53 protein-coding genes, 2 pseudogenes and 1 riboswitch (1 of these 56 only partly in view) are annotated in these 56,934 nt (G+C 70.1%); of the genes and pseudogenes, 41 read left to right on the plus strand and 14 right to left on the minus strand.

The annotated features are described in order from the left end of the window. The first annotated feature begins 90 nt into the window (after positions 1-90). The 14 genes from ACFY3V_RS31135 to ACFY3V_RS31200 all read left to right on the plus strand — a co-directional run bounded on the left by ACFY3V_RS31135 (position 91) and on the right by ACFY3V_RS31200 (position 14,396). Positions 91-621, plus strand: coding sequence for a VOC family protein (locus tag ACFY3V_RS31135; RefSeq protein ID WP_350949643.1), 531 nt, complete (start codon positions 91-93; stop codon positions 619-621). Next, on the plus strand, positions 618-1,319 hold the full coding sequence (locus tag ACFY3V_RS31140; protein WP_389778429.1) for a GntR family transcriptional regulator: 702 nt from the start codon (positions 618-620) through the stop codon (positions 1,317-1,319). Before ACFY3V_RS31135 ends, ACFY3V_RS31140 begins: the two co-directional genes overlap by 4 nt. A gap of 153 nt (positions 1,320-1,472) precedes the next feature. Further along, positions 1,473-2,534, plus strand: a complete 1,062-nt coding sequence (locus tag ACFY3V_RS31145; protein ID WP_362904496.1) for a sugar ABC transporter substrate-binding protein — start codon at positions 1,473-1,475, stop codon at positions 2,532-2,534. A gap of 84 nt (positions 2,535-2,618) precedes the next feature. Beyond that, on the plus strand, positions 2,619-4,169 hold the full coding sequence (locus tag ACFY3V_RS31150) for a sugar ABC transporter ATP-binding protein (protein WP_389778431.1): 1,551 nt from the start codon (positions 2,619-2,621) through the stop codon (positions 4,167-4,169). After that, positions 4,166-5,233, plus strand: coding sequence for an ABC transporter permease (locus ACFY3V_RS31155; protein WP_350949647.1), 1,068 nt, complete (start codon positions 4,166-4,168; stop codon positions 5,231-5,233). The genes ACFY3V_RS31150 and ACFY3V_RS31155 overlap by 4 nt, the downstream gene beginning before the upstream one ends. Next, positions 5,230-6,294, plus strand: a complete 1,065-nt coding sequence (locus tag ACFY3V_RS31160) for an alcohol dehydrogenase catalytic domain-containing protein (protein WP_362904500.1) — start codon at positions 5,230-5,232, stop codon at positions 6,292-6,294. The genes ACFY3V_RS31155 and ACFY3V_RS31160 overlap by 4 nt, the downstream gene beginning before the upstream one ends. Continuing rightward, on the plus strand, positions 6,291-7,175 hold the full coding sequence (locus ACFY3V_RS31165; RefSeq protein ID WP_389778434.1) for an NAD(P)-dependent oxidoreductase: 885 nt from the start codon (positions 6,291-6,293) through the stop codon (positions 7,173-7,175). Before ACFY3V_RS31160 ends, ACFY3V_RS31165 begins: the two co-directional genes overlap by 4 nt. Continuing rightward, positions 7,172-8,419, plus strand: coding sequence for a Xaa-Pro peptidase family protein (locus tag ACFY3V_RS31170; protein ID WP_350949650.1), 1,248 nt, complete (start codon positions 7,172-7,174; stop codon positions 8,417-8,419). The genes ACFY3V_RS31165 and ACFY3V_RS31170 overlap by 4 nt, the downstream gene beginning before the upstream one ends. Positions 8,420-8,443: 24 nt before the next feature. Continuing rightward, positions 8,444-9,307 carry a sugar phosphate isomerase/epimerase family protein gene (locus ACFY3V_RS31175; RefSeq protein ID WP_389778437.1) on the plus strand — a complete coding sequence of 288 codons (864 nt, stop codon included), beginning with the start codon at positions 8,444-8,446 and terminating at the stop codon, positions 9,305-9,307. A 3-nt stretch (positions 9,308-9,310) separates the two neighbouring features. Next, positions 9,311-10,030, plus strand: a complete 720-nt coding sequence (locus ACFY3V_RS31180) for an SDR family NAD(P)-dependent oxidoreductase (RefSeq protein ID WP_389778439.1) — start codon at positions 9,311-9,313, stop codon at positions 10,028-10,030. A 3-nt stretch (positions 10,031-10,033) separates the two neighbouring features. Beyond that, complete coding sequence (locus ACFY3V_RS31185; RefSeq protein ID WP_362904509.1) at positions 10,034-11,065, plus strand: medium chain dehydrogenase/reductase family protein; 1,032 nt, start codon at positions 10,034-10,036, stop codon at positions 11,063-11,065. Beyond that, a complete protein-coding gene (locus ACFY3V_RS31190) occupies positions 11,062-12,147 on the plus strand; it encodes an NADH:flavin oxidoreductase/NADH oxidase (protein ID WP_362904511.1) in 1,086 nt (361 codons plus the stop codon). Before ACFY3V_RS31185 ends, ACFY3V_RS31190 begins: the two co-directional genes overlap by 4 nt. Next, the gene (locus ACFY3V_RS31195; protein ID WP_389778442.1) at positions 12,144-13,571 is read left to right on the plus strand and encodes an NAD-dependent succinate-semialdehyde dehydrogenase; all 1,428 of its coding nucleotides are present in this window, start codon (positions 12,144-12,146) and stop codon (positions 13,569-13,571) included. The genes ACFY3V_RS31190 and ACFY3V_RS31195 overlap by 4 nt, the downstream gene beginning before the upstream one ends. A gap of 21 nt (positions 13,572-13,592) precedes the next feature. Continuing rightward, positions 13,593-14,396 (plus strand): SDR family NAD(P)-dependent oxidoreductase, encoded by an 804-nt coding sequence (locus tag ACFY3V_RS31200; protein ID WP_389778444.1) that lies wholly within the window; start codon positions 13,593-13,595, stop codon positions 14,394-14,396. Between the two features lie 260 nt (positions 14,397-14,656). Here the strand turns inward: ACFY3V_RS31200 and ACFY3V_RS31205 are convergent, their stop codons facing one another. The 8 genes and pseudogenes from ACFY3V_RS31205 to ACFY3V_RS31240 all read right to left on the minus strand — a co-directional run bounded on the left by ACFY3V_RS31205 (position 14,657) and on the right by ACFY3V_RS31240 (position 22,370). After that, on the minus strand, positions 14,657-15,343 hold the full coding sequence (locus ACFY3V_RS31205; RefSeq protein WP_389778446.1) for a hypothetical protein: 687 nt from the start codon (positions 15,341-15,343) through the stop codon (positions 14,657-14,659). Positions 15,344-15,368: 25 nt separating this feature from the next. Further along, the gene (locus ACFY3V_RS31210; RefSeq protein WP_389778448.1) at positions 15,369-16,247 is read right to left on the minus strand and encodes an alpha/beta fold hydrolase; all 879 of its coding nucleotides are present in this window, start codon (positions 16,245-16,247) and stop codon (positions 15,369-15,371) included. Between the two features lie 3 nt (positions 16,248-16,250). After that, positions 16,251-16,562, minus strand: a complete 312-nt coding sequence (locus ACFY3V_RS31215) for a helix-turn-helix transcriptional regulator (protein ID WP_389778615.1) — start codon at positions 16,560-16,562, stop codon at positions 16,251-16,253. A 3-nt stretch (positions 16,563-16,565) separates the two neighbouring features. Then, positions 16,566-16,850 (minus strand): hypothetical protein, encoded by a 285-nt coding sequence (locus ACFY3V_RS31220; RefSeq protein ID WP_389778450.1) that lies wholly within the window; start codon positions 16,848-16,850, stop codon positions 16,566-16,568. A 64-nt stretch (positions 16,851-16,914) separates the two neighbouring features. After that, positions 16,915-18,915: an AAA family ATPase gene (locus ACFY3V_RS31225; RefSeq protein ID WP_389778452.1), complete on the minus strand. Its 2,001-nt coding sequence runs from the start codon at positions 18,913-18,915 to the stop codon at positions 16,915-16,917. Positions 18,916-19,116: 201 nt separating this feature from the next. After that, positions 19,117-19,491, minus strand: a pseudogene (locus ACFY3V_RS31230) (hypothetical protein); the annotation flags it as partial. Positions 19,492-19,535: 44 nt separating this feature from the next. Further along, positions 19,536-20,648 carry a serine hydrolase domain-containing protein gene (locus ACFY3V_RS31235; protein WP_389778454.1) on the minus strand — a complete coding sequence of 371 codons (1,113 nt, stop codon included), beginning with the start codon at positions 20,646-20,648 and terminating at the stop codon, positions 19,536-19,538. A gap of 591 nt (positions 20,649-21,239) precedes the next feature. Further along, positions 21,240-22,370, minus strand: a complete 1,131-nt coding sequence (locus ACFY3V_RS31240; RefSeq protein WP_389778456.1) for a serine hydrolase domain-containing protein — start codon at positions 22,368-22,370, stop codon at positions 21,240-21,242. 259 nt (positions 22,371-22,629) lie between these two features. Here ACFY3V_RS31240 and ACFY3V_RS31245 point away from each other — a divergent pair, with 259 nt between their 5' ends. Then, entirely contained in the window at positions 22,630-22,866 is a 237-nt protein-coding gene (locus tag ACFY3V_RS31245; RefSeq protein WP_389778458.1) for a DUF4158 domain-containing protein, read from the plus strand. A gap of 95 nt (positions 22,867-22,961) precedes the next feature. After that, entirely contained in the window at positions 22,962-24,083 is a 1,122-nt protein-coding gene (locus tag ACFY3V_RS31250) for an IS630 family transposase (RefSeq protein ID WP_389778460.1), read from the plus strand. A gap of 61 nt (positions 24,084-24,144) precedes the next feature. Here ACFY3V_RS31250 and ACFY3V_RS31255 read toward each other — a convergent pair. Beyond that, a pseudogene (locus tag ACFY3V_RS31255) lies at positions 24,145-25,110 on the minus strand (IS5 family transposase). 78 nt (positions 25,111-25,188) lie between these two features. On the opposite strand from ACFY3V_RS31255, the gene ACFY3V_RS31260 reads away from it, so the two are divergent. Together ACFY3V_RS31260 and ACFY3V_RS31265 are read left to right on the plus strand one after the other, a co-directional pair. After that, the gene (locus ACFY3V_RS31260; RefSeq protein ID WP_389778617.1) at positions 25,189-25,575 is read left to right on the plus strand and encodes a DUF4158 domain-containing protein; all 387 of its coding nucleotides are present in this window, start codon (positions 25,189-25,191) and stop codon (positions 25,573-25,575) included. Next, complete coding sequence (locus tag ACFY3V_RS31265; protein WP_389778462.1) at positions 25,568-26,599, plus strand: hypothetical protein; 1,032 nt, start codon at positions 25,568-25,570, stop codon at positions 26,597-26,599. Before ACFY3V_RS31260 ends, ACFY3V_RS31265 begins: the two co-directional genes overlap by 8 nt. Before the next feature lie 240 nt (positions 26,600-26,839). Here the strand turns inward: ACFY3V_RS31265 and ACFY3V_RS31270 are convergent, their stop codons facing one another. The 3 genes from ACFY3V_RS31270 to ACFY3V_RS31280 form a co-directional block, all read right to left on the minus strand. After that, positions 26,840-27,682: an alpha/beta fold hydrolase gene (locus ACFY3V_RS31270; RefSeq protein WP_389778464.1), complete on the minus strand. Its 843-nt coding sequence runs from the start codon at positions 27,680-27,682 to the stop codon at positions 26,840-26,842. After that, positions 27,679-28,272, minus strand: coding sequence for a TetR/AcrR family transcriptional regulator (locus ACFY3V_RS31275; protein ID WP_389778466.1), 594 nt, complete (start codon positions 28,270-28,272; stop codon positions 27,679-27,681). The genes ACFY3V_RS31270 and ACFY3V_RS31275 overlap by 4 nt, the downstream gene beginning before the upstream one ends. A 243-nt stretch (positions 28,273-28,515) precedes the next feature. Then, positions 28,516-28,911: a RidA family protein gene (locus ACFY3V_RS31280; RefSeq protein WP_362904574.1), complete on the minus strand. Its 396-nt coding sequence runs from the start codon at positions 28,909-28,911 to the stop codon at positions 28,516-28,518. 135 nt (positions 28,912-29,046) lie between these two features. Between ACFY3V_RS31280 and ACFY3V_RS31285 the strand changes: the two genes are divergently transcribed. Further along, a complete protein-coding gene (locus tag ACFY3V_RS31285) occupies positions 29,047-30,024 on the plus strand; it encodes a helix-turn-helix transcriptional regulator (protein ID WP_389778468.1) in 978 nt (325 codons plus the stop codon). A gap of 12 nt (positions 30,025-30,036) precedes the next feature. Here ACFY3V_RS31285 and map read toward each other — a convergent pair whose 3' ends face one another. Next, positions 30,037-30,807 (minus strand): type I methionyl aminopeptidase, encoded by a 771-nt coding sequence (gene map / locus ACFY3V_RS31290; RefSeq protein ID WP_389778470.1) that lies wholly within the window; start codon positions 30,805-30,807, stop codon positions 30,037-30,039. A gap of 321 nt (positions 30,808-31,128) precedes the next feature. Here map and ACFY3V_RS31295 point away from each other — a divergent pair, with 321 nt between their 5' ends. The 19 genes from ACFY3V_RS31295 to ACFY3V_RS31385 all read left to right on the plus strand — a co-directional run bounded on the left by ACFY3V_RS31295 (position 31,129) and on the right by ACFY3V_RS31385 (position 52,376). Further along, positions 31,129-31,431, plus strand: a complete 303-nt coding sequence (locus tag ACFY3V_RS31295; RefSeq protein WP_389778472.1) for a helix-turn-helix transcriptional regulator — start codon at positions 31,129-31,131, stop codon at positions 31,429-31,431. A 626-nt stretch (positions 31,432-32,057) separates the two neighbouring features. Continuing rightward, entirely contained in the window at positions 32,058-34,187 is a 2,130-nt protein-coding gene (locus tag ACFY3V_RS31300; RefSeq protein WP_362904534.1) for a hydantoinase/oxoprolinase family protein, read from the plus strand. Then, a complete protein-coding gene (locus tag ACFY3V_RS31305) occupies positions 34,184-36,367 on the plus strand; it encodes a hydantoinase B/oxoprolinase family protein (protein WP_389778475.1) in 2,184 nt (727 codons plus the stop codon). The genes ACFY3V_RS31300 and ACFY3V_RS31305 overlap by 4 nt, the downstream gene beginning before the upstream one ends. A 1-nt stretch (position 36,368) precedes the next feature. Continuing rightward, positions 36,369-37,196: a hypothetical protein gene (locus ACFY3V_RS31310; protein ID WP_362904538.1), complete on the plus strand. Its 828-nt coding sequence runs from the start codon at positions 36,369-36,371 to the stop codon at positions 37,194-37,196. Then, entirely contained in the window at positions 37,193-37,438 is a 246-nt protein-coding gene (locus ACFY3V_RS31315) for a hypothetical protein (protein ID WP_389778478.1), read from the plus strand. The genes ACFY3V_RS31310 and ACFY3V_RS31315 overlap by 4 nt, the downstream gene beginning before the upstream one ends. 1 nt (position 37,439) lies before the next feature. Further along, positions 37,440-37,988 carry a MarR family transcriptional regulator gene (locus ACFY3V_RS31320; RefSeq protein WP_362904542.1) on the plus strand — a complete coding sequence of 183 codons (549 nt, stop codon included), beginning with the start codon at positions 37,440-37,442 and terminating at the stop codon, positions 37,986-37,988. Positions 37,989-38,008: 20 nt separating this feature from the next. Beyond that, positions 38,009-39,496 (plus strand): sugar ABC transporter ATP-binding protein, encoded by a 1,488-nt coding sequence (locus ACFY3V_RS31325; protein WP_362904544.1) that lies wholly within the window; start codon positions 38,009-38,011, stop codon positions 39,494-39,496. Beyond that, the gene (locus tag ACFY3V_RS31330; RefSeq protein WP_389778480.1) at positions 39,493-40,467 is read left to right on the plus strand and encodes an ABC transporter permease; all 975 of its coding nucleotides are present in this window, start codon (positions 39,493-39,495) and stop codon (positions 40,465-40,467) included. The genes ACFY3V_RS31325 and ACFY3V_RS31330 overlap by 4 nt, the downstream gene beginning before the upstream one ends. A gap of 28 nt (positions 40,468-40,495) precedes the next feature. Continuing rightward, positions 40,496-41,464: a sugar ABC transporter substrate-binding protein gene (locus ACFY3V_RS31335; RefSeq protein ID WP_362904548.1), complete on the plus strand. Its 969-nt coding sequence runs from the start codon at positions 40,496-40,498 to the stop codon at positions 41,462-41,464. Between the two features lie 8 nt (positions 41,465-41,472). Then, complete coding sequence (locus ACFY3V_RS31340; protein ID WP_389778483.1) at positions 41,473-42,288, plus strand: IclR family transcriptional regulator; 816 nt, start codon at positions 41,473-41,475, stop codon at positions 42,286-42,288. 5 nt (positions 42,289-42,293) lie between these two features. Further along, positions 42,294-43,040, plus strand: a complete 747-nt coding sequence (locus ACFY3V_RS31345; RefSeq protein ID WP_362904552.1) for a dienelactone hydrolase family protein — start codon at positions 42,294-42,296, stop codon at positions 43,038-43,040. After that, positions 43,037-43,891 (plus strand): alpha/beta hydrolase, encoded by an 855-nt coding sequence (locus ACFY3V_RS31350; RefSeq protein ID WP_362904554.1) that lies wholly within the window; start codon positions 43,037-43,039, stop codon positions 43,889-43,891. Before ACFY3V_RS31345 ends, ACFY3V_RS31350 begins: the two co-directional genes overlap by 4 nt. Beyond that, positions 43,888-44,766 (plus strand): alpha/beta fold hydrolase, encoded by an 879-nt coding sequence (locus ACFY3V_RS31355; protein WP_389778486.1) that lies wholly within the window; start codon positions 43,888-43,890, stop codon positions 44,764-44,766. Before ACFY3V_RS31350 ends, ACFY3V_RS31355 begins: the two co-directional genes overlap by 4 nt. Then, complete coding sequence (locus tag ACFY3V_RS31360) at positions 44,763-45,443, plus strand: class II aldolase/adducin family protein (RefSeq protein ID WP_362904558.1); 681 nt, start codon at positions 44,763-44,765, stop codon at positions 45,441-45,443. The genes ACFY3V_RS31355 and ACFY3V_RS31360 overlap by 4 nt, the downstream gene beginning before the upstream one ends. Before the next feature lie 349 nt (positions 45,444-45,792). Further along, positions 45,793-47,352 carry an ABC transporter substrate-binding protein gene (locus ACFY3V_RS31365; RefSeq protein WP_389778488.1) on the plus strand — a complete coding sequence of 520 codons (1,560 nt, stop codon included), beginning with the start codon at positions 45,793-45,795 and terminating at the stop codon, positions 47,350-47,352. Further along, a complete protein-coding gene (locus tag ACFY3V_RS31370) occupies positions 47,349-48,401 on the plus strand; it encodes an ABC transporter permease (RefSeq protein ID WP_389778490.1) in 1,053 nt (350 codons plus the stop codon). The genes ACFY3V_RS31365 and ACFY3V_RS31370 overlap by 4 nt, the downstream gene beginning before the upstream one ends. Then, positions 48,398-50,383, plus strand: a complete 1,986-nt coding sequence (locus ACFY3V_RS31375) for a dipeptide/oligopeptide/nickel ABC transporter permease/ATP-binding protein (protein ID WP_389778492.1) — start codon at positions 48,398-48,400, stop codon at positions 50,381-50,383. The genes ACFY3V_RS31370 and ACFY3V_RS31375 overlap by 4 nt, the downstream gene beginning before the upstream one ends. Continuing rightward, complete coding sequence (locus ACFY3V_RS31380; protein WP_389778494.1) at positions 50,377-51,168, plus strand: ABC transporter ATP-binding protein; 792 nt, start codon at positions 50,377-50,379, stop codon at positions 51,166-51,168. Before ACFY3V_RS31375 ends, ACFY3V_RS31380 begins: the two co-directional genes overlap by 7 nt. Continuing rightward, the gene (locus tag ACFY3V_RS31385) at positions 51,165-52,376 is read left to right on the plus strand and encodes an MFS transporter (RefSeq protein ID WP_389778496.1); all 1,212 of its coding nucleotides are present in this window, start codon (positions 51,165-51,167) and stop codon (positions 52,374-52,376) included. Before ACFY3V_RS31380 ends, ACFY3V_RS31385 begins: the two co-directional genes overlap by 4 nt. Before the next feature lie 50 nt (positions 52,377-52,426). On the opposite strand, the gene ACFY3V_RS31390 is transcribed toward ACFY3V_RS31385, so the two are convergent. Then, the gene (locus ACFY3V_RS31390; RefSeq protein WP_389778498.1) at positions 52,427-53,047 is read right to left on the minus strand and encodes a TetR/AcrR family transcriptional regulator; all 621 of its coding nucleotides are present in this window, start codon (positions 53,045-53,047) and stop codon (positions 52,427-52,429) included. A 92-nt stretch (positions 53,048-53,139) separates the two neighbouring features. On the opposite strand from ACFY3V_RS31390, the gene ACFY3V_RS31395 reads away from it, so the two are divergent. The 3 genes from ACFY3V_RS31395 to metE form a co-directional block, all read left to right on the plus strand. Next, the gene (locus tag ACFY3V_RS31395; RefSeq protein WP_389778500.1) at positions 53,140-54,096 is read left to right on the plus strand and encodes a ketopantoate reductase family protein; all 957 of its coding nucleotides are present in this window, start codon (positions 53,140-53,142) and stop codon (positions 54,094-54,096) included. Positions 54,097-54,392: 296 nt separating this feature from the next. Continuing rightward, positions 54,393-55,187, plus strand: coding sequence for a hypothetical protein (locus tag ACFY3V_RS31400; RefSeq protein WP_389778502.1), 795 nt, complete (start codon positions 54,393-54,395; stop codon positions 55,185-55,187). Between the two features lie 49 nt (positions 55,188-55,236). After that, positions 55,237-55,450: riboswitch (cobalamin riboswitch) on the plus strand. Positions 55,451-55,569: 119 nt separating this feature from the next. Then, positions 55,570-56,934, plus strand: the 5' portion of a protein-coding gene (gene metE / locus ACFY3V_RS31405; RefSeq protein ID WP_389778504.1) for a 5-methyltetrahydropteroyltriglutamate--homocysteine S-methyltransferase. 870 nt of this gene lie beyond the right edge of the window; only the first 1,365 of its 2,235 coding nucleotides appear in the window; the start codon lies at positions 55,570-55,572; its stop codon lies off the right edge, out of view.

Raw genomic sequence — 56,934 nt, forward strand, 5'->3', positions numbered from 1 at the left:
CACCAGGCCTTATTGGATCCATACTCGGTGAAGGTGCGGCAGTGGAAACTTCCAAGAAACAGATCGTCAACGGATTCGGAGGTGGGATACATGGCTGAAGGGGGTGCCCCTGGGTTGCCGGGGCTCGTCGGCCTGGACCATGTCGGTCTGACCGTTCCCGACATCGACCAGGCCACCGAGTTCCTGGTGGACGTGCTCGGGTGCGAGTACCTCTACCCGCTCGGCGCCAAGTCCGACGACGGGGACTGGATGACCACCCATCTCAACGTGCATCCCCGGGCCCGGGTGGACAAGCTGCGGTTCTTCCGCTGCGGCAACCAGCCGGTCTTCGAGGTCTTCGAGTACGAGGCCCCCGACCAGGCGCAGACCCCGCCGCGTAACAGCGATGTCGGCGGTCACCACCTCGCCCTGTACGTGGAGGACATCGACGCCGCGGCGGACTACCTGCGCTCCCGCGGTGTGACCGTGCTCGGCGGCCCCACCGCCAGCGACGGCCCGCACGCCGGGCAGCGCTGGATCTACTTCCTCGCCCCCTGGGGTGCCCAGTTCGAACTGGTCTCCTACCCGCGCGGTCGGGCGTGGTACCTGCGGGAGGAACAGAGCCAGGCGGTGGGCGGATGACCGGCCTCACCTCGGGCCTGGAATCCGCGGACGACAAAACGGGCGCCGCCACCAGCGTGATGAGCCACCAGATCGCCGAGCACCTGCGCGAGCAGATCCTGTCCGGGGCGCTCAAGCCGGGCGCCAGGATCCGTCAGGAGGAGGTCGCGAGGGATTTCGGCGCCAGCCGCCTGCCGGTGAGAGAGGCGCTGCGCATCCTGCACTCCCAGGGCCTGGTCACCCTCAAGGCCAACAGCGGCGCCTGGGTCTCGGAGATGAACGCGGCGGAGTGCGACGTCACCTACAAGATCCGCGAACGGCTGGAACCGCTCGCGCTCACCGAGAGCATCCCGCACCTGCCGGCCGAGACGATCCGGCGCCTGGAGCGGATCCAGGACGAGATCGAGGCCAACACCAGCCTGGACAGGTTTCTCCACCTCGACCGTGAACTGCACCTGCTGTCCTACTCGGGCAACCCCTACAAGGAACTCCGGGACATGATCGAAAGGCTGTGGAACATAACCCAGCCGTACCGGCGCGCGTACGTCGAACGCGCGGGCCACGAACGGGAATGGGTGATCAACGCCGAACACCGACTGCTCATCGACGCGATCCGGCGCGCCGACACCACGGACGCGGAGCGTCTGCTGGCAGGGCACATCCGCAGGACCCGGATCGCACTCCTACCGGTCATCGAACGCAACTCCACGGGCCGCTGAGCCACACCGGACGCGGCTCCACCCGCGTCCGGCACGCTGCGGCGAAAGGTGACTCCGGGACCAGAACTCCCGGACGCGCCCTCCACATGGCCGTCCCGCAACGAACGGTCAGTACACGAAGAACGACATCACCACCCAAGCAAAGCAGGTCTCATGTCATACCACATCACAACGGGCAGGCGTGTACTGACCCTGTTCGCCGCGGCAGCCCTCACCCTCACCGCATGCTCCTCCGGCGACACCACGGCCACCGGCGACGGCGCGGCCACCGGCGAACCGGCCGCCGCCGACAGCGGCGAGATCGGCTTCTCCGAGTCCTTCCTCACCGACGCCTTCCAGGTCCAGCTGGTCAAGCAGCTCGGCGAGCAGGCCACCGCGGCCGGCGTCAACCTGCTGCCCGCGGTCAACGCCGACGGCGACGCGGCCAAGCAGAACGCCGACATCACCACCCTGCTCGGCCGGGGCGTCAAGGGCCTCATCGTGGTCCCGGTGGACAGCAAGGCGGTCGCCCCCGCCATCGGCCGGGCCAACGACAAGAACGTCCCCGTGGTCACCGTCGACCTGGGCGCCGACTCGGGCAAGATCTACATGGTGGTCCGCGCGGACAACGTCTTCATGGGCACGGCCGCCTGCGAGTACATGGGCAAGCAGATCAACGGCGAGGGTACCGTCCTCGACCTCCAGGGCGACCTGGCCACCCAGAACGGCCAGGACCGCAGCAAGGGCTTCACCACCTGCATGGCCGAGAAGTTCCCCAACGTCAAGGTCATCTCCAAGCCGATGAACTGGAAGCCGGACGAGTGCGCCACCCAGGCGCAGACGGTGCTCAGCACCGAGAAGCTGACCGGTCTGTTCATGGGCAGCGAGTCGGTCTGCCTGGCCGGAGTCCAGCAGGCGCTGCGCAAGCAGGGCAAGCTCACCAAGGTCGGCGACCCCGACCACATCGTCACCGTCGGCATCGACGGCTCCAAGGCGGCGCTGGAGGCGGTGCGGGAAGGCACCCTCGACGCCGTCGTGTCACAGCCGCTGGACCTGTACGCCAAGTACGGCATCCAGTACATCCAGGATGCGATCGCGGGCAAGACCTACCAGCCGGGCCCCACCGACCACGACAGCACCATCGTCGAGGTCGGGGAGTCCCTCCAGGACCTGCTTCCCTCACCCACGGTGACCAAGGAGAACGTGGACGACCCCAGCCTGTGGGGCAACGGCTGACCCCCTCCCGGTGATCTCCGGTGGCGCGCCCGCGGGCCCGCCACCGGAGACGATCCAGAACCCAAGGAAGGAGGGCGCGGAGCAATGCCACAGGCCCCTTCAGAACAGGCCGGCGCGGAGCAGGCCATCGTGATGGACCAGGTGTCCAAGGCGTTCGGGCCGACCAAGGCGCTGTCGGCGGTGTCCCTCACCGTCAACCGGGGCGAGTCACGGGCGCTGATCGGCAAGAACGGGGCGGGCAAGTCCACCCTGATGTCGATCCTCACCGGCCTCACCCAGCCCGACAGCGGCTCGGTCAGGGTGCTCGCCGACGGCGACGCCACGGGAACCGCCGGCGTCGGATGCGTCTACCAGCGCAGCACGCTGATCCCCGCCGCCACCGCCGCGGAGAACATCGCCCTGGCCAGGTTCCCCCGCTCTCGGGCAGGGTTCATCCGCTGGTCCGAGGTGCAGCGGCAGGCCACCGAGCTGCTCGCCGAATGGGAGTACGCGCACCTGGCCGACACCCCGGTCGAACAGCTGGAGCCGCTGGAACGGAAGGTCGTCGAGATCTGCCGGGTGCTCTCCCAGGGGCCGCGGGTGCTGCTCTTGGACGAACCCACCGCCGGTCTGGACCGAGGCGCCTCGCAGCGCCTGTTCCACCACATCGAGAAGGCCCGCGCCCGGGGCGTGACGATCATCTACGTCTCCCACCACCTGCACGAGGTCTTCGAGGTGTGCGACTCGGTCACCGTGCTGCGCGACGGCTGGACGGTGCTGACCGAGCGGCTCTCCCGGATGACCGTGCCCGACCTGGTGGACGCGATGGTCGGCGAGGCGGCGGCCGGTGCGGGCGACGGCCCGCACGCGGCCAGGGCCGAACCGACCCTGCCGCCCGTCCTGGTCGCCTCCGGCGTCACCGCACCCAAGGTGAGCGACGTGGATCTGGCCCTGCGGCCGGGCGAGTGCGTCGGCCTGACCGGCCTGGACGGCGCCGGGCACATGCAACTGGCCGAGGTGCTCACCGGCCAGCGCCCGGCCGAGTCGGGCGCCGTCACCCTGGACGGCAGGCCGCTGCCGCTCGGCGACATCAGCGGCTGCATCCAGGCCGGCATCGGCTTCACCCCGGAGGACCGGCACATCAGCGGCTACGTGCCCGGACTGAGCGTGGCCGAGAACGCGACCCTGAACATCATGCCGCGATTCGTCAACAGGTTCCGGCTGATCAACGGCAGGAAGCGGGACGAGTTCTACTCGCGGCTGGCCGGGGAGTGGCACATCAAGGCCTACGGCGCCACCCAGCCGACCGAGGAACTCAGCGGCGGCAACCAGCAGAAGGTCGTGCTGGCCCGCTCGGTGGCCGCCGACCCCAAGGTGCTGGTCCTGGTCAACCCCACCGCCGGGGTGGACGTGTCCGCCAAAAAGTCGATCTACGACACCATCGAGGAGCTCCGCGCGGACGGACGGGCCGTGCTGATCGTGAGCTCCGACGACGCGGACCTGGAGATCTGCGACCGCATCGTCGTCATGGTCCACGGGGAGGTGTCGACGGAACTGCGGCACCCCTTCACCGAAGGCATGATCGCCGCGGCCGTGCAGGGTGACGGCACCGCCGAGCCGGAGCGGCGGCCGTCTGGAGAGGAAGATTCACAGTGAGTGCACTATCCCCGAAGAAACCGGCGCCGGAGTCGGTGGCCGCCGCGCCGTCGTCGCCGTCGTCACCTTCGCCGCCGGCCACCCGGCGGGCGCGCAGGTCCGTCGACCCCGTCGTGCTCACCCTGCTGCCCATCATCATCCTGGCGGTGATCGTGGGCGCCGTGGTGAGCCCCGCCTTCCTCACCACCACCAACATCATCGACAACATCATCACCACCTCGGCCGTGCTCGGCGTGCTGGTGATCGCGGAGAGCCTCATCCTGATCGGCGGCTACTTCGACCTGTCCCTTGAGGCCACCGTGGGTTTCGCGCCGATGCTGCTGGCCGTGCTGGTCTCCGGCGTGGCCGACAGCGGGTTCGGGCTGCCGTTCTGGGCGGGCCTGCTGATCATGATCCCGGCCGTGTTGCTGATCGGCCTGGCCAACGGGCTGATGATCGCCAAGCTGAGGCTCAACGCGTTCATCGTCACCCTGGCCATGCTGATCCTGCTGCAGGGACTGACCATCGGCCTGTCCGGAGGACAGACCTACGCGATGCTGCCCGATGCCATGACCTACCTGGGCGACGGCGTCATCCTGGGCCTGCCCGTGCAGGCGTGGATCTTCGTGCTCGCCTTCGCCGGCGCGTACGTGTTCATGAAGCTCACCCCGACCGGCCGGAGCATCTACGCGATGGGCGGCAACCTGGAGGCGGCGAGGGCCGCCGGGATCAAGACCACCCGGCTCACCATCGGCGTGATCGTGGCGGGCAGCCTGCTGGCCGCCCTGGCCGGGCTGATGCTGACCGGCAGGATCGCCTCGGTGACCGCCAACCAGGGCAACGGCCTCATCTTCACCGTGTTCGCCGCCGCCGTCATCGGCGGGATCAGCCTCAACGGCGGCCGGGGCAACCTGATCGGCGCCGCTCTGGGCGTGATCCTGCTCGGCGTCATCCAGAACATCCTCACGCTCTCCAACGTGCCGTCGTTCTGGATCAACGCCGCGTACGGGGCGATCATCCTGGCCGCGCTGCTGGTCGGCTGGGTCTCCACCCAGCGCTTCTCGGGCCGAAGGACACCGGCATGAGCGCCGGACAGTGGCCCGCGGGCACCATGCCCGCCCTGGTCTTCACCGCCCCGGGGGTCCTCTCCGTGGAACGGGTGCCCGTGCCGGAGCCGGCCGCGGGCGAGGTCCTGGTACGGGTGGCCTACCTCGGGATCTGCGGGACCGACGTGCACCTGCTCGACGGCAGCAGCGCGTACGTGTCGAGCGGGCTGACCCACTTCCCGATCAGGTTCGGCCACGAGTGGGCCGGCGAGGTCGTCGCGGTCGGGCCCTCGGTCCCCGCCGACCTGGTCGGCGAGCGGGTGGTGGGTGAGCCGTTCCTGTCCTGTGGTCAGTGCCTGACCTGCCGCGGCGGCCACTACAACCTCTGCCCGGACCGGTACGAGCTGGGTGTGCGCGGGGCGGTGCCCGGCGCGGCGGCCCGCTACCTGCGGATCCCGGCCGCCAACGTGCACGTGGTGCCCGCCGGGGTGGAGAGCGCGCACGCGCTGCTGGCCGAGCCACTGGTGACCGTGCTCAGCGCCTTCGAGGAGGCCGCCGCCCAGCCGGGCGAGCCCGTCGCCGTGCTGGGCACCGGCACCCTCGGCCTGCTCGCGGTGCAGGTCGCCGCCGCCATGCGCAGCCCGGTGGACGTCATCGGCATCGACCCCGAAGGGCTGAAGATGGCGCTTCAGCTCGGCGCCCGGGCTGCCTGGACGCCGCAGGACGCGCCGAGCGACGCCTACCAGGTGGTGATCGAGGCCACCGGGTCCGCCGCGATCGGCCCGGTGCTGACCAGGGTCGCCGGCATCGCCGGGCGCGTGCTCCAGGTCGGCATCCCGGGCCGTCCGGTGGACGGGGTGGACCTGGCGGCCTTCGTCACCAAGGGCCTGCGCCTGTCCGGTGTGCTCGGCGGCGTCGACCTGATGCCCCGGGCACTGCACCTGATCGCCGACGGCGCGGTTTCCCCCACCGCGCTCATCGAGCGGGTGTTCCCGGTGGCCGGGGCGCGCGAGGCGTTCGACCGGATGCGGGAGGCCGGCCGGGCCCGGCCCAAGCTCGTCATCGATCTGTCGGAACTCCAGGGGGAGGAACCCGGATGAGTGAGAAGACCACCGTCGGCTGGATCGGCGCGGGACGGATGGGATCGGCGATGGTCCGCCGGCTGCTGCTCGCCGGTCACCCGGTGACCGTCTGGAACCGCACGCCGGCCAAGGCCGAGCCGCTGCACGAGGCGGGGGCGCAGCTCGCCGCGGAGCCGGGGGAGACGGCGACCGCCCAGGTGACCGTCACCAGCCTGGCCGCCTCCGCGGACCTGGAGGACGTGGCGCTCGCGCTGCTGGCCGCCGAGCACCGCCCGTCGGTGCTGGTGGACACCTCCACCGTGTCGGTGGAATCCTCCCGCCGGGTGCGGGAGGCGGCGGCCGAGGCGGGGGTGCCGTTCCTGTCCGCGCCGGTCAGCGGCAACCCGTCGGCCCTCGAGGCGGGCACCGCGTCGTTCGTCTGCTCGGGCTCTCCGGAGGCCTACGACCGGGCTCGGGGGGTGCTGGAAGCGATCGGGCGGGCCGCCACCTACGCGGGCGCGGGCGACGAGTCCCGGCTGCTGAAGATCTGCCACAACCTGCTGCTCGCCATCACCACCCAGGGTCTGGCCGAGGTCGTCGTGCTCTGCGAGCGACTCGGCGTCGACCGGGGCACGCTGATGGAGTTCCTCAACGAGAGCGTGGTCGGCTCGGCGTTCACCCGCTACAAGACCGAGGCCGTCCGCACGATGGACCTCACCCCCACCTTCACCTCCCGGCTGCTGCTCAAGGACGTCGACCTCGGCCTGGCCGAGGCGACCGCCGGGCAGGTGCCGTTGCCGCTCGTCGCCATGGTGCGCACGCTGCTGGTCGCCGCCCTCGCGCAGGGGCACGGCGAGGAGGACTTCCTGTCGCTGCTGGCCGTGCAGGAGAAAGCGGCCGGAAAAGGAGTAACCGCATGACCTTGGACCCGAACGCCATCGGCGCGCCCGGCCACATGGGCGTGGACTTCGAGACCCGGGTGGACTTCACCCGGCTCCGCGACTACCGGCTGGCCCGCGCCCGCGCCGCGCTGGAGGCCTCCGACCTCGGCGCGATGCTCGTCTTCGACGTCAACAACATCCGCTACCTGACCGGTTCGGTGATCGGCGAATGGTCGCGGGACAAGATGACCAGGTACGCCCTGCTGATCCGGGGCCGCGAACCCATCCTGTGGGACTTCGGCTCGGCCGCCAAGCACCACAAGCTGTACGCGCCGTGGCTGCTGCCGGACAACTGCCGGGCTGGCATGGTCGGCCTGCGCGGCGCGGTCGCCCCCGAGGTCGGCCTGTTCACCCGCGCCGTTCAGGAGATCAAGGACCTGCTGGTGGAGGCGGGTCAGCAGGACGCGCCGGTCGGCGTGGACATCGCCGAGCCGCCGCTGCTGTTCGCCATGCAGCAGGCCGGCCTGACCATGGCCGACTGCCAGCAGGTGATGCTGGAGGCCAGGCAGATCAAGAACATCGACGAGATCCTGCTGCTGAACCAGTCCGCGGCCATGGTGGACGGCGCCTACCAGCGCATCGCCGAAGCGCTCAAGCCGGGCATCCGGGAGAACGACCTGGTGGCGATGGCCAACGCCTACCTGTACGAGATGGGCTCCGACGACGTCGAGGCGATCAACGCGGTCTCCGGCGAGCGCTGCAACCCGCACCCGCACAACTTCACCGACCGCATCATCCGGCCGGGCGACACCTGCTTCTTCGACATCATCCAGTCCTACAACGGCTACCGGACCTGCTACTACCGCACGCTCAACGTCGGCTCCTCGACCCCGGCCCAGCGGGACGCCTACACCAAGGCCAGGGAGTGGATCGACGCCGCGATCGAGCTGGTCAAACCCGGCACCTGGACCGACGAGATCGCCCGCGCCTGGCCGAGGGCGCAGGACTTCGGCTTCGCCTCCGAGATGGACGCCTTCGGCCTCCAGTTCGGGCACGGCCTCGGGCTCGGCCTGCACGAGCGGCCGATCATCTCACGCCTCAACTCGATCGAGCACCCGGTCCAGATCGAGGAGGGCATGGTCTTCGCGCTGGAGACCTACTGCCCGGCGAGCGACGGCAGGTCCGCCGCCCGCATCGAGGAGGAGGTCGTGGTGACCCGCGAGGGCGCGAAGGTCATCACCCTCTTCCCCGCGCAGGACCTCTTCGTCGCCAACCCGTACTGACGGACCGGTTAGGAGTCAAACCCCATGCCCCACCCCGACCTGCTGGCCACCTGCTGGACCACCGCGGGAGACGCCGTCCCGCTGCCCGGCCGAGACGCCAGCCCCATCCCTCTGCCGGTACGGATCGAGCAGGCGGCCCGCGCGGGTTTCGCCGGCTTCGGGCTGATGCACGTCGACCTGGAGGAGTTCCTCCGCACCTCCGACCTGCCGACGCTGCGGCGGATCCTCGACGACAACGGCATCCGCCACCTGGAGCTGGAGTTCCTGACCGACTGGTGGCTGGACGAGGAGGAGAGGGCCGAGTCCGACCGCGTCCTGGACCTGCTGGTGAAGGCGAGCGAGACCCTCGGCCCGCACCACGTCAAGATCGGCCCGGACATCACCGGCGGCCCGTACGACCTGGAACGTTCCGCCGCCGGGTTCCATCGGGTGAGCGAGGCGTTCGCCCAGGCCGGGACCGCCGTGGCGCTGGAGTTCATGCCGTTCTCCAACATCGACACCCTGGCCAGGGCGGTCGAGCTGGTGACCACCGCCGGACACCCGGCCGGAGGTCTCATGCTCGACCTGTGGCACGTCGAGCGCGGGGCCGCCACCTTCGAGGAGCTGGCCCGCCTGCCGATCGACCTGATCAAGGGCGTCGAGCTGGACGACGGGGCCGCCGAGCAGATCGGCGACGGCTACACCGACACCGTGCTGAGGCGGAGGCTCTGCGGCCAGGGCGACTTCCGGGTCACCGAGTTCATCGGCCTGCTGCGCGACCTCGGCTGGAGCGGGCCGTGGGGTGTGGAGATCCTCTCCGAGACCTACCGGGTGCGCCCGCTGGAGTCGGCGCTGCCGGAGGCGTACACGACGGCGGCCCGGCAGTTCGAGCCGTCTGAAGGAGCCTGAGCCATGCCACTCACCGACAAGATCTCCATCGTCACCGGCGCCGCCAGCGGTATCGGCGCGGCCACCGCCGAGCGGTTCGCCGCCGAGGGCGCCGTCGTCTACGCCGCCGACATCGCCGCGCGGCCCAGGGACGAGGGCCGCACCCACCACCGCAGGCTGGACGTCGCCGACCTGGACTCGTGGGCCGCCCTCGTCGCCGAGATCACCGACCGGCACGGACGCGTCGACGTCCTGTTCAACTGCGCCGGATTCGTCGGCTCCTACGACTCGCTGACCGAGATCGCTCTGGACGACTGGCACCGCATCGTGGCCGTCAACCAGACAGGCGTCTTCTACGGCATGCGTTCGGTGATCCCGGCGATGCGGCAGGCCGGGGGCGGGGCGATCGTCAACATGTCCTCGGCGTGGGGGCTGATCGGCTCGGCGGGGGTCGCCGCGTACCAGGCGGCCAAGGGGGCCGTCACGGTGATGACCAAGAACGCCGCCATGTCCTACGCCGCCGACGGCATCCGGGTGAACTCGGTCCACCCCGGGCTCATCACCACGCCGATGACCGACGCCCAGGATCCGGAGATCTCCGCCGACCTGGTACAGCAGACGCCGCTCGGCCGGGCAGGCCGGGCCGACGAGGTCGCCGCCGCCGTCCTGTTCCTCGCCTCCGACGAGGCGTCCTTCATCACCGGGGCGCAACTCGTCGTCGACGGCGGCCTGATCGTGCACTGAGCCATGACGATCTCAGAAACCTCGCGCAGGGCCGTGGTGGTCCACCGGTCGGACGGCGGCCTGACGGTCAGCTGCGACCTGCTGCCCGTCCCGCCCATGGAGGACGCCGCCCTGCGGGTCCGCCCCGAGTACGTCGGCATCTGCGGCTCCGACCTGGAGCAGCTCTCCGGCGGGATGGACCCCGGCTTCGAGGTCCGCTTCCCGCACGTGCTCGGCCACGAATGGTCCGGCGTGGTCGTCGAGGCGGGCCCCAACACCTCCCGGTTCCGCCCGGGGGACCGGGTGATCGGGCACGGCGCGCTCGGCGGCAACATCTGGTTCGGGGTGTCCACCGACGGCGCGATGGCCGACACCTTCCTGGTCCCCGAGGCGATGTGCTTCGCCGTCCCGCCCGCCGTCTCCTCGCTGCGCGCCGCCCTGGTCGAGCCGCTCGCCTGCTGCCTGCAGGCGCTGCGCACGGCGGGCGGGGCCGACGCCGGCCACACCGTGGCCGTCTTCGGGTGCGGTGCCATCGGCCTGTCCATGGTCGGCCTGGCCCGCACTCTCGGCGCGCGGGTGGTGGCTGTGGACCGCAGCCCGTACCGGCTGGCCCTGGCCGCGCGGCTGGGCGCCGACCACCGCGTCGAGGCCGCCCCCGGTGTGGACGTGGCCGCCGCCGTGCTGGACGTGCTCGGCCCGCGCGGCGCCGACCTGGTCGTGGAGGGGTCGGGCGCCCCCGCCGCGCAGGCCGCCGCCTTGGACGTCACCGCCCAGGACGCCAGGGTGCTGTTCATGGGCCTGGCGCACCGGCGCTCCGAGCAGGTGTCGCTGCACCAGATCCAGAACCGCAACCTGCGGTTGTCGTCCTCCACAGGCGCGCCGCCGCAGATCTGGGAACCCACGCTCCGGCTGCTCGACCGTACCGGCCTGGACCTGTCACCCATGGTCTCCGACGTGTTCGCCTTCGAGGACTGCGCCGCCGCCGTCGCGGCCGCCGGCGACGCGGGCGGCCACGCCAAGGTCATGCTCAGCCCGGACGGAGGTGGGCACCGGTGAGCCCGCTCTTCACACCGCTCACCCTGCGCGGACTGACCTTCCCCAACCGCGTCTGGATCTCCCCGATGTGCCAGTACGCCGCCGAGGACGGCCTGGTGTCCGACTGGCACCTGGTCCACCTGGGCGGCCTGGCCACCGGCGGGGCCGGGCTGATCGTGGCCGAGTCCACCGGGGTCACCCCCGAGGGCCGGATCAGCCCGTACTGCGCGGGCATCTACAGCGACGAGCAGACCGAGGCGTGGGCGCGGATCGTCCGGTTCGTCCACCAGCAGGGCACGCTCATCGGCCTCCAGCTCGCGCACGCCGGACGCAAGGCGTCCACCTCCGCCCCATGGACCGGCGAGCGCCGGGTGCCCTACGCCGACGGCGGCTGGCCGACCATCGGGCCCTCGCCGGTCCCGTACGGGGACCTGCCCGCCCCCCGGGAGATGACCGAGAAGGACCTGGCGGCGGTGAGGGACGCCTTCGCCGCCGGAGCGGAACGCGCCCTGCGCGCCGGTTTCGACGTGGTCGAACTCCACGCCGCGCACGGCTACCTGCTGCATGAGTTCCTCTCCCCGCTGACCAACCGGCGCACCGACCGCTACGGCGGCTCGCTGGAGAACCGGATGCGCTACCCCCTGGAGGTCGTCGCCGCCGTCCGCGAGGCGTGGCCGGACGACCGCCCGCTGCTGGTGCGCATCTCGGTCACCGACTGGGCGCCCGGCGGCTGGGATCCACCGTCCTCGGTCGAGCTGGCCAGGCGACTCGCCGCGCTCGGCGTGGACCTGGTGGACTGCTCCTCCGGCGGGCTGCTCCCCGACGCCGCCATCCCGGCCGACGGCACCTACCAGACCGACCTGTCCGAGACGATCCGCTCGGGCGCGGGCGTACGCACCGCCGCCGTCGGCCGGATCGCCGACCCCCGGCAGGCCGAGGAAGTGCTCGCCTCCGGCCAGGCCGACGCCGTGCTCATCGGCCGGGCCGCGCTTCGCAACCCGCGCTGGCCGCTGGCCGCCGCAGGGCAGGTCGGCGCCGACCTGCCCTGGCCGGTCCAGTACGAGCGAGCCAAATCCCGCCCCACTCCCGTGGAGAACTCGTGAAAATCAAATCCGAACTGTTCATCGGCGGCGAATGGGTCCCCGGGACCGACACGCTGCCGGTCCTGGATCCCGCGCTGGGCGAGCCGATCACCGAGGTCGCCGTGGCGGGCGAGCGCGAATGCGCCCAGGCGGTCGACGCGGCCGCCGCCGCCCTCGCACCGTGGGCCGCCCGTGCCCCCAGAGAGCGCGCCGAGATCCTGCGCCGCGCGTACGAGCTGATGACGGCGGAGGCCGACGACATCGCCCGGCTCATCGTCAGGGAGAACGGCAAGGTGCTGGCCGACGCCAAGGCCGAGGTCGTCTACGCCGCCGAGTTCTTCCGCTGGTTCGCCGAGGAGGCCGTCCGGGTCACCGGCGACTACCGGCTGGCCCCCGGCGGCGACAAGCGCATCATCGTCACCCACCAGCCGATCGGGGTGTCGCTGCTCATCACGCCGTGGAACTTCCCGGCCGCGATGGCGACCCGCAAGATCGGCCCGGCGCTGGCGGCGGGCTGCTCGGTGGTGCTCAAGCCCGCCACCGAGACCCCGCTCACCGCGCTGGCCGTGGCCGACGTACTGGCCCGCGCGGGGGTCCCCGACGGTGTGGTCAACGTGGTGGTCGCCGCGCCCACCGCGCAACGGGTCAGGGAGATGCTGCACGACCCCCGGGTCGTCAACCTCTCCTTCACCGGATCCACCGAGGTCGGCCGGGTCCTCCTGCACGAGGCCGCGGACCAGGTGGTGCGCACCTCGATGGAACTGGGCGGCAACGCGCCGTTCCTGGTGCTGGCCGACGCCGACGTCCAGGCGGCGGTGGAGGGCGCGATGATCGCCAAGCTCCGCAACGGCGGCGCGGCGTGCACCGCGGCCAACCGCTTCTACGTCCACCGCGCCGTCGCCGAGGAGTTCACCGCCGCGTTCGCCCACGCGATGGCCGGACTGAAGGTGGGCTCCGGGCTCGACCCCGCCAACCACATCGGCTCCCTGGTCTCCACGACCGAACGCGGCAAGGTCGCCGAACTGGTCGACCAGGCGGTCGGTGCCGGCGCACGCCCGGTCACCGGCGGGGCCGTCCTGGACGGGCCCGGGGCGTTCTACCCGCCCACCGTGCTGGCCGACATCGAGCCGGACGCCGCCATCCTCGATGTGGAGATCTTCGGACCGGTCGCCCCCATCGTCGTGTTCGACTCCGACGAAGAGGCGGTGACCAGGGCCAACGCCACACCGTACGGGCTGATCAGCTACGTCTACACCGGCGACCTGCGCCGAGGGCTCCGGGTCGCGGAACAGCTCGACGCCGGCATGGTCGCCCTCAACCGGGGCGTGCTCTCCGACCCCGCGGCGCCGTTCGGCGGCGTCAAGCAGAGCGGGCTCGGCAGGGAGGGCGGATTCGACGGGATCCACGAGTTCCTGGAGACCAAGTACATCGCCGCCGACATCTGAACCACACGAAACGGAGTATCCATGCAAACTCACCTCGCGGGACGTAAAGTCCTGATCACCGGTGGCGCGTCCGGCATCGGCGCGGCGACCGTCCGCGCGATGCTCGCCGAAGGCGCCGACGTGGTCGCGGCCGACCACGACGCCGCCCTGCTCGACCAACTGGAGACCGACACCAAGGACCTGACCGGCACGCTGCGCTCGGTCCGCGCCGACCTGTCCACCCTGGACGGCTGTGAGAACGCCGTCACCGGCGCGCTCGACCACCTGGGCGGCCTGGACATCCTCGTCAACAACGTCGGCACCGGCAACGTCCGCACCTTCGAGCAGCTCACCGACGACGAGTGGCTGCAGACCATGAACCTCAACTTCATGAGCTACGTCCGGATCAGCCGCGCCGCCCTGCCCCACCTGCGGGCCTCCCAGAACTCACCGGCCATCGTCAACAACGCCTCCGACCTGGCCCGCCAGCCGGAGACCCAGCCCATCGACTACGCCGCCTCCAAGGCCGCCGTCCTCGCCGTCACCAAGGGCCTGTCCCGCATGGAAGGCCCCCACATCCGGGTCAACGCCGTCGCCCCCGGCCCCATCTGGACCCCCTTCTGGACCAAGCCCGGCGGCTTCGCCGACAACCTCGCCATCCTGCACGGCAAGGAGCCCATGGCCGCGGTCGAGCACGAGATGCAACTCCGTCAACTGCCGCTGGCCCGCCTCGGCACTCCCGAAGAGGTCGCCAACGTCGTCCTCTTCCTGGCCAGCCCGCTGGCCGCCTTCGTCACCGGCGCCGTCTGGGGCGTGGACGGCGGAAGCATCCGCGCCCTCTACTAACCTCCGCGACCACACCGTCTCCGTGGCCGGGCGCCGCCCTTCTCGTCCCGTCCGGCCACGAGAGGCACCGGCCCGTACGGCGGGGCTTGAGCTGCGACCGAACGGAAAACGGCGTTAGCGGGCCCGGCCGGGCGAGGCCGGCGCCGTTTTCCGTTCCGATGCAGGTCGATCAGCCACGTCCGTGGTTCTTGTAATGGTTCGGTCCCATCCCGCTTCCGCATCACGGCGCCGCCTTCCACGCCTCACGAGGAAGGCGGCTGTCAGGCCCGGCAGAGCCGCCGCGGACTCGCCCGGCGAGGAGGCCGGCGCAGGGCGCGCACCGTCAGCGCGATCCAGCACAGCTGCAACAGGGCACCCGAGGCCAGCAGTGCCGCCAGCGGCAGCAGGACCGGTCCCGCCCCGGTGCCGTCACGGGCGGCGAGCGCTGCGCCGTACCCCCAGCCGATGGGCGACGCGGCGAGCATGTCGATCATCGGTTCGGGAAGCCGCCCGGCCGTGGAGGTGACCAGAGCCAGGTCTCCCTCGCCGAGGTGGGGCAGCAGCCAGGCCGCGACCGGTACCCATCCGGCGAACGACAGCGCGAGCATGATCGCGGTCTGTACGGCGGCCAGCGTCATCCCGGCCCGGGTCTGCAGCAGCCAGGCCGCCAGTGCCGCCACCGTCTTGCCCGCCCAGATGAGCAGATACAGCTGGGCCGCCATCGCGGCCACGGCGGCCGCCACCGCCGCTGTGCCGCCCGGTGCGGCGAGCACCACCAGCGATGACAGGCACGCCAGCGTGATGAGCGGTCCGACGCCCAGAAGTTCGGTCCACGACAGAGCCCGCGCCGGCCGCCACGGCCGCAGCGGATATCCGCGCAGCCACTCGCGGGAGATGACCGACGGATCATGGCGGGGCCGGGCCAGCGGGCCGAACAGCCACATGCCACCCCACACCGTGAGCGCCACGGCGATGAGTCTGCAACGGACTTCCTCACCCGGCCGTGTGCGTGAGGATCGCGTCGGCCAGTTCCTGGTGGGTCTCCGGCGGCAGCGTGTGCCCCATGCCCGCCACGGTCATCAGCCGCGCTCCCGGGATCTGCTCGGCGATGATCGCGCCGTGCCCCGGTTTGACCGGCTCGTGGCTGCCCTCGATGACCAGCGTGGGTGCCTGTACCCGGTGCAGCGCGTCCACCGGTTCGAAGTCGGGGCCGGCCCCTGCGGCCAGCCGGTGGTTGGCCGCCGCCGACAGGTCGCGGGCCCGGCCGTGGATGCGTTCCTGTAGTCGGCGCGCCGCGTCCTCGTCGAACGGCAGCCCGGTGCCGTGCAGCACGCGCTGCACGGCGATCATGCTGTCGATCAGCGCGCGGCGGTCCTGGGTGGGCGGGGCGGCCATCAGCGCGCGGAAGAACTCCACGAACTCCGGCGCCGGCTCCGGCAGGCTGCCCTCGGGCTGCGGCCGGCCCATCAGGGCCCGCAGGAGCACCTGGCCTTCGCCGCCGCCGAGTGGCGAGGAGGCGATGACGGTCAGTGACCGCACCCGCTCCGGCGCCTCCACGGCGATGAGCTGGCCGAGCAGTCCGCCCGCCGAGTGGCCCACCAGGTGCGCGCTGTCCAATCCGTGGGCATCCAGCACGCGGTAGACATCGTTCTTGATGTCGTTCCAGGTGTACGGCTCGGCCGCGAAGTCGACGGTGCCCGACATGCCGGTGTCACGGTGGTCGTACCGGATCACCCGGCGGCCTCCGGCGGCCAGCCGGCCGACGAGCTCGTCCGGCCACAGGATGCCCTGCGACATCGAACCCATGATCAACAGGATCGGCGCGTCGGTCTCGGCACCGAACTCCTCACTCCAGATGGTGACGTTTCGCATGCCTCAGAGCATGTCGTTTCCGGCTACGGGTGCCTTCCGTAGAACTACTAGCCGTGCCAGATCCGTACGGGAGCCGATGCCCAGCTTCGGATAGATCTTGTACAGGTGGTACTCGACCGTACGCGGGCTCAGGAAGAGCCGGGCGGCGATCTCCTTGCTCGACGCCCCGTCGGCGACCAGGCCGGCGATGCGCAGTTCCTGCGGGGTCAGCGCGTCGAGCGCGCTGGGGGGCGGGGCGCCGCCGTTCTCGCCCGCCGCCCGTAGCTCGTCCTGCGCGCGCCGCGCCCACGGCCGGGCACCGGCCTGCTCGAAGATCTCCTACGCCATCCGCAGATGCGCTCGTGCTCGACCTGACCGCTGCGTACGGCGCAGACGCTCACCCAGCAGCAGGGCGGTCCTGGCCGCCTCGAAAGGATTGGTGTGCAGCCTCAGCGCCTCATCGAAGGCCTCCTCATCCGATTCGGCCAGGCCGCGGCAGCGGGCCAGCAGCGCGCGTGACTCGGACGTCGCGGCATGCTCGGTCGATCGCTCGTAGGCCGCAAGCGTCGCCCGGGCGCCGGCCTCGTCGCCCGCTGCCACCGCGGCCTCCACCTGATCCGGCATGGTCCGCCAAGCCACGGTCGGATGTCCCGCGCCCGGCCCCGCCACCGCGATCGCCCGGAAACGGTCATGCGCCGACGTAGCGGCCCAGGCACAACTCGAGCATCGCCAGCGCGTACGCGGCCACCCCCGCGTGCAGTCCGACCCGGTGCGGCAGGGCGATGGCCAGCGCCTCACGGGCCTGCCGTGCACAGGGCTCCTCCTGGCCGCGCAGAGCCGCCAGCACCGCCAGATTGGCCAGGTGCGCGGCCACGGCGTTCTCGTACCCGGCCTCCCGCGCCAGCGCCAGACCCTCCTCGGAGACGGCCTGGCTGCGCGAGAGCCGCCCGGCGAGGCGCTCGGCGGTCGCCACGAACTCCAGCACGACGGGCAGCTGCCCGGCCATCCCCGACACCCTGGCCACTCGCCCGGCCCGCTCGGCCATCTCGCTCGCCACATCCGACTCGCCCAGAGCGCTGGCCGCAGCCGTCGCCCACAGGTAGCCCACCGCGTCCTCCAGCCCGTCCGCCCGCGCCAGTGCCCGCCGCAGCAAGGCCGGCCCGGTGGCGTCCCCGTTCAGAGTCGACCCGATCCCGGCCACCGTGTCCCGCAGGAACCCCTCGGGGTGCGCCGCCGCCCGTCGACCGAGCTCGACGACGGCCGCCGTGTCACCGACGTACGAGGCGGCCTCCACGGCGTCGGCCAGCATCTCCAGGCTGTCGCCCGCCGCCAGGATCCGCACGGCCTCGGCCGCGTTGCCCGAGTTCAGCTCGAACCGGCCCCGGAGCCGGGCGATCTCCATCGTGAGCGTGATGTCGCCGCCGGCCCCTTCGCGTGCTTCGGCCAGCATCGATTCGGCCTGTCCCGGCAGGCCGGCGAGCCAGGCCGCCACGGCGGCGTCCTTCAGCCGGACGGCGCGGGCGCGCGGGTCGGGGGTCAGCTCGGCGGCCCTGGCCAGTGCGGTGGCGGCGGTGCCGTACCCGCCGCGGTCACGGGCCCGCCCTGCGGCCTCGGCCAGCGCGACGGCGACCGGCTCGGCCTGGCCCAGGGAGGCTCCGGCCAGGTGCCAGGCCCTGCGGTCGCCCGCGGTCAGCTCCGCCAGGACGGCGTGCGCGTGGCGGACCTCGGCGGGGGCGGCCGCCTCGTGGATCGCGGATCGCATGAGCGGGTGACGGAAGCGTACGCCGGTGCCCGACACCTCGGCCAGCCCGCTCTCCTCCAACTCGGCGAAAGCCGCCGATCCCGACCCAGGCGCCAGCCTCTTCGCCGCGCGCAGGACCACCTCGAGGTCGGTCTCGACAGCGGCGAGCAGGGCGACCAGCCGGGCGGGAGCCGACAACCCGGCCACCCGGTCACCGAAAAGCCGGGCGCCACCGGGCAGCGGGTCAGGCAGCGGTTCACGGCCGGCGAGCTGTCCGGGCGTCAACCGGGCGGCGATCTCGTTCAGGGCCAGGGGGTTCGCCCCGGTCAGCGTGATGATCTCCCGTCTCACCGAAACGGTCGGCGGCCCGTGCCGGGACCCCAGCAGCTCGGCCGCGGCGTCCTCGGGCAGGCCGCGCACGCCCACCGTCAAGGGCACGTCCTTGACCGGAGCGTCGCCGCGGACGGCGAACAGCATCGCGATCCGTTCGGTGCCCAGCCGCCTGGCGGCGAACAGCAGAGCGTCGGCCGAGGCCCGGTCGGCCCACTGGAAGTCGTCGACCACGCAGATCAGGCCTTCCTGGCCGGCGGTCTCGGCCAGCAACGACAGCACGCCTGCGCCCAGCAGGAAGCGGTCGCCCCCGCCGCCGGCGGCGTGCCCCAGGGCCGCTCGCACGGCGTCGCGCTGCGGCCCGGGCAGCGCGTCGAGTAACCCGGCCGCCGGCCGCAGCAGCCGGTGCAGCGCCGCGAACGCGAGATCGGCTTCGGATTCGACGCCGCCGGTCCGCAGGACCCTCATCGCCTCGCCCCGCGCGGCCGCCGCGTCGAGCAGGGCGGTCTTGCCTACGCCGGCCTCGCCCCGGAGCACCACCGCCCCGCCGCAGCCATTGCGGGCTCGCGCGATCACGCCGTCGAGCGCGCTGATCTCTGCAGATCTTCCGTAAAGCACAGGAGTCCACTCTAAAGGGGGCGGAGCACGGCATTCATCGTGGTGACCGACACCGTGCCCGTACGCTGCTCCAGCGCGAACTGGCCCCTCTTTGCCCGTTTCCTCCCACTATGCACAGTTCTCCGCTGATTCGTCATTCTCTACCATTGTGCGTCGGGGAGCAGGTTGTGCACGGCGCTGTCCGCTGAGGCGGGTTGTCCGTCAGTCCTGGCCGGCGGCCCCCTCGTGCGGCAGGCGGGAGGAGCGGGACCCGGTGTCGTCCGCAGCGGCGTCGAGGGTGGCGGCCCAGCTGGCCAGCAGCCGCAACGCGTCGTGCGCGGGGGTGTCCGGGGCGGCGGTGTAGACGGTGAGGTTGAGGCCGGGGTCGGCGTGCAGGTCCATCGACTCGTAGTCGAGGGTGAGGTCGCCGACGGCCGGATGGCGGAAGGTCTTGCTGCCCGCGTGGTGCAGGCGGACGTCGTGGCGGGCCCAGCGGGTGCGGAAGTCGTCGCTGCGGGTGGACAGTTCGCCGATGAGCTGGGTGAGGTCGGCGTTGAACGGGTCGCGGCCGCCTTCCCGGACCTGGCCGACGAGTTGGCTTCGGTGCTGCGCCTACCAGGCCGGACGTGCCGGGTAGGGCTTCAAGCCGTCGGACAGAGGACGGCTTCGACGGTTTTGATCATCGCGGGGACGACGGCGTTGTCGTCGACGGTGCTCCGCGTGATGGAGATGGCGAACTGCTGCCGGCCGTCGGTCGAGGAGAAGGTCAGTGTGGTGAGGCCGGGCGCCGAGCCGCCGAGCATCTGGCCTTTCAGTTTTCCTCCGCACAGGCCCGTGCCCTGCTGCGCGCTGCCAGCGGTGAGGACCTCTTGCAGCGACGGCGGCAGCAGCCTGCCCTGGTCGAAGGCTCGCCGAAAGGTACTGACGTCATGCGTGGTCGAGACGACGCCGCCGGCGCCGTTGCCCCAGCTGGCGTTGAAGCGGTGCACGTCGCGCAGGGTTCCGGTGGAGTCGGGGTAGTAGCCGTGCCCGTGCGGGCCCTTGATGCCCTCCGGAGGCTTGGTTGTCTGGTAGGTCCCGGTCATGCCGAGTGGGCGGAAGAGACGCCGGTCGAGCTCGCGGGCCAGGGTGTGCCCGGTCACCCTCTCGATGATCATGCCTATGAGGGTGTAGTTGGTGTTGGAGTAGGTGTACGTCTCGCCCGGCTCGCCGGTGCGCGGCCGGCCCCGCGTCGTCTTCACGATGTCGATGGGCCGGTAGTAGGTGGTGAAGTCGAAGACGTCGAACGCTGGGGCGGTCGAGCCGCTTCGGTGGAACCAGTCGGGGATGCCGGAGGTGTGCTGGACCAGTTGCTGGACGGTGATCTCGTCGGCCCGTTCCACCAGAGCGTCGGCGGCCACCTCGGGCAGCAGGTCGGCGAGCTTGTCGTCCAGGCCGAGCATGCCCTCCTCGACGAGTTGGAGGAGCACGGTGGCCACCATCGTCTTGGATTGCGAGCCGATGCGGAACCGAGAATCCGCCGGAATGGTCCCGCCGTTGCCGTTGAGCAGCCGCGAACCGGCGGTGCCCCGGCCGGCGGGCTTGCCGTCCACGTACGCGCCGCCGATGGCGCCCACGACGCCGGGCGTCTTGGCCAGGGTCTCCATGGCCTGCTGGACGTCGCCGATCGCGGTGGCGCCGGTGGCCGTGGCGGGCGAGGCGGTGGCCAGCAGCAGGGCTGCCGCGGTCGCGGCGGCAACGGAAATGTGCTTCACGACAACAACTCCTTCGAGGGGACGAAAGGGTCAGGAAGGTGCGCGGGCGGGTCACGTGATGATCTGTCGTGCCGTCTCGCCGATGGGCGCCAGAGGTGTCGCCGTGGAACAGTTGCCGGCGGGTGAGGCCTGGCTGTTCCGAAGTCGGCATGATCATCTTGCTGTCGATGAGAGGCCGACGTGGGCGAGGGTGAGCAGCGTGCCGTCGCGCAGGTCGCGCGCTAAGGCCGGCAGGTCGATGGTGGTGCAGTAGGCCTCGCGATGCGGGCCGGCGAATGGGAAGCGGGGGCTGACGGTGAAGTCGACCCGGGGGCCGACAGCTGGGTGGCGTTTAGGTGCGCGACCGTCCGGTCGGCCGTCCCTGTGTTTCATCCAGCCGGAACTGCCCCGCTCTCGTAGGCCGAGCCAATCGTTTCGCGGAACGTCACGGATCTTGAAGCCGCTCCGCTGACATGCGCGAAAACCCTCTCGATCATCCGGCGTCACAGAGCTATGCCACGTACGCGCCACGCGCCGCCCATGGGTTCTCAATCCTCCAGCCGCACTTGGCGATCAGGATCTGATCACGCTCGCCATGTGCGGCTGGAGTGATCACTTCGCGGGGCAGAACAGCGATTTGAGGGCGTTGGTGATGCGCAACGGCACGGTGCTGCGCTCGGCATTGTCCATGGCCAGGGTCAGGGACACGGCGAACTGTACGCGCCCGTCGGATGAGGTGAGGGTCGCGGCGGTGAAGCCGGGGGCGCTGCCCCCGCCTCCTGCGGCGAACTCGGGCTTGCCGGCGCACGGACCGCCCGCAGGCGGCGCCGACTGGCCAGGAGGCGGGTCGGTGATCACTTTACTCAGGGACGCCGGCAGGAGCCTGCCCTGGCGGAAGGCATGCTGGAAGACGCTCATCTCGCGCGCGGTGGAGATCACGCCGCCGGCGCCGAGCATGGTGGTGGCGTTGATCTTGTCGGCATCGCGCATCGTGCCCGTCTCGTCCGGGGCGTAGCCGTGCCCGTGCGGGCCCTTGATGCCCTCGCTCGCCTTGGCGGGCAGGTAGGTATGGCGCATGCCGAGCGGGGCGAAGAGCCTGCGGTTGAGTTCGGCCGCCAGTGACCTTCCGGACAGTTTCTCGATGATCATGCCGAGCAGGATGTAGTTGGTGTTGGAGTAGTTGAAGGTCCCGACCTCCACGGGCCGGGCGTTCTTGCGCGAGGCCGCCAGCAGGTCGGTCGGGCGGTAGTTACGCGCGGGGTCGGAGGTGTCCGGGCCGATGTAGTCGGGGATGCCCGAGGTGAGCTGGATCAGATTGCGTACGGTGATCTCGTCGGCCCGCTCCACCAGGTCCTTTTCCACCACCTCCGGCAGGACCTTGCTGAGTTTGTCGTCCAGGCTCAGCTTGTCTTCCTTGACCAGTTGCAGCGCCACGGTGGCGGTCATGGTCTTGGTCTGCGAGCCGATCCGGTAGCGGGCGTTCGAGGGGATCGCGCCGCCCTTGCCGTTGAGCAGGCGGGACCCGGCTGATCCCTTCCCGATCTGCTTGCCGTCCACGTACACAGCGCCGATGGCGCCCACCACGTGGCCTGTCTTCACCAACGCCTCCATCGCCTGCTGCACGTCCCCGACCTTGACGGGGGCGGCAGCCGTCGAGGCGGTGGCGGGCGGGGCCGCACTCAAGACCAGCGCCGCGCACGCCAGCGAGGCTGTGCTAGTGAACGTCGCTCGACGCAGAATCATGAAGTCTCTCTTCCAGGTCGAATACTCGGCTGTGGGGCACAAGTTCTAACGAGGGCAGTGTTTCCTCCGCGTTAACCGTGCAGGGCCAGGTGGCTCTGCACGGAGCCCCCGTCATGAGCCGGACGACGGTGATCATGACCGGCGTGGGACTGGCACAATTCACCACGTAATCGGTCATGTTGATCATCTGGCCTGACCGCTGCTGATATCCGAGGGCGCCGTGTGAGGTGGGGGCATCCTGGCATGCCTGGAGGCCCCTATGCCGGTCAGTTTCCTGTCCGCCGAGCAACGCAGCCGATACGGTGTCTTCAACGCCGTGCCCGACATCGCTCAGCTGGGCGCCTTCTTCCACCTGGATGCCGATGACCGGCGCCGGGCGATGGCCGCCAACGGCGCACGCAACCAGCTCGGCTGGTCCGTGCAACTGGGCACGGCACGGTTCTTGAACTGCTTCCTGGACGATCCCGAGGACGTTCCCGCCGCGGTGGTCGACTAGTGCTGTGACCGGAAACGATCACCGGGTTGGTGTGTAGGACGCTCGTGCCGGTTGGATGGGTGCCGATCACGTTCGATCGGCGCTTGGGAGGCAGGGTGACGCAACCGGTCAAGGTGCGTAGGCTCACAGACCAGGAAGGGCAGAAGCTGCAGCGGATCGTGCGGCGCGGCACGATGAGCACGGTCCGCTATCGACGGGCGATGATCCTGCTGGCCTCGGCCGGCGGCAACACGGTGCCGGTGATAGCCCGACTGGTGGCCGCCGATGAGGACACGGTGCGCGATGTGATTCATCGCTTCAACGAGATCGGGCTGGCCTGCCTGGACCCTCGGTGGGCGGGAGGCCGTCCCCGCCTGCTGAGCCTTGAGGATGAACAGTTCGTCGCGCAGACGGCTACCACGCGACCGGCCAAACTCTGCCAGCCGTTCACCCGCTGGTCCATCCGCAAGCTCCTGGCCTACCTGCAGCGACTGCCGGGCCGCGCCTTCACCCTCGGCAGGGAGGCGCTACGCACCCTGCTGGCCCGCCACGGCATCACCTTCCAGCGCACCAAGACCTGGAAAGAATCCCCCGACCCCGACTTCAACGCCAAACTGCAGGAGATCGAGTACGCCCTGACACAACGGCCCGAGCGCACCTTCGCCTTCGACGAGTTCGGACCACTGGGCATCCGCCCGACCGCCGGTTCGGGCTGGGCACCGCACGGCGAGCCGGACCGGCTGCCGGCCACCTACCGCCGCCCCCATGGCGTGACCTACTTCCACGGCTGCTACTCGGTCGGCGACGATCTGCTGTGGGGCGTCAACCGCCGTCGTAAGGGCATCACCCCCACCTGGGCCGCTCTGAAGTCGATCCGCGCCGCCCGGCCGGACGGCGCACCGATCTACGTCAGCTTGGACAACCTGTCGGCGCACAAGAACTGGCGCATCCGCACCTGGGCCACCAAGCACAAGGTCAGGCTGCTGTTCACGCCGACCTACGCCTCCTGGGCCAACCCGATCGAGGCGCACTTCGGCCCCTTACGGCAGTTCACCATCGCCAACTCCGACCACCCCAACCACACCGTCCAGACCCGGGCACTGCACGCCTATCTGCGCTGGCGCAACGCCCACGCCCGCCATCCAGACGTGCTGGCCGCCCAACGCCGTGAGCGCGCCCGCGTCCGTAGTGAGAAGGGCATCCGCTGGGGCAGCCGACCCCTCGCACGGGCAGCCTGAAGGCTTACCCAACCCGGTGAACATATGCGGTCACAGCACTAGGAGCTGTTCGAGGTTCGGATCATGTGGGTGAGGTGAGGAGTTTCAGCCACATGATCGAGCCTCGGAGGTAGAGCCCGGCCTCGTAGCTTTCCGGGGTTTTGTCATAACGAGTGGCCAGACCGCGCCAGGTCTTGATCTTCTGGAAACAGCGTTCGACGGTGTTGCGCTGCCGGTAGCGCTCGGGATCGAAGCCGACGGGCCGCCCGCCCGCTGACCCCTTCTTCTTGTGGTTGGCCTTGGAGGAGTAGGCCTTGTCCGCGGCCACTGCGGACAAGGCGGGTCCGAGGCCGGCCAACCCGGCCGGGAACGCGGATCTTGTCCAGGACGGTGATGAACCGCGGGCAGTCGCCGGCTTGGCCAGGGGTGAGCACGAAGGCCAGCGGCAGCCCGGCGGTATCGGCTGCGGCATGGACCTTGCTGCTCAGCCCGCCCCGGGATCGGCCGAGCCCGGCAACCCTCGCGCGGGCCTTGCGCCGTCGCCGCGTGGCGGCACGATCCGGCGCGGGCGACGCGCCCGCGCCGCCCGTATCGTCCGCGCCGGGCGTGACCTGCGGCGCATCACCCGCAACACTGGCGGCTGCTGGGCCAGCGGAGCCCCCTTTTCCTCGGTCAGCGCCTGCTCCAGCGCATCCAGGGTCTGTCCGGCCACCGCCAGCCCGGCCGACTCCTGATGCGCCCGCACGATCGTGGAGTCCACGCTGACCACCTCCAGCCCGACCTGCCCGCGCAAGGCGGCCTCGGCGATCAGCGCTTGCATCAGCCCTTGGAACACCCCGGCCTTGGCCCAGCTGTTGAACCGGGAGTAGAGCGTGGACCACGGCCCATAGCGTTCCGGCACATCACGCCAGCCCGACCCGGTGCGAAACCGCCACAAGATCCCGTTGAACTGATCACGCACCCGCCGAGGAAGCGGCCCGGTAGCCGCCACCGGCAGACACGGCTCGATCAACGCCCACTCGGCATCTGTCACATCAAAGCGCGCCACGTCCGAGTTCTACCAGCCACGACCAGCCCGCTACCGGCCCTCACCTAGATCCGAACCTCGAACAGCTCCTAGCTCGGCCTGCAGGCAGCCGACCTTAAGGGGTACGGCGCCAAGGAGGCGCGCTGGGATCATCAGGAGCAGATCCGCACCGGCTACGGCTTCACCGCCTTTGAGGGCGAGCAGTGGTTCGCGCTGGCCTGCTGGCTCTACAAGCGGGCCTGGACCACGGGCGAGCGCCCGATCGTGCTGTTCGACCTGGCCACCCACCGTCTGGTGGAAGCCAAGATCCTGCTGCCCGGCGTCACCACCCTGGAACGGCTGATCACCGCGCTGCGCGAGCGCGTCGCCGCCCGCCAGTACGCGCTGCTGGCCGTAGCCCCCAGCCCCAACCAGGCCGTCGTGCTGGAGAACCTGGTCAAGGTCGAGGAGGGCCGGCGGGTCTCCCCGGCTGGACCGATTGCGTAAAAGCCCCACCGACGTCAGCGGCACCGGCCTGGTCAAGGCCCTGAATCGGCATGTGGAACTGCGCGACCTGGGCGCGGCCAGCTGGGACCTGAGCGCGGTGCCGCCCGGCAAGATCGCCGCGCTGGCCCGCTTCGCCCACGCCGCCCGAGCCCAGGCCGTCGCCGAACTCGCCGGGAGCCGCAAACTCGCCACCCTGGTCGCCTTCGCCGCGACCATGGCCCCCAGTCGGCCGACGACGCGGTCCGAGGTGTTCGACCTGGCGGTCGGCGACCTGCTGCGCACCTCGGCATTCAAAGCGACCAAAGAGCGGATGCGCACTCTCAAAGACCTCGACACCGCCGCGATCGTGCTGCGCGAGGTGTGGCTGAAAATCCGCTCCGTCGCCGAAATCCCCAACGGCGACATCCGCGCCGCCCTCGATGAGATGGACCTGCCCGCCATCCACTCCGCCGCCGACGTCATCGGCGACATCGCCCGCGAACCGGATGAGGACTTCCAAGAGGAACTGCTGCGGCGCTACGCCACCATCCGGCGCTTCCTGCCCAAACTACTCAAGCACCTCGACTTCGACGCCGACGCCGCCGAGGTCGCCGGTCAGGGAGTACGGCGCGGCCATGAGGTCCTGCAGGCACTGGACCTCCTCAAAGCGATCGAGCGCCGCCGCACCGACATCGACCCCCGCGAGGTCCCCGCGGACCTGCTCACCTCGGCCTGGCACCGGCGCGTCTTCCTCAAGCGCGGCGAGCACGCGGGCACCTTCAACCGACACGCCTACACCGTGGCGGCCGTCGAGCGGCTACGCGAATCGCTGCGCCGCCACGAGGTGGCTGAAGAGGCTCTTCCACGGCGCCGACGCGGCCGCGGTCCTCAATCCGGACACGATCGACGACCCGGCGCTGGTCAACGCGTTCGTGGCACACGCGAATGCGTACCGCGCCGACCTGATGCGCCGGAGCACAGCGGTCGCGAAGCACTGAAGTGTTTTGATGCCGCGGCACACTCCACCTGCCGATCTCGAAGGTGATCCGTCGTTCGGTCCGGGTCCGCCATCGACCCCCCGTTGACGATGACGACGCGGCGTGGGCTCAGGCATCGCCGAGTTCTTCGTGTACGGCGGCTGAGGCGAACTCGGTGCGGAGACGCTCGACGGCGGCGCGACGTACAGGTCCGCGGATGTGGGAAGTCTCGCGACAGTGGCGGCCTTTCACCGAGATCCGGCGGATCGAACCGCCGATGTCCCCGTCCAGACGCGCCCGAATCGGCTTCAGGCGCTCAGCACCTTGCGGAGCAGTTCGGCGAACTCGGTGGGGTGCGTGCTGAGTCCCGTGTGCCCGCCGGGGAAGTGAACGAGCTCCGTGCCGAACCTCTCGGCCAGGAAGGCTGCGGGACGGTAGGGCAGTTCGCCGCGTGAGTCTGCTCCGCCCGCGAGCACGAGCCGGTCCGACAGGGCCGCCAGGCGATCCACATCCGGGGTGTAGACCATGAAACTCGGCACGACGCGTCCGAGGAAGTAGGGCATGTTCGCCATCGTCCGCTCGGCTCGCGCGGCCGCCCGCGGTGGCAGCTCGACGGCCTTCTCGGCGGCGAGGGGCCCCTTGTCGTCCGGCCGCCGCAGTCCCGCCGCGAACTCGGCCACCGCGGGCATCAACCCGTCTCGACGGAAGGTCTCCTGGACGCGAGCGAGCAGTGCGCGGTGCTCGGCGGCGTCCGGCAACACCTCCACCACCGGCGGCTCGTGCGCCACCACGCGTTCGATCCGCTCGTAGTGGGTGCAGAGCAGGTGCAGCGCGACGATCGCCCCCGAGCTGCAGCCGACCACCCGGACGGGGGCGTCCGGAGACAGCAGATCCAGCAGCCGGAACGCGTCGTCGGCATGCCGGGCGACCTGCTGAACGGCCTGTGGGTCGTCCAGCGGGCTGCGGGACAGGCCACGTGGGTCGTAGGAGACGACCGTGTGATCGCCGGCCAGCTCGTCGGCGATGCCGTCGTAGGAGGCCGCGTCGCCGGCGCCGCCGGGGATCAGCAGCAGGAGCGGTCCGCTTCCGCGCACCTCGTAGTGCAAGGTGGCGCCGTCCACGCGCAGGCGTCCGATGGTCGGGGTGGTCAACGGGGGTCTCCTTCACCGGGTGAGGGCCAGCGCTCCAGGAGCGCGTGCAGGGCGTCCAGACAGCGGGCCCAGGAGCTCTCCGCCGGGCGCGCGTGCGCGAACCCGCCGGCGGCCTCCAGGCTGACGAAGCCGTGGAGCGTGCTGCGCACCAGCCGGACCGCGTCGGTCAGGTCGGGCTCGTCCAGCGCGTAGGCGCGCAGCATGCTGTAGGTCAGTTCGACCGCGCGCCGCGGTCCGGGCGCTCGGAGCGCGAGCTCGGGATCGATCTGTACCGGGATCTGCGTCGCCGCGTACCGGCCCGGGTGGTCATGGGCGTACGCCCGCCAGGCGTTCGCGAACGCCACCAGCGCGTCCCTACCGGCCCGCCCGGCGGTGGCCTCGGCGATACCGATGGTCTTCTCGTCCGCCGCCAGCAGCGCGATCCGCCCGCGCAGGTCCTCCAGGCCGCGCACGTGCACGTACAGGCTCGCGTCCTTCACCCCGAGCCGCCGCGCCACCGCCGACATGGTCACGTGGTCGAGCCCGACCTCGTCCGCCAGCTCGGCACCCGCGAGCGTCACCCGGTCCGGGGTCAACCCGGCCCGGGCCATGCGTCCATCCCCATTGTCTTATGATCCATAGGCTTAAACTAACATGCCTAGGATATTCCTTGGGTTTGAAGGTAGGCGGATATGTCGTCATAAAGGTCCGTGCCCTCGCCGGCCCCGTAACCGGCGAGAGCACGGGCCGCATCGCCTTCCTGCCGTCGGCCCCGCGCTACGGGCGACGCCTCTGCGGCGACCGACACCACTCGTGCCGCCTCCGGCGGTCCCGCCGGAGGCGGCGGGGACGCGTCACGCGACGGCGGTCCCCTCAAGCTCGACCATCAGGCCGGGGATCGCCAGCCGCGTCACCCCGAGCATCGTGGTGGTCGGCGCCACCCCGATGACGCCCAGCCGCGACGCCAGCACGCCGTAGTGCTCGAAGAGCCGATCGACGTCGGTGGTGTAGACGTTGAGCCGGACGAGGTTCGCGAGGGACATGCCGGCCTCGGCGAGCACGGCCTGGAGGTTGTCGAGGCTCAGCGCCAACTGCGCCGCCATGTCGTCGGCGTGCTGGGGCTTGCCCTCGTCGCTCATCGCGGTCTGCCCGGAGCAGTACAGGGTCCGGGTGTGCCCGGAGACGATCTCACCCTGGTTGTATCCCAGCCCCGTCGACCACGCCCACGGGTTGACCGCCGTTCGCTCCATTGCCACATCGACTCCATTCGGTTCGTTGACATCACGTACGTCGAGCGGCTCGTAGCCGCCTTCTTCGACGTTGTGGTGATAAGCCTCGCGACAAATCACGACATCTTGTGTCGTGTATTTCTGTAGGGTTTTCGCATGCGTGCCGACCGGCTGGTATCGCTGGTGCTCCTGCTGCGGCAGCACGGCCGGCTGTCCGCGGCCGCGCTCGCCCGCGAGCTGGAGGTCTCCACCCGCACCGTGCTGCGCGACATCGAGGCGCTGTCCGCAGCCGGCGTCCCGGTCTACGCGGAACGCGGCCGGCACGGCGGGTTCGCGTTGTTGCCCGGTTTCAGGACCGAACTCACCGGACTGACCCCTGATGAGGCACTCGCCCTCCTGATCGCCGGATCACGGCGCGGCGCGCAGACATTCGGCCTCGGCTCGGCGCTCGCTTCGGCGATGCTCAAGGTGGTCGACGCGCTACCGGAAAGTTATCGGGACACCGCGGCCGGCGCGGCCGAGCGATTGCTCATCGACCCGGAGAGCGACCTTCTCTCACGTCGCCTGGTCACCGAGGAGGCGCCTGACGCCATAGTGGCCGAAGTTCTGCGCGCGGTGCTCTCCGGGCACCGGCTGCGTATCCACTACGCGGCCGTGGATCAGAGCCCGACGTGGCGCACGGTGGACCCGATCGGCCTGGTCACCGTACGCGATCGGGGCTACTTGCTGGCCACCAGATCCGGCGCGGACCGCACCTACCGGCTGTCCCGGATCTTGGCCGCCGAGGAACTTTCCGAATCCGCACAGCGACCGGAACGGATCGATCTGGACCGAGCCTGGCAGGAACGCAGCACGCGGTTTCGGACCGGCGGCGACCAGGTCACCGTGCTGGTACGGGTGGACCCTGCGCGGCGGGAGGAGCTGGTCGGCACCGCGCTGGCCGTCCGCGCCGAAGAGGCCGACTCGGACGGCCGGCTGCGGATGGAGGTGACCTTCCAGGATCCGAGACACGCCGAATGGGCGCTGTGGCAGCTCAGCACGAACGCGGAGGCCCTGGCCCCGCAATGGCTGCGCGACCGCCTGCGCGACCGGGCCGCCGCGATCGCCGACCGCTACGAAGCGTCATCCTCCTGAGAGTCGTCGCGCCTACTTCGGCAAGGTGAGGATTTCGGCTCCGTCGTCGGTGATGGCGATCGTGTGCTCACTGTGTGCTGTACGGCAGCCTGTCGCGCTCCTGAGCGTCCACCCGTCGGCGTCGGTGACGAGTTTGGCGGTGTCGGCCATCACCCATGGTTCAAGTGCGAGCATCAGCCCGGGGCGCAGCCGGTATCCACGGCCGGGCCTCCCGGTGTTCGAGATGTGCGGCTCCTGGTGCATCGTCGATCCGATGCCGTGACCTCCGAACTCGGTGTTGATCGGATATCCCGCCTCGCTGAGGACCGAGCCGATGGCGTGGGAGATGTCGCCGATGCGCGCTCCGGGCCCGGCGGCCGCGATGCCCGCGTTCAACGCGCGTTCGGTCGCGCTGATCATCGCGACGCTCTCCGGGGGGTTCGAGGCGCCCACGATGAAGCTGATGGCGGAGTCCGCGGCGACTCCGTTCTTGGAGACGGCGAGGTCGAGTGAGAGCAGGTCGCCGTCGGCAAGGGTGTAGTCGTAAGGCAGCCCGTGGAGCACGGCGTCGTTGACGGACGTGCAGATGTAGTGGCCGAACGGCCCGCGTCCGAAGGAGGGCTCGTAGTCGACGTAGCAGGACAGTGCTCCGGCCTCGACGATCATGTCCTGGGTCCATTGATCGATGTCAAGGAGATTCGTGCCCACCGTGCTGCGGCTCTTCAGCGTCTGCAAGATGTGAGCGACCAGGGCACCGGTCTCCTTCGCTCGGGCCAGGTCCGGGGGGTTCAGGATCTCGATCATGCGACGTCCTTCTCAGCAACCAATAACTATCCCGGCAATATTATCCCGACACTAGGGGCTGTGCGGATTTTGGATCTTCAACGGGTTGAAGGCTTCGACCCCATAAGACGGCTCCGCGTAGACGAAGGCCCGCAAGGTGGCCGCCGGGGTCTCGCCGAAGCAGAAGGCAGGTCCCAGCCACTCCTTGATCCGGTCGATGCGCCGCTCAGCCCTTTGTGCGGCCTGCGGAGACCTGGATCATGCCTGACCAGACGGCCGCCTCGGGCGCCACGCAGCAAATCCCTCTGCTCTCAAACCCGTACAGGCCCTAGAATCGAAGCCATGGTCAGGTTGCCGCTCACACCCGCAGAGGTCGAGCGCGGACAGCGTCTCGGTGCCCTGTTGCGTCGCGCCAGGGGGGAGCGCCCGATGCTCGATACCGCGCTGGACGCAGGTGTGTCGCCGGAGACTCTCCGGAAGATCGAGTCGGGCCGCGTGGCGACCCCCGCCTTTCCGACCATCGCGGCGATCGCCGATGTTCTCAGTCTTTCCCTCGACGCGGTGTGGGCCGAGATCAACCAGCCTGACGATGGGGTCGAACCCACGAGATCAGGTCGCAACGCACGTGAACGATTGGCCTCGTAACCCCCAAGCCCGCAGCTGTGTCGTCCGACCTGATCAATCGACCGTTTCGGCCGTTCAGCCGGTTCGGCTCCCGCGAAATCCGCGACCCCTCCATCGGGTCCGCGGTTCCGGGACCGCCCTGGAAGTCGATCGCGTTCAGCACGATCGGGGTGAACTGCCGCAGGTAAGAGCCTGCTGACAAAGGCTTGAGTGCCCGCGGGTAGGGGACCGTAGAGGGCTGGTCCGATCTTGTTGATGTAGCCCTGGTGGGACCATTGGGGCAGTTGGCCACGGAAGCCGTTGGTGTTCTCGATTCCGAGAACGGCGGCCGACTCGGCGGTTTCGGCCAGGCCGCGCAGGCTGGCCCTGGGCACGTCTGCCCAAGCGGCGGCGGCCAGGCCGTCGAACGCGTGCAACTGCTTTGTGCTTGATTGCCGCCCAGGTGAGCCGGTCGGTCTGAGCTTTCCGTCACGCCCAGCCCATCTGCGGCTGAGCGACTGTTCCGCGGCCCATTCCGCTGTGCGGATTGGTCCATTGTCGTGACGTTCCAGTCACTACAGAGTGGGCGCAACGCAAAACGGTCGTTACCTAACGGCCACACGCACGACATCTTCGCTGTCGCAGCGCGAATCTGTAGGGAGCCCAGTGTGGGAACTACGACGGACACCGCCGTGCGGTTCTTCGTCGGCACGGATGTCGGGGGAACGTTCACCGATCTGGTGGTCCTCCAGGACAATCAGCCGCCACGCCTGTTCAAGGCGCCGACAACGCCGCATGACCGGTCAGAAGGCGTGGTCAACGCGCTCGCCCTCGCGGCCGCGTCCTATGACATGAGCCTGCCGGAGTTCTGTGCGGCGATCGCTTACTTCTCGCACGGTACGACGGCCGCCACCAACGCCCTCATCGAGCGCAAGGGAACTCCGACCGCGCTGCTGACCACTCGCGGCTTCACCGACACCATGCTCATCCAGCGATCGATGACCTCCTGGGTCGGCATGGGGGCGGCGACCGGCCACTACAGCCGCCGCCGCAACCCCGATCCCATCGTCCCTCGGGACAGGATCTCCGGCGTCACCGAGCGCATCGACGCCACGGGCGCGGAGGTGGTGGCACTGGACGAGGAGGAGGTGCGCGGCCTGTTGCGGCGTCTGCGCGGCGAGGGCGTCCAGGCACTGGCCGTGTCCTTCCTGTGGTCCTTTGTCAACGCCGAGCACGAGACCGCAGTGGGCCGTATCGTGGCCGAGGAGTGGCCCGAGGCTTATGTGACCCTGTCCCATGAGGTCGCGCCGGTGCTGGGCGAGTATGAGCGGTCCGCCACCACGGTGGTGAACAGCTACCTTGGCCCGGTCATCCGCGACTACGTGGCCGGTCTGGAAGGCCGCCTCAGGAACACCGGATTCACCGGCGACTTTTCGATCATGGATTCTGGTGGCGGGGTCATGCGCGCGGCCGACGCCGCCCAGCGCGCTTCCTCGATGCTCACCTCCGGGCCCGCGGGCGGCGTGCTCGCCTCGGCCGCGCTGGCCCGGCGCCTCGGACACCCGAACGTCATCACTTCCGACATGGGCGGCACCAGCTTCGATGTCGGCCTGATCGTGGACCACGAGCCGCTGGTGGAGCGGGTCAGCGAGGTGGGCGATCTGCATCTCGCGCTGCCGCGCATCAAGGTCACGGCGATCGGTGCCGGCGGCGGTTCGATCGCCTGGGTGGACGAGGCGGGTGTGCTGGCCGTCGGTCCCGAAAGCGCCGGGTCGGTACCCGGGCCGGCCTGCTACGGGCGCGGCGGCGATCGGCCCACCGTCACCGATGCCGACGTCGTTCTCGGCGTCATCGATCCGGAGCGGTTTCTGGGCGGGCGGATGCCGTTGGAGCGGGCGCTGGCGGAGAAGGCCATCCAGCAGCACGTCGCCGATCCGCTCGGACTGACCGTCGAGGAGGCGGCGGCGGGCATCCGGCAGGTGGCAGACAACCACATGGCCGATTTGCTGCGCAAGGTCACCGTCGAGCAGGGACACGACCCGCGCGACTTCACCGTGTACGCGTACGGCGGAGCCGGTCCCACGCACGCCTATGCCTACACCGAGGCCGCCGGCATCGCCACGCTCGTGGTGCCCCCCACATCCACCGTCCACTCGGCCTACGGCACGGTCACCTCCGACAGATATCGGGCGGTGCAGACGACCGATGTGCAGCGGACACCCCCGGGAACCGCCGACCCTGCCGAGCACCTCGACCCGGCGCGGATCAACGCGACACTGGACGAGCTGACGGTCCGGTGCCTGGCCGACCTCGACGACGACCCTCGCGTGCGTCTGAGCCGTATCGTCTACCTGAAGTTCCGGCGTCAGGCGCACGAGTTGCCGCTGGCGGTGCCGGAGGGTGAGGTCACCACCGAGGTGCTGCGGGCGCTGATCTCCGAGTTCCGCGACGCCTACGAACGGTTGTACGGGGCGGGGACCGCACTGCTCGGCGCCGGCGTGGAGTTGCAGACCCTCCGGGTCGAGGGCCGGGTCGGCATCACCAGGATCACCGAGAGCGGCTATCCGGGTTCGGCGCACGCGTCCGCTTCGCTACTCGGTTCGCGGCCGGTGTACTTCCCCGAATGCGGCCGCGTGGACACCTCGGTCTATCACGGTGAGGGGCTCGGCGCCGGGGCGTCGCTCCGCGGTCCCGCCATCCTCGAGTTCGCCGGTACCACCGTGGTGGTCGGCCCGGGTCAGTCACTCGACGTCGACCCGTACAACAACCTCGTCATCGACTGCAGGGGGAACGCGTGACCGCCATCGATCCCGTGACCTTCGAGGTCATCAGGCACCGGCTGCTCGCCATCACCGACGAGCAGGGCGCCACCCTGGCCGCCATCTCCGGTTCCACCCATGTCGTGGAGGCCAGCGACTACAACGTCGGCCTTTACCTGCCTGATGGTTCGGTGGCCGCGATGGGCCGCACCATCCTGTCCCACTCCTCGTCGATGGCGGCCATCACCCGGTCGGTCATCGATGACTGCGCCGACGACCCAGGTATCAATCCCGGTGACATGTTCATCGTCAACGACCCGTGGAAAGGCACCGTGCACGCGCAGGACGTGGGCGTGGTCGCGCCGATCTTCTACCGGGGCGAGCTGCTCGCCTGGACGGGTGCCATGTGCCACATGGTCGACGTGGGCGGGATGACGCCGGGCAGTTTCTGCATCGACGCCACCGACTCCTACCAGGAGGGGTTGCAGATGCCGCCCACCAAGCTCGTCGACGGCGGCAAGGTGCGTACCGACGTCTGGAACCTCGTCCTGGCGCATACACGCATGGCCGCGACGGTGAACCTTGACCTGAGGGCCCTGATCGCCGCCAACAACACGGCGGTCAGGGCGATGACCGCCCTGGCCGACAAGTACGGTGCCGAGACGGTCCGCGCGGTCATGGGCAGCCTCATCGAGTTGTCGGAGAAACGGCTGCGTAACCGGCTGGCCAAGCTGCCCGACGCGCGCCTGCACTCGCGGGCGTTCCTGGACAACGACGGTGGACTGGCTCTGTCGCGGGAGAACGCCACCTACGAGGTGAACCTCGTCCTCACCAAGCGCGGTGACAGCCTGCACTTCGACTACTCCGGCTCCTCGCCGCAGGTGAAGGGCTATGTCAACTGCGCCTTCTCCGGGATGATGGCGGGAATCGCCGCCGCACTGCTGCCCACCCTGGCTTATGACGCGCCGTGGAACGAGGGCCTGTTCAAACCCGTGCATGTGCACTGCCCGGACGGCTTGATCTGCAACGCGGCGCGGCCCGCCGCGGTCAGCGGAGGCGCGCTGGAGGCGGGCTGGCTGGTGGAGATGACCGCCGTCGAGTGCCTGTCGAAGCTGGCGGCTTGCTCCGACGAGCTGATGGCCGAAGCACAGGCCGTGCCGGCGGGCGGACCCGACAAGTTCGTCCTGACCGGGGCGGGAGAGAACGGCAGTCGGCAGACGTACGTGATCATGGACTGCCTGGCCACCGGCGGCGCCGCCTACGCGCACCGCGACGGGGTCTGGACCCAGGGCCAGCACAACATCGAGCGGCAAAAGATCTCCAACGTGGAAGCCGTGGAGATGGATTCCCCGCTGCTCTACCTGTGGCGCGGCCTGGTCGCCGATTCCGGCGGGGCCGGGCGCACCCGCGGTGGCATGAGCATGGGCGCGGTGTACACGGTCCATGGCGGTCGGGACGTCACCGCGCTGAACTCGGCCCACGGCTGGGAAGTGCCCAACTCCACCGGAATCTTCGGCGGTTACCCCGGCGCGCAGAACACCCGCACGGTGATCCACGGCAGCGACGTTCGAGAGCAGCTGGCCGCGGGCCGGATCCCGGCCGTCGACGAGTTGTCGGGCACCCGCCCGATCATGCACGGCCGGCAGGGGCTCTACCACCTCGGCGAGGACGATCTCCTGGCCACGGTTCCGCAGGCGGGTGGTGGATGGGGTGACCCGCTGGAACGTTCCTTGGAGGCGTTGCAGGCCGACTTGGACTTCGGCGCGGTGACGCCGGACGCCGCGGTCCGCGTCTACTCCGTCGTGCTGGACGCCGAGGACCGCATCGACGAGGCGGCGACGCAGATTCGCCGCGCGAAAATCCGGGGCGAACGGCGCGCGTGGCCGGCGGAACGGCCGCTGCCCGCGCAACCGCAGGGGCCCCGGACCAGGCTCCATCCGCTCGGCGACGGCCTCGACGTGATCGCGGTGAACGACGCCCGCTGGGTCGCCTGCCAGTGCGGCGTCGTGCTGGCGCCCATCGCGGAGGAATGGCGCCGATACGCCGGGATGAGCGTGGTGTGGGACGTGCACGCGCTCGGTCACGCCACGCGGCTGGATCAGGAACTGGAGTTGCGCCTGTACGCCTGTCCCGGTTGCGGCCGGTTGCACGCCACCGACGTCGTGCGTCGTGACGCCGCTCACCTGGACGACATCCGGCTCCTGGACGCGGAGGTCTGACGTGGCCCACCTCGCTTTGTGCGCCGCGACGTCCCACGTGGGCGCCATCGTCAAGAACCCGGACGCCGCTCCCGAGCAGTCCGGCAACCTCCACCGGGCCTGGCAGCGCCTGGACGAGGAGATCGCCGGGTTGGAGCTGGACGCGGTCGTCGTCATCGCCACCGACCACTATGAGACCTTCGGGCTGGAGAACTATCCGGTTTTCTGCCTCGGGCTGGCCGCCGAGCACAAGGCGTGGGGCGAGTTCGGCAACCCGTCGGGCGTCGTGGCGGGGCGTCCCGAACCGGCCGCCCATCTGCTCCAGGGCCTCACCGCACGCGGCTTCGACCTGGCTCGCTCGCACACCATGGCGCTGGACCACAGCTTCATGGTGCCGCTCGCCAAGCTGCCGTCCGCGGCGGCCGCGGGAGTCATCCCGCTCTTCGTCAACTGCAACACCCCTCCGCTGCCCAGTCTGAGCCGCTGCCTGGACCTGGGCAGGGCCCTGCGGGAGAGCATCCGCGACCTGCCGGGTGAACAACGGATCGGCGTGATCGGCACGGGCGGGCTTTCGCACTGGGTCGGCCTCCCTCGCTTCGGCGACATCAACGAGGCGTTCGATCATGCGCTCCTGGAGGCTTTCGGTCAGGGCCGGCTCGGCGAGATCGCCGGGTGGGACGACGCCTGGGTCGAAGAGGAGGCCGGCAACGGTGCGCTGGAGCTGAGGACGTGGTTGATCACCGCCGCCGCGGCGGGAGGTCCGGCCCGCGTGCTGGCGTACGAGCCCATGGCGGCGTGGACGGTCGGCATCGGGATCGCCACCTTCGACATCGTGGAGGGTTCCTCATGAGCATCGTCGGGCTCAACCGGCTTGCACGGGATCTCGAACACATTCCGGGGTTGTGTGAGCGGTTCGCCTCCGATCCGGCCGAGGTCCTTGCGGACTACCCGCTGGCTGATCAGGAGCGCACCGCCGTAGTGCGGAAGGACGCGGCCTGGCTCCTGCAGGCCGGCATGAACCCTGTGGCGCTGCGCAATCTCATGGTCACTCTCGGTGTCGCGCACCGTGAGATGTACTCCGAGGGCGTCTGACATGAGCACCACCGGATTCATCGTTCACGGCCCCGGCGGATACCGCGACCAAGCCCACGTCCGCATGGCCGAAGGCGAAGGGCTACGGCTGCCGGGTATCGACCCCCTGCAGATGGAGGCCAGGCTGGCCTTCTTCGCCGCAGCTGCGGCGATGGAGGCCGCCGTCGACGCCGAGCTCATGGCCTATGGCCTGAGCCATCCGCGGTTCAACATCCTCATGGTGCTGCGCAGCATCGACCCCGAGGGCGCCGGGATCGCCATGGGGACGCTGGCCACGCACGTGATGACCACGGCTCGCAACGCCACAGGGCTGGTGGACCTGCTCGAACAGCGGGGCCTGGTCAGCCGTTCCGCCGATCCGTCGGACCGGCGCATCGTCCGGGTCACCAAAACGGCCGCCGCCGACGAACTGCTGGACGAGCTGCTGCCACGCTTCGCCGTCCGGATGGCCGGGGCGTTCGGCGGCTACCGCGACGGCGAGCTGAGAGTCCTCATCGACCATCTCAACCGGCTCCGCTTGGGGTTGGATCTGCCCGCCGTCCGCCAATGAGCCGGGGAGAAAGGGTTCCCATGGATACCAGGATCGAGTTGGTCGGCGTCAGCAAGTCGTTCGGCGGTGCCGCCGCGCTCCAGGAGATCGACTTCGCGGTGCGAAGCGGTGAGGTGCACGCGCTGGTCGGCATGAACGGAGCGGGCAAGTCAACGCTCGTCAAGATCCTTTCGGGCGCGCTCACCCCCGACTCGGGCGAGGTACTCATCGACGGCGGCCGGCACGGGGCACTCACCCCGCGCCGTACCCGTACGCTCGGCGTCAGCATCGTGTACCAGCACCGGACCCTCGTTCCCCAGCTCACGGTCGCGGAGAACATGCTGCTTGGACGCCTGCCCAAGCGAATGGGCGCGGTGGATTGGCGCCGGGCGCACACCGAGGCCGCCATGGCTCTGTCGACGCTGGGCGTTGAGGTATCGACCCGGGCCATCACCGGTGAGCTGGGGCAGGCCCAGCAGACCCTGGTCGAGATCGCGCGTGAGGTGGCGACCGGCGGCAAAGTGCTCATCCTGGACGAGCCCACCGCCAGCCTCGGCGGCGCGGACGCCGTCACCGTGCACGATCTGGTCCGCAAGCTCAGCTCCACCGGCATTTCGGTCATCTACATCTCGCACCACCTGGACGAGGTCCTCGGCTTGGCCGAGAGGATCACCGTGCTGCGTGACGGCCGCAGGGTGACCACGGTCGCCGGAGCGGACATGGACCTGCCGAAGCTGGTCCGCGCCATGACCGGGGAGCGGCTCAACCAAGAGCGCCCGCAGCGGGTCGCCCCCGCTGGAGAGACCGTCATCGAGATCGACGGCCTTGCCTCGGGCAGGCGTCTGGCCGAGCTGACGCTCTCGGTCCGCGCGAGCGAAGTGGTGGCCGTCCTCGGGCCCGCCGGTGACGGTCAGTCCGAACTCTTCCCCCTGCTGAGCGGCCAACGCCGTCCTTCCGGCGGCCGCGTCCGGATCGCCGGCACGGAGGTCGCCTCCGGCAGTGTCGGCGCGGCGCTGAGCGCCGGCCTGCGCTGCATCACCGGCGATCGCCTGGCGCACGGCCTGGTGTCCGGCCTCACCGTCGACGAGAACCTGGATCTGACCCGGCGCGGCCTGGATCGTCCCTGGCTCGTGCGCTGGAAGCGGCTGCACCGGGAGGCCTCCGTGGCGCGTTCTCGCTACGGGGTCACCACGATCCAGGCAAACCCGCCCGTATCAGCTCTGTCAGGTGGCAACCAGCAGAAAGTGCTGCTGGCGAAATGGCTGGACTCGTCGGTGCGGGCATGTCTGCTCGAAGAGCCGACCAACGGGGTCGACGTGGCCGCCAAGTCCGAGATTCACCACCTCATCGACAATCTGGCCGAGCGCGGCACCGCCGTACTGCTGGCCTCCACCGACGTGGAAGAAGTGCTGCGCCTGGCCGACCGCGTCGTCGTCGTCCGCGCCGGGCGGGTCGTCGCCGACCTCCCCGTGGACGGGATCTCCCGGGACGCCCTCGTCTCGCTCACGGTTGGAGGAACCGCATCATGACCGCCATCTCCACCTCATGGCGCAGGGTAGGCCTCGCCGCGCCAACCTGGCTCGTGCGGCACGCGGGCGTGCTGGCCGTGCTGCTGCTGATCGGCCTTTTCGCGACCGCCCGCAGCGACGTCTTCCTGACCGGACCCAATCTGCTCAACGTGTCCCAGCAGATCGCGGTCGTCGCCGTCCTGGCCGCGGGGTTGACGCTGCTGATGACCGCGGGCGGCATCGACTTCTCGCTGGGTGCCATCGCTGCCGTCGCCCACGGGGTCACCGCGCAGCTCATCGTGGCAGGGCTGTCCGACGGGCTGGCGGTAGTGCTCGTGCTCGCCATGGGGGCTGTGATCGGATTGGCCAACGGCGCAATGATAACGCTGTTCAATGTGACACCCTTTGTCGCCACGCTGGCCAGTTCGACGGCGCTCGGCGGGACGGCCCTCCTGATCATCGACGGGCAGAGCGTCTCGATCGGCGACCACCTGCTGATGATCGGATTCGGTGAGGTGCTGGGCGTCATCCCTGTGCTCGTCGTCATCGCCACGGCCGTCTGCGCAGCCGTCGGAGCGCTCATGCGCTGGACGGCCTTCGGCCGTAACGCCTTCGCCATCGGCGGAAACGAGAGCGCGGCCCGCCTGTCCGGCATCCCGGTCGTCCGCACCAAGCTGCTGCTCTACACCCTCGGTGGGCTGCTTGCCGCCCTGGGCGGCGTGATGCTCGTGGCCAGGCTCGGTGCGGCCAGTCCCGGCGCCGGAGGCCTGCACCTGGAACTGACCGTCGTGGCCGCCGTGGTCATCGGGGGCACAGCGCTGCACGGCGGCAGCGGCACCATGGTCGGCACCGTCCTGGGGGTGCTGCTCTTGGGAGTGGTCGCCAACTCCCTCAACCTGCTCCAGATCAACCCCTACTACCAGGACGTCGCGCTCGGCGCCGTCCTCGCCGTCGCCGCCATCGCCAACCACCTGCGCGCCCGGCGAACCTGAGCCTCACCCCCCACCGGAAGGAATTCCCATGCCCAGTCACCGCGTCTTGGCGGCCCTCACTTCAGCGGCCGCGTCCACCCTTCTGCTCGGCGCCTGCTCGGTCAGCACCTCCACAACGGGGGCCGAGTCGGCGGCCGTGGCTCCGGAAAAGCAGCTGACCATCGGATTCGTCAACGGCAACACCATCGAATTCCACACCTGCCTGCAGAAGTCGATGCAGGCCAGAGCCAAGAGCGCGGGCGTCGACCTGCTGATCGCGCAGTCGGCCATGGATCCGGCGAAGGAGCTCTCCAACATCGACGACATGATCGCCAAGCGGGTCGATGCGATCATCGTGCAGACCGTCAACATCGACGCGCTGGAGGGGGGCGTGACGAGGGCCAACCGCGCCGGCGTCCCGATCTTCCTGACTTCGGTCGCAGCGGTCGACCAGAGCAAGATCCTCGGTGCGGTCATCACGGACGTCAAGAAGGTCGGGCAGGAACTGGGCGAGTGGATCGTCGAGGACACCGGTGACTCGGTTGCCGAGGTGGCGGTGATCGGCGGCGCCCCCGGTGCCGCCGCGGACCTGATGAACGACGCCTTCAAGACCAGTCTGGGTTCGCACGCGAAGCTCGTCTTCGACCAGCCGGCGCTCTGGCAGCGCGCCAAGGCCCAGGACGTCGCCGAGAACCTGCTCCAGGCCTACCCCAAGGTGAAGTACGTCTTCGTGCACAACGAGGACATGGCCCTTGGTGCGCTGGCGGCGTTCAAGAGCGCCGGGCGTACGGGCATCAAGATCGTTACCAACGGTGGCAGCGAGGCGGGGATCAAGGCCGTGGAATCCGGCGAGTTCGCCGCAACGGTCAGCAACACGCCGCGCAGCGTCGGTGAGATGGCGATCGACAACGTCGTGGGGCTGCTCAAAAAAACAGAAGGGGTGCCGAAAATCGCCACAGTTCCTGACATGCTGGTCACTCAGGACAATACCGACAAAGCGCCACCATACTGCCTGTAAGGGACGCCATGGCCGCAGAATTCGCCGACCGCACACCCACCACGATGCCCTCCCGCCGCCGCGGCGTACGCGCCGTTGACCGCGCGCTCGACGTGCTCACCGCCTTCAGCGCTGCCCACCCCCGCCTGCAGCTCTCAGAGCTGGCCGAGGCGGCAGGGCTGCCGAAGACGAGCACGCACCGCATCGCGGTGACGCTCGTCGAACGTGGCTTTCTCCGCCAGGACGACGACGGCGCCTACACTCTCGGCCGCATACTGCTCGAACTCGGCAGCCTGGTCTCCACGACCACCGAAGTGGCCCGGCTGACAGCCGCGGCAGCGGATTTCCCGCTGGCAGGCGGAGAGGCATTGCTCGTCGCGGAGGTCGACTGGCTCGACAAAAGCCTGATGATCACGACCAAGCTCAAGGCCCCACACAGTCCCGCGGCGCTGTCGCCGGTCGGCCGCCGCTCCGTCCTGGCCAACGGGTGCGTCAGCCTGGCCATCCTCAGCGGCCTGCCCATGGACGAGGTGCGAAGCCTGCTTCCCCATCTGCGCTTGGCGCAGCGCACGGCGGCCAGCATCACCGACCCGGAGGAGTTCCTGAGGGAGGTCGAGGCGGCGCGCAACCGCGGGCACGCCACCGAGATCGAGGAGTTCCTCCCCGGCATCGCCGGAGTGGCGGTACCGGTGATGTCCGCCGGGCGCCCGATCGGCGCCGTCGCCGTCTGCGGCCCGACCGCTCACCTGCCCCGGCGCAGGCTCAACGCTCTCGCCCTCGACCTCAAGCAGCTGATCAGCAGGGCGCTGCCACCCCATACCCACAAAGCCGTATCAGGAGGATGAAGATCATGGCCCCCAAGGTCCATGCCGAATGGGTGACATTTCCCAGCGGGGACGACGAGATCCGCGGCTACCTGGCGCGGCCGGCCCATATCGAGCGCCCGCCGACCGTGATCATGGCGCATGAGAATCTCGGCGTCACTTCACACCGCCAAGCAGTGACCGAACTGTTCGCCGCAGCCGATTACGCCTGCCTCACCGTCGACCTCTACAGCCGCATCGGCGGCCGTCCACCGCAGGACTACACCACCGCGGACGAACGGCGCGCCAAGGCGTTCCTGGCCGCCCGCGACGAGCAGGCCATCCCCGACCTGGCGGCGGGCCTCGACTACCTGGCTGGTCGCGGCGACGTGGACACAGCCAGAACGGCCGCCGTCGGCTTCTGCCTCGGCGGCGGTCTCGTCCTCGCCTGGGCGACCATGACAGACCGCCTGGCCTGTGCCGTTCCGCTCTATGGACTGCCTGAACTGCCGCCTTCCTACAGCCCCACCGGCACCACCCGATCCCGCATCGAGATCGCCGACCAGGTGCGTTGCCCGATCCAGGCCCACTTCGGCGGTGCGGACGAGGTCATCCCGCTCGACCAGGTCGCCAGGCTCGAAGAGGCGCTCAAGCTCAGCGGCGAGCACATCGAGGTGCACGTGTACGAGGGTGCGGGACACGCCTACCACGACGACACGCACCCCAACCACCATCCCGAGGCCGCGAAGAAGACCTGGGACGGCACCATGGCCTTCCTGAAGGCTTACCTGTGACACTGTGGACCGACCTGCTGGGCGCCGAGGTCCGGCGCATCACCGCGGACGGTGTTCCCACCAGGGTCATCTCGCTGGGCTCGGGAGACCCTGTCGTACTGCTCCACGGGCGCGGCGGGCACACCGAGACCTTCGCGCGCACGCTGCCGGTGCTCGCCGGCGCCGGCTATGAGGCCGTCGCCGTCGACCTGCTCGGGCACGGCCTCACCGAACGTGTCCCCGGCGACTACGGGGTGGAGCGGCTGACCGCTCACGCCACCGCCGTGCTCGACGCTCTCGGACTCGGCCAGGTCGCCCTGGTCGGCCAGTCCCTGGGCGGATGGGTGGCGACCCTGCTCGCCCTGCGCTCACCCGCACGGGTTCGCCGCCTGGCGCTGATCGAACCCGCCGGATTGCAGTCCGAAGAAGAGCGGCTCGCCGACGACCGGGTACGCGCAGCCTACGAACGCGGCGGCCAGGCCTACGACGCTCCCACCCACGAGGCCGTACGCGCGCGCCTGGCCGGCCTGCTCAGCGACCCCGAGCAGGTGGATCCCGAACTGGTCGCCGTGCGCACCCGGCTGTACGGGCCCGCCGAGGCACGTCAGGTTCACCGCCTGGTGCGCGCCGCCGACAACCGTGACCTGCTGCTGACCCCCGAAGTCCTGGCCGGGCTCACCGTGCCCACCCTGCTGATCCGTGGTGCCGACGGCCACACCCCGCTCACAGTCGTCCAGGCCGCCGCGACCGCCATCCCCGACGCACGCCTCATCACGATTGCCGACGCCAGGCAATGGCCCCAATACGAGCAACCCATCCACGTCGGGGACGCTCTCATCCGCTTTTTCACCCGCAAGGAGACCAGTCTATGAACACCTTCTGGACCGAGACACTCGGCGCCGAGATCCGTTTTCGCGATGCCGGCGGCTGGCGCACCCGCTCGATCGAGGCCGGTGAGGGCGAGCCCGTCGTCATGATGGGCGGCCTGACCGGCCATGCCGAAGCGTTCGTACGCAACGTCCTGCCACTCGCCGCCCGGGGCCTGCGCGTGTACGCCATCGACGCCATCGGGCATGGTCTCAGCGCCCGCCCGACGGACGTCACCTACCACGCCCCCCTGTTCACCGAGCACCTGCTCCGCTTCCTCGACGCGATCGGCGCCGACCGGGCGCACCTCGTCGGTCAATCCCTCGGCGGCTGGACCGCTCTGCAGACCGCGTTGAAGCATCCCGACCGGGTGGGCCGAATCGTGTCCGTCACCGGTGCGGGCCTGCTGTTGAACGGGGAGGGCGACAAGGACGAGAGCGAACGCGTTCACGCGCAGGTCAAGGCCGTCACTGCCAAGGCCGCTGCGGCTCCTACCAGGGAGAGCGTCCGCGCGCGCCTGGAATGGCTCATGCACGACCCGGCCACCGTCACCGACGAGCTCGTCGAGTGCCGCTACCGCTACTACACCCTGCCGGGGGCCGAGAAGGCCCAGGCCAAGCTCGTGTCCGAACAGCCTGGCGAGGAGAACAGGAAACACATGCTCACCGAGTCCGACCTGTCCCAGATCACGCACCCGACGCTGGTCCTGTGGACGGACCACAACCCGACCACTCCCGCCGAGGTCGGACGGCGGGCCAGCGAGATCCTGCCCAACGGCAGCTATGACCTCATCACCGACGCCGGTCACTGGCCCATGTTCGAGCAGCCCGAGCAGTTCAACCGGATCGTCGGCGACTTCCTGGCCGAGCAGGACGCGTGAACCCCACCGAGGAAGTCGCCACCGGCTGCCGAGTCCTCGCCGCACACGGACACTCCGACCTTGTCTGGGGTCACCTGTCGCTGCGTGACCCCGAGGGGCGGGGCCTGTGGCTGAAGGAGGCCGGCTACGGATATCAGGAGATCACCCCTGACCGGGTCGTCCACATCGATCGGGGCGGACGCCTGCTGAGCGGCCAGGGCCGGGTGCATCTGGAATACCCCATCCACGCCGAGATCATGGCCGCGCGCCCCGACGTCGGCGCGATCGTGCACAGCCACGCGGAGTCGGTCGTCACCTTCGCCGCGACAGGTCTCGCGTTGCTGCCCCTAGGACACGAGGGAACCTTGTTCTGGCCGCCGGACGTCGCCAGATTCACCGCCACCGGCGACCTCATCCACACCGCGGAGCTGGGCAAGCAGCTGGCCGAAGCGCTCGGCGGCCGCAATGCGATCCTCCTGCAGCAGCACGGCTTCGTGACCGTGGGCCCCGACGTGCCGACCGCGGTCATGATGGCCGTCTTCCTGGAGAAGGCGTGCCGGATGCAGCTGGCGGCGGCGGCCACCGGCGCCGCCTACACCTGGTCCGGCGAGGCAGAGGCGCTGGCCAAACGCGAGCGCTGTTATGGGCCTCGCCAACTTGCCGACGCCTGGGCCCATCTGGTCCGGATCTCGGCCTGACCACTCTCTGTCTTTCTCTGCAAGAAACAGATATATGGGTCCTTTTGCTGTGAAGCAGGGCGGTGAGATCATCACCGCCGAAGAACCACCAGCCCCGGCACCGAGTTGTCGAAGATCGTCTACGGGTGGGACAAGGACGATCTCCTCACCACCAAGACCACCACCGGCACCGCCGGGGCAGGGGTCAACGTCCGAAATCACGGTGGCCCCTCACCGGCCCAGCGTCGTGTCGTAATGTGCGGCAAATTCCTCGATATCGCTGGGAACCAGGCACGCGATGCCACCGACTACCTGAGGGTGGGCGATCGATCGCCCTCTTGTCGATGGTTATCACTTGCCCGGAGTGTTCGTGTCAAGATCGCGCCTCTTCACCATCCTCGTCGCCTCGATCATGCTGGTCGGTGCGTGTGCTTCCGCCCCCTCCGAGGTCGACGAGAAAGCCCCCACCCCTGTGCTGCGCATCGGCCTGAGCGAAGAGTCCGGCGCCCTGGACCCCCACGCCTTCACCGGTAACTTCCTGCTCCTCGACGCGATCTACGAGCCGCTTGTCGCCTACACCGAGGGCGGCAAGCCGGCACCGGGGCTCGCGGAGTCGTGGACCGTCGCCGAGGACGGTCGGCAGGTCACCTTCGACCTGCGTGACGGCGTCCGCTTCACCGACGGGACCCCGCTCGACTCCGCCGCCGTCAAGTGGAACTTCGACCGGTGGGTGGGCAACAAGAAGTTCACCTTCTTCCGGGCCTCTCAGGTCATCTCCGCCGTTGACACCCCCGACTCCGACACCGTCCGGCTGACGCTGTCGGAACCGTACGAGCCGCTGCTGCAGGAGATGTCGATCGTGCGGCCGGTGCGGCTGCTCAGCCCGAAGTCCGCCACCGGCGGCGAGTTCACCACCCCCGTCGGCACCGGGCCGTGGAAGCTGGTGTCGAACTCCGCCACCGGCGCGACACTGGCACGCAACGACGACCACTGGGGGACCAAGCCACAGCTGGAGCGGCTGGAGTTCAAGGTCATCCCCGATTCCCAGGCGCGCGTCGACGCGCTCGCCAACGGCGAGATCGACCTCATCGGCGGCTCCTACCTGGCCCCGATCACACCGCTGGAGGCCAAATCGCTGAGCGAGCGCGGCGACGTCACCCTGCTCACCGGCGCGTCGGACGTCTCGATCATGCTCGGGTTCAACCCCGACGGCCCGGCCGGCGACCGGGCCGTCCGCGAGGCGGTGCGTCAGGCCATCGACACCACCTCCCTGGTCGGCGCGCTGTTCCAGGGCTATGGCGAGCCGGCACGGCGGGTGTTCCCGCCGGACGTGCCCGACTCGGGCACCGACCTGCCGCCGTACTTCGACCAGGCCGGCGCCCGCGCCACGCTGGACGCCGCCGGATACGCGCTCGAGGGCGACAGCCGGGTCAAGAACGGCAAGAAGCTCTCCCTCAAACTGCTCGTCCCGGCCAAACCGGCCGCGGGCCAACTCGACCCCCGCACGATGGCCGAGGCGATCGCCGGCTCCCTCAAGACGGTCGGGATCACCGTCGAGATCTCCCCGGTCGACGCCGCCGCGTACTACGACGAGCGGGCGGAGGGCACCTACGACCTGACCTTCTTCGAAGGGCTCGGCGCGCCGTACGACCCCTCCAGTTCGATCGTGTCCCTGTTCACCTCCGGAGCGCGCGCCCCCCTCTGGGCGACCCCGGCCACCGAAAAGGCGGTCGACAAGGCGCTGTTCGCCCGCGACCCCGCCGCCCGCAGCGCGGCCTACCAGGAGCTCTACGACGCGGTCGCCGCCGACGCCGGTTTCGTGCCGCTGGCCTACCGCCCACGGATGTGGGCCGCCCGCGCCGCGGTGAAAGGCTTCACGATGCCCCCCACAGACGTCGATCTGGAACTCACCGGAGTCACCGTCGAATGAGGTCACGCGGACGGCTCGTCACCGCGGGCGGTTACCTCCTGCGGTGGGCCGTCGACGTCTTCGGCGTGCTGCTCGCGATGTCGCTCGGCGTCTTCGCGCTGGTCCTGCTCGCCCGTGGTGACGCCGCGGCGATGCTCGCGGCGACCCGGGCCGGTCGGCCGGCCACGCCCGAGCAGATCGAGGCCGTCCGCGTCGAGCTCGGCCTCGACGATCCCGCGGCGGTGCGCTACCTGAGGTGGCTCGCCGACGTGTGCACCGGCGACTTCGGATTGTCGTTGCGGACGAACACGCCGGTCGGTCCCGAGGTCGCCGACCGGCTGGGCGTCACGCTGGGGCTGGTAGCCGGCTCCACCGTGGTCGCCCTCGTGATCGGGGTGAGCGTCGGCGTCGCAGGGGCGGTGCTCCGGCGTGGCCTGTTGCGCGGAACCCTGCGAATCGCGGCGCTGCTCATCACCTCGGTGCCGGCGTTCTGGCTGAGCTACCTGCTGGTGTTGGTCCTGGCCCTGCGTCTGCGCGTGGTTCCGACGTCGGGGATGGCGGGTTTCTCGACGTGGGTGATGCCGATGGCGGTGCTCGGGCTGCCGGTCGCCGGTGTGCTCAGCCGGGTGGTGGCCGTCACGCTGCGCGAGGCCCTGGACCGGCCGTACGTGCGCGCGGCGCAGGCCAGGGGGAGCGGACCGCTGTCGATCGTGCTGCGCGACGGCCTGCCCAACGCCGCCGGGCCGATCCTGTCGGTCGCCGGATTCGGCATCGGGAGTCTGCTGGTGGGTGCCGTCGTGGTGGAGCAGATCTTCGGCTGGCCAGGTATCGGGGCCTACTTCGTGCACGCGGCCGGGGCCAGGGACGTTCCGGCGCTGCAGGCCGGCACGCTCGTCATGGGAGGTGGCTTCATCCTGGCCAACCGCTGCGCCGATGTCCTGCAGGGGCTCATCGACCCCCGCTCCCGGCGAGACCGGATCCCCTCGGGAAAGAGCCCTTCCGGGCGGGGCAGGCCGCTCCGGGAGCGGGTCGGCGGGTTCACCGCCCGGTCGCGACGGGGGACGACGTGACCGGCCGGCGGGGCGGCAGGGCGTGGACGCGTACGGCACTGGTCGCGACGCCCTTGATCCTCTTCGCGGTCGTCGGGGTGCTGGCGCCGGTCATCGCCCCGGCCGATCCCACCGTGGGCGACCTGACCGCGGGGCTGCTGCCGCCGTCGCCGGAACACCCGCTCGGCACCGACCAGATCGGCCGTGACCAGCTCAGCCGGATGCTCTACGGTGCGCGGATCTCCCTCACGGTCACCGCGACCGTGCTGGCGATCGCGCTGACGGCCGGCACCGCGATCGGCGCCCTCGCCGGTTACCTGGGCGGATGGGTCGACCGGTTCGTCTCCCGGGTGATCGACGTGGTCGTCTCGCTGCCCGGGATGCTGGTGGCGCTCGCGGTGATCGGCGTACGAGGACCCGGGGTGGAGAACCTCGTCCTCGCGCTCTCGCTGTGGTCGTGGGCACCGTACGCCCGGATCGCGCGTGCCCGCGTCGCCGGCATGCGAAGCAGCCCTCATCTGGACGCCCTGCGCCTGCTGGGCGCGGGACGCGGGCGCATCATCGGTAAGCACCTGCTGCCCCCGGCGCTCGCACCCTGCCTGGTCTACGCCAGCACGGACATCGGCATGATCGTCCTCAGTGTCGCCACCCTGAGCTTCCTCGGCCTGGGGGTCGCCCCGCCGCACGCCGAGTGGGGCCAGATGCTCATCGAAGGGCGGCCGTTCCTGGACTCGGCGTGGTGGCTGGCGTACCCGCCCGGCATCGCCATCACGGCCGTGGTGTTCGCCGCCAACCTGCTCGGTGAGCGACTGGCGGCCGGTGAGGAACGGCCGTCGATCCTGCGCCTGGTCCGTCCACGATGGAGTCGCCCGGCGCGGGCCCCACGGCCCGCCCACGCGGCCGCGACCACGAAGGAACCCGTGGCGTCCACCCCGCCGGAGGTGGCGCGGGATTCCTCCGAGCACGACGCGGTACTGCGCGTGCGGGACCTGTCCGTCTCCTACCCGGACGGCGGCGGGCGCCGTCGCGTCGTCGCCGGGATGTCCTACGAGGTGCGGCGCGGGCGGATCCTCGCTCTCGTCGGCGAGAGCGGAAGCGGCAAGACCACGGCCGCGCTCGCCCCCTTCGGCCTGTTGGACCCGAACGCGGCGGTCACCGGATCGGCGGTGCTGGGCACCGGTGCCGGCGCCCGTCAGCTGGTGGACCTCTCCCCGGGCGAGCGGCGCCGGATCAACGGGCATCGGGTGGGCGTCGTCTTCCAGGACAGCGCCTCCGTACTCAACCCGTTGCGGACGATCGGCGCGCACGTCGACGAGGCGGTCCGCAACACCGGCCGGGGCGGCCGCCGCGCCGTGACCCGCCGGGTCACCGAGGAACTGTTGCGCCTGGCCGGTCTGCCGGACCCGGCGAAGGTCGCCCGCGAGTTTCCCCACCAGCTGTCCGGCGGGATGCGCCAGCGGGCGCAGATCGCCATCGCCCTCGCGGGCGAGCCGGAGTTGCTCGTCGCCGACGAACCCACCTCGGCCCTCGACGTGACCGTGCAGGCGCAGTTGCTCGCGCTGCTGGCGCGTCTGCGTGACGAGCTGGGCATGGCCATGGTCGTCGTCAGCCACGACCTGGCGGTCGTGTCGCGCCTGGCCGACAGCGTGGCCGTCGTGTACGGCGGCCGGATCGTGGAGTCGGGCCCGCTCGCCACGGTGATCACCGATCCCGACCACCCCTACACGCGTGGCCTGCTGGACGCCGTACCACGGCCCGGGGCCGCACCGGGCACCCGGTTTCGCACCATGCCAGGCCGGGCGGGTATCGGCCCGGATGAGACCGAGGGGTGTGGGTTCGCGTCCCGCTGCCCGCTCGTGGCGGTGGCCTGCGTGTCCGAACCACCGGCCCTGGAGGCCCCGGTCCTGGACGCGCCGCCTCGCGTCGACGCACACCGGTCGGCCTGCCTGCGCCACCCCAGCCGCCCCGCGGAGGCGGGGGAGAGGAGCACCGGCCCGTGTTAGAGATCGTCGGGGTGAGCGCGGGCTACGGTGGCCGGGGCCACGGCCGGGACGTCACGGCGGTGATCGAGGACGTCACGCTGCGCGTGGCGGCGGGTGAGATCGTCGGACTGGTCGGCGAGTCGGGCTGCGGCAAGACGACGCTGGCGCGGGTCGTGACCGGGCTGCACCGGCCCAGCGCGGGAGTGGTACGCGTCGCCGGGGCGGACGTGCACGCGCTCCGTGGCCGGGCCCTGCGGGCACATCGACGACAGGTCCAGATGGTCTTCCAGGACCCCTACCTCACGCTCAGCCCGCGGCAGACGGTACGCCAGGCCCTCGCCGAGCCGCTGCACATCCACCGGATCGGCGACACCCGGTCCCGGTCCACGCGGGTGGGCGAGCTGATGGACCTCGTCGGGCTCGACCCTCAGGTCGGCGATCGCCGACCCGGGCAGCTGTCGGGAGGGCAGCAGCAGCGCGTGGCGATCGCCCGGGCACTGGCTCTGGAGCCGCGCCTGCTGATCTGCGACGAGCCGGTCACCGCGCTCGACGTGTCGGTCCAGGCGACGGTGCTCAACCTGTTGTGCGATCTGCGCGACCGGCTCGAGTTCGGCTGCCTGTTCATCACCCACGACCTCGCCGTCATCTCCCAGCTCGCGGACCGCGTCGCCGTCATGCGGCATGGCCGGATCGTCGAGCAGGGGCCGACCGGGGACGTCACCACCCGCCCGCGCCACCCCTACACCCGCACCCTGCTCGCGGCCACTCCCACCATGGACATCGAGACCAAGGCGCGATCGGTATGACACCCACCGACCGGGAGGCGTCGGGCTCTCCCGCGCGATCCGGCGTCCGCTCGTTCACCGGCACGCAGCTCGCCCTGTTCGGGAGCGGGTTCCTCGTCAATCTCATCAGCTTCTCCGTGTACCCCTACCTGGCGGTCCTGCTCCGCGACCGGATGGCCCTTGGCATGGATCAGGTGGGCCTCATCCTCGGGGTGGCGACATTCGTGCAGTTCGCCGGAGGGGTGCCCGGCGCGGCCCTCGCCGAACGGATCGGACTCCAAAGGAGCCTGGTGATCGCGATGGTCCTGCAGACCGTCGCGTCGCTGGGGTTCCTCGCCGGCGGCACCTGGCCGGCGGTGACGGTCGCCGCGCTGTTCCTGCGATCGGCGGCCACCGGGCTCTACTCACCCAGCGTCCGGGGTTACACCGTGCACGGTGCGAGTCCCGGCGACCGGCCGCGGCTGATGTCCGCGAGCTATGCCACGGGCAACGTCGGCATCGCGGTCGGGCCGGTGGTGGGGGCGCTGTTCATTCACGACCCGGGCGGGATGTTCGTCGTCGCCACGGTGCTGCACGCGGCGATGGCGATCGGGCACGCGCTCCTGCCGCGAGAGCGGCGGGAAGAGGGCGAGGTGATCGAGCCACTGCGCCGGGCACTGGCCGGCCTCGCGATCCTGCCGTTCGTCGTGACCGCCATGACCCTCTATCTGTACATGCACTTCTACCAGTTCCTGTCGTCCTACGCCGAGGGCAGGCTGCCCACCGTGTTCTACGGCGCGGCGATGATGGGCTACTCGCTGGTGCTGGCCGTACTGCAACCGCTCCTCACGCGACGGGTCGAGCGGATGCGCTACACCCACGCGATGGCGGTCGGTTTCTGCTGCCTCGCCGTCGGCATGATCGCGTTCACCGGCGGGAACGCGATAACGGTCGCCGCCGGGATCCTCGTCATCGGCGTGGGCAACTCGGTGCTTTTCCTCAAGAACGTCCTTGAGATGCTCAGCCGTACGAAGCGGTCACCGGCGGTCGTCTTCGGTCACCAGCGGCTGGCCGAAGGGGTCGGCGCGTCCTTGAGTGGCCTCGTCGGCGGGAGCCTCTACCAGCTGTTCGAGAGCGCGGGGTATCTTCCCGGATTCTGGTCGGCCATCGCCGCCCAGTGCCTGCTCCTGCCGGTGATCGTGCTAGTCGCGTGCCGTCGGCTCGGGCGCCCCGTGTCCGAGCCTTCATGACGAACCCGGCGGACGTGGGCCGGCACCTGACGGCCGATCGCGGGGTGGCCTCACTTCAACTCGTCGGCGCTCTCCTGTTCACGCTCCCGCGGACCGTCGCCTGAGTACGACCGGCGCAGCCCGTCCAGCAGGAGGGTGATGACACCGTCGGCCTCGGCCCGCCAATCGGGGCGGTCATGGGCCGCGCCGATGCCGTGCAGCGCCATCATGACGGCGCCGGCATCCACGTCGTCGCGGACGGCGCCGGTCTTCACGGCGGCGGTCACCAGGTCGGTGACGGCCTGCTCCAGCGCCCTGCTGCCCTCGGCGAGTACGCCCGAACGGGTGGCCATGAGCGTGGCCAGCGTCCGGGCGAGGCCCTGGTGGGTGTCCAGGTAGCCGACCACGTCACGTAGGAAGGTCGCCAATGCTTCCGCCGCGGGCAGTGTGGCCTGCAGCCGGCGGGCGCGGTCGCACAGCGCGGCGACTTCTCCGTGGTAGACCGCCTCGGCCAGTGCCTCCCGGGTGGGGAAGTGGCGGTACAGCGTGCCGGTGCCCACCCCGGCCAGCTGGGCGAAGTCATCGAAGCGCAGGTCGAAGAAGTCGCCGGTGTCGAAGATCTCCCGGGCCTTGGCGATCAGGGCCTCGCGGTTGCGCCGGGCGTCGGCGCGCAGTGGTTTGGCGGTGGTCATGCGTTCCCTCGCGTTGACAAGTGGAGGTGATCTCCATATCTTCGAAGAAGTGGAGATTGCCTCCAATTTGATTGTATCCCACGAGGTGCAGCGTGAAGATCCTCATGTTCGGCCGAGGCGTGATCGCCACCATCTACGGCTGGGCCCTGGAACGGGCCGGCCATGACGTCGAGTTCTACGTCCGGCCCGGCCGCGCGGCGACGTACGGAGACGCGATAGACCTCGACCTGCTCGACGCACGACGGCGGCCGTGGGGCGAGCGCGTCGTCGAGAGGTGGCCGGTGCGCTTGCGCGAGACGCTGGAGCCCGACCACGACTTCGACCTGATCGTGCTCAGCGTGTCGCACCACCGCCTCGCCGAGGCGGCGGCCTTCCTGACCCCGCGCGTCGGCCGGGCCACGGTGCTGGTCTTCGGCAACGTCTGGACCGAGCCGCTGACCGCGATCGGCGACCTCCCCTCCGAGCAGGTCGCCTGGGGCTTTCCCGGCTCCGGCGGCGGCTTCGGCGAGGACGGCGTCCTCCGCGGGACGTTGCTGCCGTCGGTCGTCTTCGGCACCCTCGGCCCACCCCCGACCGACCGGGAGCGGGCCGTACGCCAGGCGTTTCGCGAGGCCGGACTCCGGCTCAGGGAACAATCCGATTTCCGCGGCTGGTTGTGGATCCATTTCGTGTTCGACGCGGGCCTGCACTCCCAAAGCCTGAGACTGGGCTCGTTGTCCAAGCTGATAGGGGCGACGGACGACCTGCGCGAGGCGCTGCTGGCCATCCGCGAGCTTCTGCCGCTCCTCCAGGCGCGCGGTGTCGACCTGCGACGTCACCGCGGTGTGCTGTCGTTGCGTGCGCCCACCTGGCTGACGGCCCCCGTGCTCGCCTGGCTGACCGCTCATGTCGCGCTCGCGCGCGTGAATTTCGCGGCGCACTCCGACCCCGACGCCGAGGAGCCGCGTGAGGTCTGCCGGGACACCCTGGCCGAAGCACGACGGTTGGGCATCTCGGTACCGCGACTGGAAGCGGCGGAACCACACTTCGCCCGCGAGATGACGGACTGAGTGAACGGCCACCCATAACAACGGAGTACGGGCAACCGGCCGCGCTTCACTTCGGCAGGCAACCGGGGCGACCAGGACACGGGCCGGCATCGGCACCACGCCGGCTCCGCAACGGCGAGAGCCCGGTCACAACCGTCCTCCGCCCGCGTAACGGCGCCGGACCGTGCCTTCCGGAGTGCGCCAGGAGACCCAAGTTATTTGACGAACGGACTTCGCCGTACCGGGAGCGCCTGGATGAACCCTTCAGGGCGGCGGAGCGTCCCTTAGGTGTGAAGAAATTGCTTTTGACCATTGCGATGCTTGCGTCGTTGTGCGCCTGCGGCCAGTCCGGTGCCGGTCCGGCACTCACTGTGGCCGGAAGCGAGACGATCGTGTTGCCGCGGGCCGATCAGCCCAAAGCGCATCGGCCCACCCTGGAGCGGCTCAAGCGAGAGGCGGCGTCGTCGGGTCGGCCTTTGGAGGAGGTCGTCAAGCGGTACGCGACCCGGATGGCTGCTACCTCGTCGCCCAAGCCGACGGACTTCGAGGGTTACGACCCCGCGGTGACCGACCCGGGCGTGACGATCGACGGCATTCCCTACGCCGAGTTGGTCGACCTTGGGACCATCGCCAGATCGGAGGGCATCTCCTACGAGGAGGCCATCGACCGCTTCGGTTCGCAGTCGTCCAACAGTCAGGTGATCGACAAACTTAATACGGAGTTTCCCGACGAGATCTCCGGCGTCAGGTACGTCGACGACCAGCGAGGGCTGCGCGTCGGCTTCAAGGGGCCCATCCCGACTCGCGCGATCGAGCTGGCCAGGACCCTCCCCGTGGAGGTCACCCTGATCGGTGGCAAGGGATTCTCGGCCGCGGAGCTCCGGCGGGCCCAGGACACGGTCGTCTCCTGGCTCCAATCCCGTCCTGAGGTGGCCACGATGACGACGCACCCAGATGACGAGACCGGCCACGTCAAGGTCACAGTTCAGCCGAAGGTGATGCCGGACGATGCGGAGGAGTTCAAGCGTGGGCTTCAGCTCCCGCAAGTGGACAATCCGCACATCACCATCGAGGTCACGCTCTCCGCCGAATCGGTCGCCGTTCGCCCGTAGTGAGCCACCGACGCGCACACGACTGGGCCCGAACGGTGGCCGGGCCGTTAAGCTCTCGGGTGTGGATGGTTCGCCCGTCTCCTTCGGGGGGCGAGCGTCGTAAGAGGGAACCCGGTGTGAATCCGGGACTGCCCCGCAGCGGTAAGCAGGAACGACCGCCGTCACAAGCACTGGGCGCGTGCCTGGGAAGCGACGGCCAGTAGGTCATGCCTCAGGCATGGTGCCCGCGAGTCCGAAGACCTGCCTCCGCCCGCGTGCCGCTCGGCGCGCGGTGGTCCGCGGCCTCGTGGGAGGGCCTGGGACGCGCTCGCCGGGGGCCTGCTCCGCGTTGCGTTTCTCTTCTCCTGCCTGGCCGCATACTGGCGAGACGAGGGAAGTTGCCATGAGGACGACCGTTTTGGGCTACCCGCGCATCGGCGCGCATCGGGAGCTCAAATTCGCCACCGAGGATTTCTGGGCCGGCACGATCGGCGCCGACGAGCTGGAGGCGACCGCCGCGTCGCTGCGCGGCTCGGTCTGGACCGAACTGCGTGACGCGGGCCTTGATGCGATCCCGTCGAACACGTTCTCGTTCTACGACCAGGTGCTCGACACCACGGTCATGATCGACGCCGTGCCCGCGCGCTATCGGAACCTCACCGGGCTCGACCGGTACTTCGCGATGGCGCGAGGCACCGCCGAGCTTCCGCCCCTGGAGATGACCAAGTGGTTTGACACCAACTACCACTACATCGTCCCAGAGTTGGCGCTGGACACCCGGTTCCAGCTGGTCGGAGGCTCGGCTGCCAAGCCCGTGGCCGAGTATCTAGAGGCCAGGAAGCTCGGCATCGAGACGCGGCCCGTGCTCGTCGGCCCGCTCACCTATCTTCTGCTGGCCAAGGCCGCGCCGAACTCACCTGAGGGATTCACCCCGCTCGACCTGCTGGACTCCCTGGTGGAGACCTACGCCGAGTTGCTGGAACGGCTGGCGGGCGCGGGCGCGCAATGGGTGCAGTTCGACGAGCCTGTCCTGGCCCGCGACCTCGGGGCCCGGGAGATCGAAGCGCTCGGGCGGGCCTACCGGCGGCTTGGCGGCCTGCCCAGCCGTCCGAAGATCCTGCTCGCCACGTACTTCGGCGCCGTCGGCGCGCAGGCGCTACGGATGGTCGCCTCCACCGAGGTCGAGGCGATCGGGCTCGACCTCGTCGCCGGCCCCGGCAACCTGGAGGCGGTAGCCTCGGTCGGCGGGCTGGCCCGCAAGACCTTGGTCGCCGGCGTGGTCGACGGCAGGAACGTGTGGCGCACCGACCCCGCGCGGGTGAAGTCGACGTACGCGGTGCTGCTCGGGTTCGCCGACACGGTGGAGCTGAGCAGTTCCTGTTCACTGCTGCACGTTCCGGTCGACCTCGACAGTGAGACGGCGCTGGACCCGGCGGTCCGGGCGCGGTTGGCGTTCGCCCGGCAGAAGGTCGCCGAGTTGGTCGGTCTCGCCGCCGATCTACGTTCCGAGAACCCGTCGGCCGTGAAACCCCCCGTCGTGCTGGCCGATCCCGACGTCCGGGCCCGGTTGGAGGCTCTTGGTGACGCGCGGCGAGCCGATCGGGCGGTCCGGTTCGCGGCGCAGCGGGCCAAACTGGGATTGCCCGAGCTGGCCACGACGACGATCGGCTCGTTCCCGCAGACCGCGGAGATCCGCAAGGCCCGCGCGGACCGCAAGGCGGGACGGATCGACGAGAACGCCTACGTCGAGGCGATGCGCGCCGAGATC

The organism is Streptosporangium sp. NPDC000095 (assembly GCF_042899335.1).
Lineage (GTDB): Bacteria > Actinomycetota > Actinomycetes > Streptosporangiales > Streptosporangiaceae > Streptosporangium.

Excerpts from the sequence above, each read along its gene's own strand:
- ACFY3V_RS31135 (WP_350949643.1), top strand. The coding sequence starts at position 91 with ATGGCTGAAGGGGGTGCCCCTGGGTTGCCGGGGCTCGTCGGCCTGGAC.
- ACFY3V_RS31140 (WP_389778429.1), top strand. The coding sequence starts at position 618 with ATGACCGGCCTCACCTCGGGCCTGGAATCCGCGGACGACAAAACGGGC.
- ACFY3V_RS31145 (WP_362904496.1), top strand. The coding sequence starts at position 1,473 with ATGTCATACCACATCACAACGGGCAGGCGTGTACTGACCCTGTTCGCC.
- ACFY3V_RS31150 (WP_389778431.1), top strand. The coding sequence starts at position 2,619 with ATGCCACAGGCCCCTTCAGAACAGGCCGGCGCGGAGCAGGCCATCGTG.
- ACFY3V_RS31160 (WP_362904500.1), top strand. The coding sequence starts at position 5,230 with ATGAGCGCCGGACAGTGGCCCGCGGGCACCATGCCCGCCCTGGTCTTC.
- ACFY3V_RS31165 (WP_389778434.1), top strand. The coding sequence starts at position 6,291 with ATGAGTGAGAAGACCACCGTCGGCTGGATCGGCGCGGGACGGATGGGA.
- ACFY3V_RS31170 (WP_350949650.1), top strand. The coding sequence starts at position 7,172 with ATGACCTTGGACCCGAACGCCATCGGCGCGCCCGGCCACATGGGCGTG.
- ACFY3V_RS31175 (WP_389778437.1), top strand. The coding sequence starts at position 8,444 with ATGCCCCACCCCGACCTGCTGGCCACCTGCTGGACCACCGCGGGAGAC.
- ACFY3V_RS31180 (WP_389778439.1), top strand. The coding sequence starts at position 9,311 with ATGCCACTCACCGACAAGATCTCCATCGTCACCGGCGCCGCCAGCGGT.
- ACFY3V_RS31185 (WP_362904509.1), top strand. The coding sequence starts at position 10,034 with ATGACGATCTCAGAAACCTCGCGCAGGGCCGTGGTGGTCCACCGGTCG.
- ACFY3V_RS31200 (WP_389778444.1), top strand. The coding sequence starts at position 13,593 with ATGCAAACTCACCTCGCGGGACGTAAAGTCCTGATCACCGGTGGCGCG.
- ACFY3V_RS31210 (WP_389778448.1), bottom strand. The coding sequence starts at position 16,247 with ATGCGAAACGTCACCATCTGGAGTGAGGAGTTCGGTGCCGAGACCGAC.
- ACFY3V_RS31220 (WP_389778450.1), bottom strand. The coding sequence starts at position 16,850 with ATGCCGGATCAGGTGGAGGCCGCGGTGGCAGCGGGCGACGAGGCCGGC.
- ACFY3V_RS31240 (WP_389778456.1), bottom strand. The coding sequence starts at position 22,370 with ATGATTCTGCGTCGAGCGACGTTCACTAGCACAGCCTCGCTGGCGTGC.
- ACFY3V_RS31245 (WP_389778458.1), top strand. The coding sequence starts at position 22,630 with ATGCCGGTCAGTTTCCTGTCCGCCGAGCAACGCAGCCGATACGGTGTC.
- ACFY3V_RS31275 (WP_389778466.1), bottom strand. The coding sequence starts at position 28,272 with ATGGCCCGGGCCGGGTTGACCCCGGACCGGGTGACGCTCGCGGGTGCC.
- ACFY3V_RS31280 (WP_362904574.1), bottom strand. The coding sequence starts at position 28,911 with ATGGAGCGAACGGCGGTCAACCCGTGGGCGTGGTCGACGGGGCTGGGA.
- ACFY3V_RS31285 (WP_389778468.1), top strand. The coding sequence starts at position 29,047 with ATGCGTGCCGACCGGCTGGTATCGCTGGTGCTCCTGCTGCGGCAGCAC.
- map (WP_389778470.1), bottom strand. The coding sequence starts at position 30,807 with ATGATCGAGATCCTGAACCCCCCGGACCTGGCCCGAGCGAAGGAGACC.
- ACFY3V_RS31295 (WP_389778472.1), top strand. The coding sequence starts at position 31,129 with ATGGTCAGGTTGCCGCTCACACCCGCAGAGGTCGAGCGCGGACAGCGT.
- ACFY3V_RS31315 (WP_389778478.1), top strand. The coding sequence starts at position 37,193 with ATGAGCATCGTCGGGCTCAACCGGCTTGCACGGGATCTCGAACACATT.
- ACFY3V_RS31320 (WP_362904542.1), top strand. The coding sequence starts at position 37,440 with ATGAGCACCACCGGATTCATCGTTCACGGCCCCGGCGGATACCGCGAC.
- ACFY3V_RS31325 (WP_362904544.1), top strand. The coding sequence starts at position 38,009 with ATGGATACCAGGATCGAGTTGGTCGGCGTCAGCAAGTCGTTCGGCGGT.
- ACFY3V_RS31330 (WP_389778480.1), top strand. The coding sequence starts at position 39,493 with ATGACCGCCATCTCCACCTCATGGCGCAGGGTAGGCCTCGCCGCGCCA.
- ACFY3V_RS31335 (WP_362904548.1), top strand. The coding sequence starts at position 40,496 with ATGCCCAGTCACCGCGTCTTGGCGGCCCTCACTTCAGCGGCCGCGTCC.
- ACFY3V_RS31340 (WP_389778483.1), top strand. The coding sequence starts at position 41,473 with ATGGCCGCAGAATTCGCCGACCGCACACCCACCACGATGCCCTCCCGC.
- ACFY3V_RS31345 (WP_362904552.1), top strand. The coding sequence starts at position 42,294 with ATGGCCCCCAAGGTCCATGCCGAATGGGTGACATTTCCCAGCGGGGAC.
- ACFY3V_RS31355 (WP_389778486.1), top strand. The coding sequence starts at position 43,888 with ATGAACACCTTCTGGACCGAGACACTCGGCGCCGAGATCCGTTTTCGC.
- ACFY3V_RS31370 (WP_389778490.1), top strand. The coding sequence starts at position 47,349 with ATGAGGTCACGCGGACGGCTCGTCACCGCGGGCGGTTACCTCCTGCGG.
- ACFY3V_RS31385 (WP_389778496.1), top strand. The coding sequence starts at position 51,165 with ATGACACCCACCGACCGGGAGGCGTCGGGCTCTCCCGCGCGATCCGGC.
- ACFY3V_RS31390 (WP_389778498.1), bottom strand. The coding sequence starts at position 53,047 with ATGACCACCGCCAAACCACTGCGCGCCGACGCCCGGCGCAACCGCGAG.
- ACFY3V_RS31400 (WP_389778502.1), top strand. The coding sequence starts at position 54,393 with ATGCTTGCGTCGTTGTGCGCCTGCGGCCAGTCCGGTGCCGGTCCGGCA.